Origin of the sequence: Sphingopyxis sp. A083 (genome assembly GCF_001468495.1) — a bacterium.
Lineage (GTDB): Bacteria > Pseudomonadota > Alphaproteobacteria > Sphingomonadales > Sphingomonadaceae > Sphingopyxis > Sphingopyxis terrae.
Map to the genome: position 1 here is coordinate 1 of NZ_LNSK01000014.1, position 55,826 is coordinate 55,826.

Sequence of the window (55,826 nt, forward strand, 5' to 3'; positions counted from 1 at the left end):
CCGGCGGGCGGCGCCGGCGGCGCACCGCGCTTGTCGCGCATCGTCTGGCGCATGGCCTGCCGTTCTTCGGCCGTCACCTTGCCATCCTTGTTGGCATCCATCCGGTCGAAGCGCGCCAGCGCACCGGCGACGAATTCGGCCTGGCTGATCGCCTTGTCGCCATTGGCATCGGCCTTCATCCAGCCGCCCGGACCGCCATGTCCGCCGCGTTTGCCGCCGTGATGGCCGCGCATCGCGTGTCGCTCAGCGCCGTTGCCCGGGGCACCGGCGCGTTCGCCGCGCTTGGCTTTCCATTCGGCGCGCTTCGCTTGGCGCGCGGCATCGGCCTGGTCCCATTCGGCCTTGCTGATGCTGCCATCCTTGTTGGCGTCGAGCCGGTCGAACATCTGGGCGCGCTTTCCGGCATGGCGTGCGGCGCGATCGGCCTGGTCGAGCTTGCCGTCCTTGTTGACGTCGAGCTTGACGAACATCGCCTTGGCGTGCGCTTCGGCCTCGGCGCGGGTCAGCACGCCGTCATTGTTGGCGTCGCCCATGTTGCGGTCGCCGCCGGGGGCGGCCAGCACCGGCACCGCGATCAGCGCAGCGCCCAGCGTCAAAAGGGTCATCTTCTTTTTCACGTCACAAACTCCTGTCCAAGGGACCGCATGAAAGGGGGGAGAGCCTTCGGTCCCGATGACGCCCTTCTAGGTTCCATTTGTCCCACAGCATTGCCGCATCGTCGAAATAGTGTCGCAAAATGTCGCAAAACGGCCCCGCCGTTCATCCCCCTGCAAGTCCGGGCTGCACCAGCGAGCGATGGCAATCCGGACGCGAAGGCGCTAAGCAGCGGCGCCGGTCGGCGGCGATCGCAAGAGGGGCAAGGGATGGGCGGCAAGTCGAGCGAAGAGGTCGAGCTCAAGCTCGAACTCGCGCCGGACGCGCGCAGCACGGTCGATTGGCCGGCGCTGTTCGGCGCGCCGCCGACGATCATCGCCCAGCACGCCGTCTATTTCGACACTCCCGACCGCGCGCTCGCCGCCGCAGGCTTTTCGCTGCGCATCCGCACGAGCGGCACGAAGCGCGTCCAGACGGTGAAGGCGCGCGCCGCGGCCGCGGGACTCTTCGCGCGCGCCGAATGGGAATTTGCGGTGGAGGGCGACATCCCAGTGCTCGACGATCGCACCCCCGTCGCGGCGACGCTGGGCGCGCACGCGGCGAAGCTCGGTCCCGTCTTTACGATCGAAAACGAACGGATGCTCTGGGATCTCGGCGGGATCGAGGTCGCACTCGATCACGCCCGCGTCGCCACCCCCGACGCCGAAACCCCGATCGACGAGATCGAGCTCGAGGCAAAGGGCAGCGCAATCCCCGCGCTATTCGCCCTCGCCCGTCGGATCGATGCAGCGACCCCGGTGCACATCGCTATACTCAGCAAGGCCGACCGCGGCTACCGGCTGCTCGCGCCGCCGGCTCCCGCCGAAAAGGCCCGGCCGGTGGCGCTGGGGGCCGGGATCACGGCGGCGGAGGCGTTTTGCGCCATCGCCCGCGCCTGCCTGCGCCAGTTCCGCCTCAACGCCGCGACGGTGATCGAGCGCGGCGATCCCGGCGCGCTGCATCAGGCGCGCGTCGCGCTGCGACGGCTGCGCTCGGCCCTCGCGGTTCACGCGCCGCTGTTTCCGCCCTCCGCTGCCGCGCGCTGGGACGACGAGCTGCGCTGGCTTGCCGGCGAATTGGGCGCCGCGCGCGATCTCGACGTCCTTGCCACGCGCGCCGGGCCGGGGGCGCTCGCCGACCGGCTGCGTCCCGCGCGCGAAGCCGCCTATGCGCGCGCCACCGCCGCGCTGCTCGCCCCGCGCACACGCCATCTGATGCTCGATCTCGTCGAATGGCTCACCATCGGCGACTGGCGCACAGTTGATGAAGCCGCGGCGCCGTGCGCGCGTCCGGTGCGCGGCTTCGCGGCCGAGGCACTGGACCGGCTACACCGGAAGGTCCGCAAGCGCGGGCGCCACTTCGCGCGCCTCGACGATGCGGCCCGGCACCGCCTGCGCAAGACGGTCAAGAAGCTGCGCTACACCGCCGATTTCTTCGCGCCGCTGTTTGCCGACGACGGGCAGTCTGCGGCGCTGCGCGACCATGCCAAACTCACCGAAGCGCTGCAGGACCGGCTCGGTGCGCTCAACGACATCGCCACCGCGCCCCAATTGCTGCGCAGCCTGTCGCTCGATGCAGATCCCGAAGCGGTCGCACTTTTCGCCACCGGCGATCGTGATCGCCTGCTCGGCGAAGCGCGCACCGCCTTTCGCGCGCTCCGCGATGCCGCCCCCTTCTGGCGCTGAGCCTATAGCGGCAGTTCGGTCGTCGACTTGATCTCGGACAGCGCGACCGTCGAATTGATTTCCTGCACGCCGGGCAGCTTGCTGAGCTGATCGAAGAAGAAGCGTTCATAGGCGTCGATGTCGCGCGCGACGATCCGCAGCATGAAATCGGTCGTCCCCATCAGCACATAGGCGTCGAGCACTTCGGGAAAGCCGCGGATCGTCGCGCTGAATTCATCAAGGTTGGCCCGGCCGTGCGCGTTGAGCTTCACTTGCGCAAAGACATGCGCGTTCAGTCCGACCTTGCGCCGGTCGACGATCGCGACGCGTTTCCGGATAAATCCCTCGCGCTCCAGCCGGTCGATACGCCGCCAGCAGGGCGATACCGACAGTCCGACGCGATCGGCGATCTCGGCGGTCGTCTGGCTCGCGTCGCGCTGCAATTCGCGAAGGATTTTTATCTCGAACGGATCAAGGTCGGTCATTCATTTCCCATATCCATAAATCTCCGGTTTCAAAATCCCCAAAATCGCCAATGTGGGCGAAAATGCGAACAAGTTTGTCCGGCGCCATGATGCGATAAGGCGCATCGAATTTACGCCAGTCATTTCCGCCAATCATTTCAAGGAGCCCCATGATGGTCAGCCGCCCCACCCGCATGACCCCGCCGGTCGAATGTGTCCGCCTGTTCGATGCCGCCGCCGGCCTCGACGGCGTGATCGCAATTCACTCGACCGCGCTCGGGCCGGGCGCGGGCGGTTGCCGCCTGTGGCACTATGACGATGTCGATGGCGCGCTCGCCGATGCGCTGCGGCTGGCCGAGGGGATGAGCTACAAGAATGCGCTCGCCGGCCTGCCCTTCGGCGGTGCCAAGGCTGTGCTGCGCCGCCCCGCCGGCTCGTTCGACCGCACCGCGCTCTTCCGCGCCTTCGGCCGCGCGGTCGAGGCGCTCGGCGGGCTCTACGTGACCGCCGAGGATGTCGGCACCACCGTCGCCGACATGCAGGATATCGCAGGCGTCACGCGCCACGTCGCCGGCCTGCCCCCTGCAGGCGGCCGCGCGGGCGGCGATCCCTCGCCGTGGACCGCGCGCGGCGTCTTCGAGGCGATGCAGGCAGCGGCAGCCCACAGGCTGGGCAGCGACCTCACCGGCCTGACCGTCGCGGTGCAGGGTACGGGCAATGTCGGCGCCGACCTCTGCCGCCGCCTCGCCGACGCCGGGGCGCGGCTCGTCATTGCCGATCCGAACCCGGCGCGGCGCGACCGGCTCGCGGCAATCCACGGGGCAGAGGTCGTCCATGTCGACGACATCCTTCGGGTCGAAGCCGACATCCTTGCCCCCTGCGCCCTCGGCGGCGCCCTCAATGCCGAAAGCGTCGGCGGGCTGAAGGCGCGGCTGGTGTGCGGCGCCGCGAACAACCAACTCGCCGAACCGGCGGTCGCCGATCTGTTGATGGCGCGCGGCATCGCCTATGTCCCCGATTATGTCGCCAATGCGGGCGGCATCATCAGCGTGTCGGCCGAATATCTGGGCGAAGACGAAGCCGAGGTTGCGGCGCGCGTGGCGCAGATCGCGCCGCGCGTGACCGCACTCCTCGACCGCGCCGCGCAGGAAGGACGCTCGCCCGCCGTCGTCGCCGACGAGATGGCCGAGGAGGTCATCGCGGCCGGGGCACAGCGCGCGGCCGCCTGAATGCACCGCTTTCGCATCGCCGCGCTCGCCGATCCGCAGTCGCTTCCTCGCATCACCGGCTTCTTCGGGCAGCGCGGCCTCGTCCCCGCGGCGGTTGCCATGCAGACCGGCGACGGCGCGATGCGGCTGCGGATCGACGTGCCCGGCCTCGACGATGGTGCGGCGGCCGTCATCGCATCGAAACTCGGCGCGCTCTTCGCCGTTACCGATGTCGCGATGTCCGACGGCGTGCCCGCCGAATAGGCTATTTCCCCTGCGCTGCGACGACGCGCAGGGTGTTGCCGCTCCACATTTTTTCGATGTCGGCGTCCGAATAGCCCGCGGCTTTCAGCCGTTCGGTGACTTTCGGCAGCGCCGAAATATCCTCAATGCCTTTCAGGCCGCCGCCGCCGTCCCAGTCGGCGCCGAAGCAAATATGATCGACGCCGCCGACCTCGATCGCGCGCAGCACCATCTTCATATAATCCTCGAAATCCGCGGCCCACATCGCCTCGGTCTTGTCGAGTTCGCGCCACTGGCGCGTCAGTTCCGCCTGCGCTTCGGGCGTCATCTCGCCGATATGTTCATATTCGCCGAACAGCTTGGCGCGCGCCGGCGACATGTTCATCTCGGACATGAAGATCGTCGAAATGCACATCGCGCCGCCCTTTTCGGCCAGCTTGCGCAGGCGCCCTTCGTCGAGGTTGCGCGGATGGTCGTGCGCCGACCGCAGGCTCGAATGCGACAGCAGGATCGGATATTTCGACAATTGCAGGATCTGGTCAAAGGTCGCGTCCGACGAATGGCTCGCGTCGATCACGATACCCAGCCGGTTCATTTCGGCCACCCATTGCTTGCCGAGCGGACTCAGTCCGTTCCAGCGCGGCTTGTCGGTCGCGCTGTCGGCAAATTCATTGTTCGCCGAATGGACCGGCCCCGCCAGCCGCACGCCCTTGTCATAGAACTCCTGCAACAGCGACAGATCCTCGCCGAGCGGATAGCTGTTCTCCATCGACTTGAAGGCGACGAGCTTGCCTTCCTTGTTCAGCCGCCGCGCATCGTCGGCGGTGCGCGCGGCGCCGATGACGCCGCTGTTGTCGGCGATCATCTTGTCGATCAGGTCGGAGCGTTTGCGCGCATGGGCAAGCGCGGCGGCATAGCCCGCCGCGGTCAGCGGCCCCTGTTCGGTGTAGATGGCAAAGAAGCCGCCATCGAGATTGCCGTCGCGCATCCTTGGAATATCGAGCTGCGACAGGTCGGTCGCCAGATCGTGCCGGTCGGCGAAGTTCCATCCCCGCCGCTCGAAATGAAGCGGCGTGTCGAGATGGGTGTCGAGCACCAGCATCCGGCTGTGCAGCGGCGGCGGCGCCGCTTGCGGCTTGTCGACCGCCGCCGAACAGGCGGATAGCGCGGTGGCGGCGAGCAGAATGGCAATGCGCTTCACTTCTTGTCCTCCACGGGCTTGAGGTCGAGATCCTGATAGTCCCAGCTGAAATCGGCGATCATGCTGACGGGCTTCATCGTCACGCCGGTCACCTTGCCGTCGGCGTCGAGCGCGAAGGTCACATAGGCGGGTTCGATCGCGGGATCGTCGAATTCGGTGACGAAGCTGTCATATTGCCAATGCTTGAGCCGCCCCGCCATGCGCGGGGTCGAGGTGAAGTCGATCGTCAGCCCCTTCGCGCCGTCGGCGATCACGACATCGCCGTACCACGGATCGCGATAGCGCCCCGCATAGCCCGCAGGCTTCAGCGACGGACCGACCTTCGCCGGCGATGCCTTTGCCTGCTTCAGAAATTCGACGCCGCCGGCCAGCCGCGCTTCGAACCAGTCCTGCCATTTCGTCGTCCAGCCATAATCGGGCTGATCCAGATAATGGTCGAGCAGTTCGTAGGTCAGCCCCAGGATCATCCCGCTGTCCTCGCTGTTCATCATGATCGCGAAGCCGACATTCTTGTCGGGGATCATCACGACGCGCGTGATCGAACCGAACACGCCGCCGCTGTGCTGGATGATGCGGTGGCCGCGATAATCCTGCACCTGCCAGCCGAGCGCATAGGCCTGCTGCATCGGCTGCGCGGGTTTCAGGCTGTCGGGCAGTTCGGTGATCGGCATCGGCGTCACCGGGGTCCACATCTGCTTCGCCTGTTCCTCGCTGAACAGCCGTCCGCCGCCAGGCAGCGCGCCATGCGCAAGCTGGATCTTCAGCCACGCCGCCATATCGTCGGCGCTCAGCGCCAGTCCGCCCGCCGGCGCCCCGTTGCGACCCAACTCGTCGCGCTCGTCGAGCGCCTGCTGCGGGCCCAGCCCGCGCAGCGCCCCCGACAGGCGCGCATGCGGCCACGAGCGATTGGGGATACGGAAGCGATCCTCGCTGTCGCTCGTCGCATTCTTCATGCCGCCGGCGCGCAGCACATGCTCGCGGATGAAATCCTCCCAGCGCTGGCCCGTAACCTCCTCGATCAACTGCCCGGCAACGGCATAGAGGATATTGTCGTAGGCATAGGCCGAGCGGAAACTCGTCTTGGGCTTGAGAAAGGCGACGCGCTCGACCGTCTGCTTGCGCGTCAGATAGGTGCGCGGCACGAACATCAGGTCGCCCTGCCCCAGCCCCAGTCCGCTCCGGTGGACGAGCAGGTCGCGGATCGTGATCTCGCGCGTGACCCACGGGTCGTACATGCGGAACCACGGCATATGCTTGATAACCGGATCGTCCCACGCGATCTTGCCCTGATCGACGAGCACCGCCAGCGCGGCGGCGGTCATCGCCTTGCCGGTCGATCCCGTCTGAAAGATGGTTTCGGCGTCGACCGGCGCGCTCTCGCCCAGCTTTCGCACGCCCCAGCCGCGCGCCAGCGTCGTCCGGCCGTCCTCGACGATCGCGATCGACACGCCGACCGCGCCGATCTTCTGGCGCAGCGCCTCGACGCTGTCGCCGATGTCGGCGGGCGGCTCGGCCCAGGCGGGCACCGAAAGGGCGAGCATCAGCGATGCCGCCAGCAGACGCGCGGATTTCATGGACGAACCTCCTGCATGGACGAGGGGCCCCGCTTGACGAGGCGATAGGTGCCGATCCCCAGCAGCGGGACGACGTAAACGGCCAGGAACAGCCAGGCGAGGATGCGGTATCCGCTCGCGATCAGGTCGACGAGGCCGACGCGCGCCGCGACGAACATGCAACCCGCCAGGATCGCCGCGCCGATCAGCGTGCGCCCCGCGGTACCGGGCGCCGCGCGACCGCGCGCCTCGAACGCGCCCGCGATCCGTTCGTTGATCGCATGGATCGCCCCCACCCCGCTTTCGAGCAGCGCGGTGAAGATCATCAGCTGGAACAGCAGATGAAAGCCCGGCACCGCCATCTGCCGCAAAAGAAAGTCGGAGGGCAGCGTCTCTTTGCCGATGCCGGGATAAAAGGCCATCATCGCCACGAAGAACAGGATCGCGGGCAGCATGGTCAGCGGCCCGGCGATCGCGCCCGCGATCAGCGCGTCGCGGCGGCTCGTCAGGTGGCGCAGCACCGGCAGCACGACGACCGCCCCGACGATGTTATAGCTCGCATAGGTGATGCCGCCCGCCATCCATCCGTCCGTCGGCGGTCCGGCCGCGGCGAAACCCGCGCCGATACGGTCGCCAAAGCGGGTCAGCGCAAAGAAGAGGAACAGCGCATAGACCGCATAGATCAGCATCGAGGCATATTTGAACAGGCGCTCGACCCCCGCTTCGCCGAACGCGGTCGCGAACAGGATCGCGGCGGCCAGCACGACCGCTCCCATCAGTTCGGGCCAGCCGAAGGTCGCCGCCCCGATCGCACCGGCCGCGGCGCCGAACACCGCCAGGATCAGCACGACGAAGATAAGATAGGCCGCCTCGAACAGCACCCAGCCGGGACCGAGCAATTGCTGGAAGAAGCTGCGATAGTCATAGGCGTGCAATTGCCGCGCGAGCGCGAAGGTCAGCGCCGCGACGACGCTCCAGATCAGCGTCGCGAGCAGCATCCCGGCGAGCCCGCCCCACGGTCCGGCCGGCACGAAATATTCGGCCAGTTCGCGGCCCGTCGCATAGCCCCCGCCGATGATGACCGCCTTCAGTGCGAAACCGGGCAGCAGAAAGCGCTGAAACCAGCTCCCTCCGCTGCCCGCCTCGCCCACCATCACGCGAGACAGTTTTCGACGAGCGCCGCGAACGCCGCGCCGCCGCGGATCGGATCGGCGACCGGCAGGCCCAGCCGCGCCGCCTCCGCCGCCATCAGCGCCGCGGCCGCATCGGCATCATAGCTCGAGGTGTTGAGGCTGACGCCGCCGCAGCGGATCGCAGTATTGGTCCGACTGCCGAGCCGGATCGTCAGGTCGATCACCTCCTCGATGCTCGGCAGGGCAAAGCTTTCCATGCCCAGGATCACCGTGCGCGTCGGATCGTGGCAGACGACGAACACGTCGGGCTGGCTGCCGTGGAGCAGGCCGAGCGATACCGCGGCATAGGCAGGGTTGAAGATCGACCCCTGCCCCTCGATCAGATCCCAGTGATCGGCAGGCGCGTCGGGGCTCAGCATTTCGGCGGCGCCCGCTTCGAAATCCGACACCACCGCATCCATCGGCATGCCGCCGCCCGCGATCATGATCCCCGTCTGCCCGGTGGCACGGAAATCGGCGTCGATCCCGCGCTCGGCAAAGGCCCGGTGCAGCGCCAGCGCGGTATATTTCTTGCCCAAGGCACAATCGGTGCCGACGGTCAGCAGCCGCTTGCCGCTGCGTTTGCGGCCGTTGCCGATCGGAATCGAAGGCGGCGGGGTGCGAACGTCGATCAGCCGCTGGCCGGTGCGCCGCGCCGCATCGGCGAGCGCGGGAATGCTTGTCAGCCGGACGTGAAGCCCGCTCACGATGTCGAGCCCCGCCTCCATCGCCTCGACGAGCACCGCGACCCAGCTGTCGCCGATGATGCCCCCCTGATTGGCGACGCCGATGACCAGCGAACGCGCGCCCGCCGCCCGCGCCTCGGCCGGCGACAGGCGCGACAGGCCGGTGGTGACGGTGCAGCCGCCGATCCCCCATTCGCCGACGCAGCGGTCGGCGGCCCAGTCGGCAAGGCCAAAGGCGGTCTTGGCATAGCCCGCCTCGGTCGTGTCGCCCAGGAAGAGCAGATAGGGCTGCGGGAGGGTGAGCTGGCTGTCCAGCCGGCCCGTCGGCGCGTTCATAGCTGTCACTCCGCTTTCGTTCAAAAGGCCATGTCGATCGCGACGCCGATTGTGCGCGGCTGCAACGGCGAGATCGACAGGAAGCTCGGCTGGTTCAACCCGTCCGCCATCGTCGAGCGCGCCATCTCGCCCTTGTTGTCGAACAGGTTACGCGCATAGGCGCGCAGCGTCCAATGGCCGTCCCACGTCACCGACGCATTCAGATCGACCGAGGTATAGGGCTCGGCGCGCGCGGTCAGCGGATCGCTTTCGACCAGCGACAGGCGGCTGCTCGCGTGGCGGATGCCGGCGCCGAAGCTGCCCTTGGCGTTGCCGCCCAGCGCAAAGTCGTAGTCGGCGCGCAGCGCGCCGCTGAACTTCGGCACCGCGGGCAAACGGTCGCCCTTCGCCCCGCTGATTTCGGGGACATCCTCGCTCAGCGAGGCGTCGGTGTAGCTGCCGGTCGCGCTGATCGTCAGGCCGGGCGCGGGGCGAAAGGCGATGCTACCTTCGAAACCCTTGCTCGTTGCCTTGCCGCCGTTGGCGCCGCCATTGACCCCGCCGAACGAGCGGACGACCTGAATGTCCGTCCAGTCCATCCAGAAAGCGGCAACGTCGACCGTTACCATCCGATCGGCCAGATCGGCCTTCAGCCCGACCTCATAGTTGGTCATGCGGTCGGCGGAAACCGTCGGCGGCACATTGGGAACGATGACGTTCGGGCCGCCCGGACGATAGCCGGTGGCGACGCGGCCATAGAGCATCGCATCCTTGTTGATGTGAAATTGCGGGCTGACCGAAAAGGTCCAGACGCTCTCTGCCGAGCTTCCCGGATCGTCGGCCTGGGGCACGATCGCGCCCGAACTGATCTGGCGGAACGTCTGCTTGTTGCGCGCCCAGCGCAGCCCGCCCGTCACGTCGAACTGTTCCGCGAGTTTCAGCGTCGCATTGCCGAAGATCGCATATTCCTTGTAGGTCGCGGGCAACCCGACGATCGCCAGCGGATCGAGCCCGGCGATAGGATCGCCGCTCATGTCATAGGACCGCACAAGCTGCGCGTTGCTCGTCTTCTCGTCGGTGAAAAAGCCGCCGATCATCCATTCGAACCGCCCGCCGCTTGGCGAGGTCAGCCGGACTTCCTGTGTCCATTTCTTGAGCCCGAGGTCGAGGTAAAAGGGCGTGATGCCGGGATCGACCGCGCCATCGGTCAACAGCGGAAAGAGCACGCCGAAGGCATAGCTCGCATCCTGCACCTGACGGCTCTTAGTCTTGCTGTAGGTGGTCGCAGAGGTCAGCGTTGCCGCGCCGAAATCATAATCGATCGTCGCCGAATAATAATCGAGCGAGATATCATAGGATTCGGGGACATAATTGTTGAACGAATGGCCGTTGCCGAGCCGGTTGCCCGCAAGGTCTGCGGCATAGAGGCCATTGCCGTCCGAATTGAGCGACTGCCAGATGCCCGCCAGCTTGACGCTCAATTGCGGCGTCGGTTGCCACAGCAGCGCCGCGCGGCCGCCGCGCTGTTCGAAATCATTCTGATCGGTCAGCCCGGCATTGTTGACGCTGTCGACCCAGCCCGGGCTCTTGCGCCAAGCGAAACTGCCGCTGATCGCCAGCGTGTCCTGCGCGATCGGGACATTGACATAGGTTTGCGCGCCCCAGCCGAGACCGCCTGCACCCTTGATCGAAAAGCCCTCGAGCCCGGCGCGAACGCGGAATTCATGCGTGTCGGGCTGCACCGTGACATATTTGACAAGGCCGCCGATCGAACTCGCGCCATACAGGGTACCCTGCGGCCCCTTCAGCACTTCGACGCGGTCGAGGTCATAGGGCATCAGGTCGATGGTGAAGGCGCCCGAGCGATTGTAGATCGCGCTCGATCCGACCGGCGCATCGTCGAGGTAGATGCCGACCGTCTGCGCCGAACTGAGCGGTGCGACGCCGCGCAGCGTGATCGTCGTCTGCCCCGGCGTGCCGCCGTTGCTCACATTCATGCCGGGAACATAGCCGGCATAATCGACGAGCGAGGCCGAACCCTGCTGCTGAATATCCTCACCGCCGACGACGCTGATCGAAATCGGCACGTCCTGCACATTCTGCACGCGCTTCTGAGCGGTGACGACGATCTCGCCGCTATATTCCGCGCCGCCCGCTTCCTGCGCCTGCACCGGCATCGCCACCGCGAGCGCCGCGATGCTGCTTGCAATCCAAAGACCCTGTTTCATCGCCTTACCCCCACACTTGCGCGAGCAGGCGGCGGAAATTGCCCCCAAGCACCGCGCGGATGTTATCGTCCGAATAGCCGCGACGGATCAGTTCCTCGGTCAGGTCGAAGACCTTGAGCGGGTGGTCGAAACCGTCGATGTCGATCTTGTCGCGAAAGGCATAGCTATCCTTGTAGCTTGCCTTCAGCGCCGCATATTCCTCCGGCGCCATGTCGTCATAGCCGTTGAGGTCGGCGTCGGAGCCGATACCGACATGCTCGATCCCGACCAGCTTGGCGACATGGTCGATATGATCGGCCATATGGCCGACGTTGGTGGGGTCGCTCGCGCGGACGAACATCCGTACCCCGGTGATCCCCATGACCCCGCCCTTGGCGGCGAGCGCCTTGATCGCCTCGTCGGTCTTGACCCGCGGATGATCGACCAGCGCGCGCGCATTGCTGTGGGTAATCGCGATCGGCCCCTTGGCGAGCGCGATCGCGTCGAGCGTGGTGCGGTCGCCGCAATGCGATACGTCGATCAGCATCTTCGCCTGTTCCATCGCGTCGATGATCGCGGCGCCATAGTCGCTGACCCCGCCGTCGACCCGGTCGGTGCTGCCCGACCCGATGCGGTTCTGGCTGTTGTAGGTCAGTTGCGCGCAGCGCAGGCCCAGCCGGCGAAATACCGCGACATCCTCGACGCTGTCGAACTGGTCGGCATTCTGGATGCCCATGATGACCGCGCATTTGCGCATCGCCTTTGCGCTGTCGAGGTCATCGACGGTGTCCACGAGCGAAAAGACATGGCCGTTGCGCCCGACGAAGCCCTGCCACCCCGCCATATATTCCATCGCCTGCGCCCGCGCATCGGGACCGCCAAGGCCGAAGCTGTTGTGAAAGCCGGTGATGCCGCTCGCCCGAAACTCCGCCGCCTCGGCATCGCTGAGGCGGTGCGCGATATAATCGGGGGCCATCGTGATCTTGAGCGGCGCGAGCATGTCGATCACCAGCGAGGCGGCAACCAGATCGACCGCGCGCTTCGAATAGCTGCGCGCCGGCGCCGCCGCGAAGGCATAGGCACCGCGCCCGATCATCGGCGCTGCGATCGTCGCAGACAAGGCTGTCCCGACCGCGCCCGCCACAAAGGCGCGGCGCGTCGCCGGGAATGACGCGGTCATTCCACCCTCCACCTCAAGAAAATTTCATTTTCAAGACTATTGTCCTAATCAGAAAATTGTCAACCCATTTAGGACAGGAAAATTATATCAGCCGCCACCCCACAGGCTCGGCGGACAATGGATCATGCCGTCGCGATAGGTGACGCCGGGCTCGCGGTCGCGCGCGAGGAAGGTCGGTCCGTCGAGGTCGACGATGTCGCAGAGCTGCCCCACGAGGTAGGATGGCGCCATCGACAGGCTGGTGCCCATCATATTGCCCACCATCACGTCGAGCCCCAGCCGCCGCGCCTGCCGCGCGATCGCCAGCCCCTCGGTCAGCCCGCCGCACTTGTCGAGCTTGATATTGACGACGTCGAAGCGCCCGACGAGCGATGCGGTGTCGGCGAGCGACAGCGCGCTTTCGTCGGCAACGAAGGGCAAGGGCCGCTTGACACCGTCGAGGTCGGCCTCGCGCCCGCGCCGCAGCGGCTGTTCGAGCTGCGCAATGCGGTGCGCGACGAGCAGCGGCAACAGATCGCCCAGCGTGGCGCGGTCATAACCCTGATTGGCATCGACGCCGATCCACGCATGCGGCCGCGCCGCGCGGATCGCGGCGATGCGCGCCGCATCAAGGTCGACCTCGCCCGTCAGCTTCACCTTCACCGGCGCGTGCGGGTCGATCGCCAGCGCGGCGGCCGCCATCTCTTCGGGGCTGTCGGCGCCGAGCGTCAGCGTCGAGCGCAGCGCGCGCGGCGGGTCGAGCCCGGCCAGTTCCCAGACGGGCTTGCCCGCGCGCCGGGCCTCGATATCCCAGAAGGCGCAGTCGATCGCGTTGCGCGCGCCGCCGGGGGGCATCAGGTGCTGCAGATTCGCGCGCGTCGCGCCACCTTCGATCGCGGGCCGCACCCGCGTCGCTTCGGCGAGCATATGGTCGATATCGTCGCCGAGGTAATAGACCCCCGCCCCCTCGCCGCGGCCCTCAAAGCGGCCGTCGGACAGGGTGGCGACGAGCAGCGCGGTCTCGGTGAACTCATGGCCCGCGATGCGGAACGGCTGGTGATAGGGAAAACGCTCGACCCGAAGGTCGAGCGTCAGTCCGGTCATGACATCGGCCGTCATCAGTAGACCATGCCGAAGCCATAGAGGTGGAAGTGCAGCGTCACCCAGACGAGCACCAGCGCCGACAGCAGCAACAGCACCGCCCCCAGCTTCATCGTCCAGCGGCGCTTGTCCTTGATGCACAGCCACAGGTGCCAAGCACTCGTCGCCAGCAGGCCAAGACTGGCGATCGGCGTCAGCACGCGCAGCAGGATGATCAGCCAGTCGAGCGGACCGCCGACGCTGCCGATATCGCCCGAGAAGGTGGCGATGAACATCGCCCATCCGGCGACCGCCGCGATGACGAGCCACGCGAACAGCCGCGACAGCCGCCACGCGCGCCGCGCCGGACCTTCGAGCGCAAAGGCCGCGCCATAATTGCGGCGAACCAGCGCGCGCACCGGCCATGCGAGCGCCGCGAGCAGCACGAGCAGCAGCGCCGCGATCAGCGCCGGGTTCAGCCAGGCGACATTTTCGCCCGCCGGGGCGGGCCAGAAGACCATGAACGGCGATGCAGCATCAAGGCTCAGGCGCACGACGCGTCCGTCCTTGACCTCGGCAGCGAGCCGTTCGCCGGTGCCCGTGTCGCGCCACACAAAGGGTTCGACCTCGACCCAGTCGCGCGGTCCCGCGCTCAGCCCGTCGAGCGCGGGCATCGCGATCTTGCCGTCGGTTCCGACCACGATCTGCGCCTGGCCGAGCAGGCCGAACAGGCTCATGAAATTGGTGAAGGAGCCGCGGCTCGACACATAATGGCCGGCCAGCATCGCGGCATGGTCGCGCGCGGTCTTTTCGTCGACCTGTCCGGGCTTGGGCGTGCCGGGCAGATAGCGGTCGGCGAACTGGTGGAACAGCGCGCTGCGGATCGCGCCCGCCGCGCCTTCCTTGCCGGGGCTGTTCATCGACACGAACAGGCCGATGTCCGAATCGGGGAACAGCCACAGATAGCTGTGGAACCATTCGGTATCGCCGCCGTGCGCGATAGCGCGATGCCCGTTGACCCATTGTTCGTAGAAGCCGAGCGCCATGCTGTTGAGCGGGCCGACGCCGGGCGCCTTGTAATCGTGCATCAGCTTCGCCGTCTCGGGCTTCAACAGCACGCCGCCGTTGTTCAGATGAGCCATCATGAACTTGCCCATGTCGCCGCCCGACGCCGACAGGCTGCCCGCGGGCGCCGGCACGACGATTTCGAAGGGCTTCGCCTTGTCGGTCATCACGCGGTAGCCGCTCGACATGAAGGGCGCGAGCGCGGCCGGCAGCGGCTGGCGGAAGCTCGCATATTTCATGCCCAGCGGCGCAAAGATGTGCCGGTCGATATAATCATCGAACGATTCGCCGCTGGTGCGCTGAACGATGTATCCCGCCAGCGCGGTCGCATAGTTGGAATAGGCGGGCGTGCTTCCCGGCGCAAACACCCGCGCGGGCAGCGCTTCGCGCGCATAATCCTTCAGCGGCATCACCGCCTTGGGATCGCTGCTGATCAGATAGCGGATCGATTCTTCAAAGCCCGCGGTGTGCGTCATGATATTGCGCAGCGTCACCGGCTTGCCCTCGAAGGGCGGAATCTTGAAATCGAGATAGGTGTTCACATCCTTGTCGAGATCGAGCTTGCCGGCTTCGACAAGCTGCATCACGGCGGTCCAGGTAAATAGCTTGGACACCGAACCGGGGCGGAACAGCGTCGTCGCGGGATCAACGGGCTTGCGCGACGCGACATCGGCAAAGCCATAGCCCTTCTGCAGCACCGTGCCGCCGCCGCGCACCACGACGACAACCGCACCGGCGACCTCGCCGCGCGCGAGCGCATAGGGCATGAAACCGTCGAGCCACGCCTCGACATCGGCGGCGTCGAGCTTGGCTGCGCCCGCAGGTGGCGGCGGCACGGCCGGCGCCTGCTCCGCCGGCTTGGCGGCGATCTGCTGCACCGGCCCCTGCGCGGCCAGCGGGACGGCCGCCAGCACTCCCAATCCTATCATCAGCTTGCGAAGGAAACGCATCGCTTTATCCCCCTTATCCGGCGCGCCGCGCGACATGCTTGCAGCGAGCCGCGAGACGCCTTACCAAGGGTCAGCAATAAGTGACCCAATGCGGACATAATGATCCTGATTGGAAAATTGTCAAATGAGGAATGGACCGACCCGATGACATCCCGATCGAATCCCCCGACGCTCGGCGAGGTCATGCGGGGAATTCGCACCCGAAACGGCTGGACGCTCAAGGAAATGAGCGCGCGCTCGGGCATTCCGGTATCGACGCTGTCGAAGGTCGAACATGACCGGCTGACGCTCAGCTACGACAAGCTGCAACAGCTCAGCCAGCGGCTCAATATCCGCATGTCCGACCTGTTTGCCGAGGATGCGGAGGACAGCGCGCCGCGCGTTACCGGCCGGCGCAGCGTCGGCACGATCGACACCGCGGTTCGCGTCACCACCGACAATTACGACTATCATTATCTCTGCACCGACCTGCGGCAAAAGCGCATGATCCCGATCATCACGCGCATCCGCGCGCGCAGTGCGAGCGAATTCGGCGAGCTCGTCCACCACCAGGGCGAGGAGTTCATCTATGTCATCGAAGGGCGGATCGAAGTGCACAGCGAATTCTATGATCCCGTGGTCCTCGACGCGGGTCAGGGCATCTATATCGATTCGTCGATGGGCCATGCCTATGTCGTTGCCGACGGCTGCGACGAGGCGCTGGTCCTCGGCGTCTGCTCGAGCGCCGACGAAGGGCTCATGGATTCGCTGATGAGCCTCCATGCATAGGCGCTCGCCTTTCGTCGCGGCGCTGCTCGCCAGCTCGCTGCTCCTTTCGGCCTCGGCCGGCGCGCGCGGCGCGGCCCCTGCCTATGACGTCGTCATCCGCGGCGGCACTATCTACGACGGTTCGGGCGCCGCCCCCGTCGCTGGCGATATCGCGCTGAAGGGCGACCGTATCGTCGCGGTCGGCACCGTCGCGGGCAGCGGCCGGACCGAAATCGACGCAAAGGGCATGGCCGTCGCGCCGGGCTTCATCAACATGCTGAGCTGGGCGACCGAATCGCTGATCGCCGACCCACGCAGCCTCAGCGACATCCGCCAGGGCGTGACGCTCGAAGTGATGGGCGAAGGCTGGTCGATGGGCCCGTTCAACGCGACGATGAAGGCGCAGGAGACCGAGCGTCAGGGCGATATCAAATATGACATCAGCTGGACGACGCTGGGCGATTATTTCGCCTATCTCGAAAAGCGCGGCATTGCGCCCAATGTCGCGAGTTTCGTCGGCGCGGCGACAGTGCGCGTGCACGAACTGGGCGAAGGCGATGTCGACCCCACCCCCGAACAGCTCGCGCGGATGCGCGCGCTCGTCCGTCAGGCGATGGACGAAGGCGCGCTGGGGGTCGGCAGCTCGCTGATCTACGCCCCCGGCTCCTATGCCGAGACCGACGAACTCGTCGCGCTGACCAGCGAGGCGGCGCGCTGCGGCGGCATGTATATCAGCCATATGCGCTCGGAGGGCGACCGGCTGGAGGAAGCGGTCGACGAACTGATCGCCATCGCGCGCCGGTCCGGCGCACCCGCCGAAATCTATCATCTCAAGATGGCGGGCCGCGCGAACTGGGACAAATTCGCGCCCGTCGTCGCCAAGATCGAGGCGGCGCGCGCCGCGGGAACACGGATCACCGCCGACATGTACACCTATACCGCGGGCGCCACCGGGCTCGACGCCGCCATGCCGACCTGGGTTCAGGCGGGCGGACTGGAAGCGTGGATCGAGCGGCTGAAGGATCCGGCGATCCGCGCCCGCGTCGCGGCCGAAATGAAAAAGCCGGGCAGCGACTGGGAAAATCTCTACATCGGCGCGGGTGCCGACAAGATGATCCTGACCGGCTTCAAGAATGACGCGCTCAAGCCGCTCACCGGCAAGACGCTGGCCGAAGTGGCGGCGATGCGCGGAAAATCACCCGAAGAAACCGCAATGGACCTCGTCGTCGAGGATGGCTCGCGCGTCGGAACCGTCTATTTCCTGATGTCCGAAGACAATGTCCGGCGCCAGGTCCAGCTTCCCTGGATGAGCTTCGGCTCGGATGCCGCGTCGCAGGCAGCCGAAGGCGTGTTCCTGAAATCGGGCGCCCACCCGCGCACCTACGGCAATTTCGCGCGCCTGCTCGGCCGCTATGTTCGCGACGAAAAGCTGATCCCGCTCGAAGAGGCGGTGCGGCGGCTGACCTCGCTCCCCGCGGGCAACCTCAACCTTCAGGATCGCGGTGCGCTGCGTCCGGGCTATTTCGGCGATGTCGTGATCTTCGATCCCGCGACCGTTGCCGACCGCGCGACCTTCGAAAATCCGCACCAATATGCGACCGGCGTGCGTGATGTGTTCGTCAACGGTACCGCGGTGCTGCGCGGCGGCGACCCGACCGGCGCGACCCCGGGCAAAGCGGTACGCGGATCGGGCTGGAAACGCTGCTCCTGATCGCGCGCGCGTTGACCGGCGGTAATTGACTGGCGGCGGCCGAAGCCGCCGCCGGCCCGTTCAATTCTGTCCGTTCAATTGGATTCGCTCTGATCGGCGCCGTCGGCGGGCGCTTCGGACGGCGGGGCGGCGGCGCGCGCCTTGCGCATCGCTTCCATTTCGGCCTTGTCGACGAAGCCGTCGCCATTGGTGTCAAGACGCTTCATCAGCGCATCGACCCGCTCGGGCGTCGCCATCGATGGCTCGCCCATGCGCTCGGCGCGCATCTGCATCATCTTGGCGATCTCGTCCTTGTCGAGCTTGCCGTCGCCATTGGCATCCATCATCGCGAACATGCGTTCGCCATTATGCGCCGGCGGCTGCGCATGCGCGGCCGGAATCGCGAGCATCAGCGGCGCAGCAATCGTCAGAAATTTCCTCACATTGTGTCCTTCACTATGGGCGGCAAAGCGCCGGGCACCCCGCGGCTCAATGGCCCATCGATTGTCGCAAAACTATATCAGTTGCGCCGTGGTGCCGCAGTCACGCGCCAAAGCGCCGTGCCGTCAGGGCGTCAGCACGACCTTCCCGACCACCTCGCGCCGTTCGAGCATCGCAAAACCGGCGCGCCAATCGGCAAGGTCGAGCACGGCGTGGACATGGGGGCGGATCGCCCCGCTCTCCGCCAATGCGTCGATCGCGGCGATATTCTCGGCCCCGCGCTCGGGAAAGCGGCGGCCATATTCGCCCGCGCGCACCCCGACGACCGAAAAGCCCTTGATCAGCGGGATATTGACCGAAATCTCGGGAATCCGCCCCGACGCAAAGCCGACAACCAGCAAGCGGCCGCCAAAAGCGATGCAGCGCGTCGATTCGTCGAACACATCGCCGCCGACCGGATCGAAGATGACATCGGCGCCCTTCCCTCCCGTCAACGCCTTTACCGTCTCGCGAAAACCCGGCGCCGCCTCGATCACCGCCTCGGGCGCGTAAAGCGCGGCGATGGCGTCGCGCTTTGCGGCGCTGCTCGCCACCGCAATCACCCGCGCGCCCAGCCCGCGCGCCAGATCGACCGTCGCCAGGCCCACGCCGCCCGCCGCGCCGTGGACCAGCACCCAGTCGCCGGGCGCGACCCGCGCGCAGCGGACGAGCGCGACATAAGCCGTCAGATAGGCGACCGGACAGGCCGCCGCCGCCGCCCAGTCGAGCGCGGCGGGCTTGCGCCGCAGCGTCGCCGCCGGGACGATGCAATATTCGGCCATTGCGCCGAAACGATTGCCGCCGATCACCGCATCGCCGGGCGCCGAGCCTTCGACGTCCGCACCCACCGCGTCGACCTCGCCCGAAAACTCCAGTCCCGGCACGAAAGGCAGGTCGGGTTTGAGCTGATAGGCGCCGCGCGTCATCAGCAGGTCGGGAAAATTCACCGCCGCCGCGCGCACCCGTACCCGCACCTCGCCCGGCCCGGGTTCGGGCACCGGCAGGTCTGCGATCGCGCAACCCGCGTGATCGGGGGCCAATCGGCTCACTTGCAGCGCGCGCATGAAAATCCTTTCCTACAATATTCCAATATGGTTCGTTTTGATATCTCAATGAACCACAGGAGCGAATCATGTCCCTTGCCGACCTGCCCCGCCTTGCCATCGACGCGTTGATCGATGCCGTCATCGACCGCGAAGGCGGATATGTAAACCACCCCGCCGATCGCGGCGGTCCGACGCGCTGGGGGGTCACCGAGGCGGTGGCGCGGGCGCAGGGCTATGCGGGGCCGATGCGCGATCTGCCCCGTGCCGAGGCGGCCAACATCTATCGCCGCATCTATTGGCTGCGCCCCGCCTTCGATCGTGTCGCCGCGCGCGCGCCGCGCATTGCGGCCGAACTGTTCGATACCGGCGTCAACATGGGCACCGCGATCGCCACTGGCTTTCTCCAGCGCGCACTCAACGCGCTCAACCGTACGGCGCGCGATTATCCCGACATTACCGTCGACCGCGCCATCGGCCCGCGCACGCTGTCGGCGCTCGACGGTTTTCTGAAAGCGCGCGGCAAGGGCGGCGAGACCGTGCTGCTGCGCGCGATGGAGGCGCTGCAGGGCGAACGCTACATCGCGCTCGCCGAACGCCGCCCGAGCCAGGAGGCCTTTCTCTACGGCTGGCTCGCGAACCGCATCGGCGGCGGCTGACGGGTATCATCATACCGAAACGTACCGTGAACTTTGACAACTTCCAGCAAAAGGATCTGCAAATATGAGCATCATCGAAGGCCTGATCGGCCCCGTCGCCAAGCTGATCGACAAGATCATCCCCGACCCCGAAGCGCGCGACCGCGCCAAGCTCGAACTGCTGAAGCTCGAGGGCAGCCAGGAAATGGAGGCCATCAAGACACGGATGACCGCGATCGTCGCCGAAGCGAACAGCACCGACCCCTGGACCAGCCGCGCGCGGCCCAGCTTCCTCTACGTCATGTATACGCTGCTTCTATGGGCGATCCCGATGGGCCTGATCGCCGCGACGCGCCCCGACATGGCAAAGGGCATCGCAGAGGGCATGAACGCCTATCTCGCCGGCATCCCCGAACCGCTCTACGCGCTCTTCGGTACCGGCTACCTCGGCTACACCGCCGCCCGCGCGTGGGGGAAAGCGAAAGGGGTGGAGGGCTGAACCTTTCCAGGCCCTACTCTTAATTGTGTGTCCCCGCGAAGGCGGGGACCCATCTCCCGCCGGCTCGTAATTGCACTGCCGGATGATGGAGCCCCGCCTTCGCGGAGATACAGGTCGCTATTAACTGGCCGCTCTTTCTTCCACCACTGCCGCCAGCTTCGCCAGCGACGACGTCAGCCCCGCTTCATGATCCTTCGCCGAAATCCCCGGCGGCACATGATGCGCATCGACCGTGACCAGCGTCCCGCCGCCCTTGCGCGACAGATACCAGTGCATCGCCATCGTGCCCGAAAAGCGGGGATCATCCGACACGAATTCGACCTCCCACACGATCAGCCGCCCGTCATCGAGCACCGGGATGTGCACCGCGACCAGATCGCTGTCATCGTCGCTCTTGGTCTCGACATCGGGGTCGTCGAAGGTCAGGCGCAGGCGGAACCCGCCGCCCTCGCGCAGATCGCTGTGCTCGAATTCGCCCGTCGCGCCCTCGGGCGGTAGCCAGCGCGCCAGTTTTTCGGCGCTGGTAAAGGCCGCGAACACATCGACCAGCGGCGCCGCGATCAGCCTCTCGGCATGATCGGTGCGCCGCGCCTTCTTTGTCGGTTTCACGTCCTACCGTTTCAGGCGAGCGCGGCTTTGACCGCCGCGATGGCTTCGTCCGCCGCGCCGCCGTTCGGGCCGCCGCCCTGCGCCATGTCGGGACGGCCGCCGCCGCCCTGCCCGCCGAGCGCCGCGACCGCGGCCTTGACCAGATCGACCGCGCTATGGCTGCCCGTCTTGTCGTCGGTCACGCCAACCGCGACCGACGCGCGGCCATCATTGACCGCGACGAGCATCGCGACGCCGCTGCCGACCTGTTTCTTGAGGCCGTCGACCGTGCCGCGCAGTTCCTTGGGATCGAGCCCCTCGACGACCTGCGCCAGAAAGGCGACATCGCCGACCTGTTCGACCGCCGGACCCGCCGCCGCTCCGCCGGCCGCACCGCCGCCGCCAAGCGCCAGCGCCTTCTTCGCGTCGGCCAGCTCGCGTTCGGCCTTCTTCAGCGCCTCGGCCATCGCGGCAACGCGCGCCGGCACCTCGTCGGGCGAGGTCTTGAGCGCCGCCGCCGCCGACTTCAGCGCCTCGTCGCGGCCCAGCAACCACTGGCGCGCCGCCTCGCCGGTCAGCGCCTCGATCCGACGGACGCCCGACGAAACCGCACTTTCGCTGATGATCTTGAACAAGGCGATGTCGCCCAGCGCCCGGACGTGCGTACCGCCGCACAGTTCGACCGAATAGCTATGCTCGCCGCCCTTGCCCATGCTGAGCACGCGCACCTCGTCGCCATATTTCTCGCCGAACAGCGCCATCGCTCCCGCCGCGATCGCATCCTCGGGGGTCATGAGCCGCGTCGAGACGGGTTCGTTCGCCCGGATCTGCGCATTCACATCGGCTTCGATCTGGACGATTTCCTCCGGTGTCAGCGCCTTGGGGTGCGAAAAGTCGAACCGGAATCGGTCTTCGGCAACCAGGCTGCCCTTCTGCGTGACATGCGCGCCGAGCCGATTGCGCAGCGCGGCGTGGACAAGGTGCGTCGCGCTGTGGTTGGCGCGGATGCGATCGCGGCGCGCGGCATCGACCGACAGATGCACGGTGTCGCCGACCTTCAGCCTGCCCGCCTCCAGCTTCGCCTGATGCGTGTGCAGCCGGCCGAGCGGCTTGCCGGTGTCCTCGACATTGGCCTTGGCGCCATCCAGCGTCGTGATCGTTCCCGCATCGCCCATCTGGCCGCCGCTTTCGCCATAGAAGGGCGTCTGGTTGGTCAGCACGACGACCGTGTCGCCGGCTTCGGCGGCCTCGACCGGCTGGCCGTCCTTGACGATCGCGATCACCTCACCCTCACCCTCGGTCGAGGTGTAGCCGGTGAATTCGGTGCTGCCGTTGGCTTCGGCAAGGTCGAACCAGATTTCGTCCGACGCCTTTTCGCCGCTGCCCTTCCATGCCGCGCGCGCCGCCGCCTTCTGCTGCGCCATCGCCGCATCGAAGCCCGATCGGTCGACTGCGATGCCCTGCGCGCGCAGCGCGTCTTCGGTCAGGTCATAGGGAAAGCCGAAGGTGTCATAGAGCTTGAACGCGACATCGCCGGGCAGCGTCGCGCCCTGGCCCATGCCCACGGTCGCCTCGTCGAGCAGCCGCAGCCCCTTGTCGAGCGTCTGGCGGAACTTGACCTCCTCACGCTCCAGCGTCTCGGCAATCAGCGCCTGCGCGCGGATCAGCTCGGGATAGGCCGCGCCCATCTCGGTCGTCAGCGCCGGAAGCAGCCGGTACATCAGCGGATCCTTGGCGCCCAGCAGATGCGCGTGCCGCATCGCGCGCCGCATGATCCGGCGCAGCACATAACCGCGCCCTTCGTTCGACGGCAGCACACCGTCGGCGATCAGGAAGCTCGATGCGCGCAGATGGTCGGCGATGACACGGTGACTTGCCTGGCTTCCGCCCGCGGCGGCAACGCCGGTCAGGTCGACCGACGCGGCGATCAGCGCCTTGAACGTGTCGATGTCGTAATTGTCGTGGACGCCCTGCATCACCGCCGCGATGCGTTCCAGCCCCATGCCCGTGTCGATGCTCGGGCGCGGCAGGTCGACCCGCTGCCCATCCGGCATCTGCTCATATTGCATGAACACCAGATTCCAGATCTCGATGAAGCGGTCGCCATCCTCTTCGGGCGATCCCGGCGGGCCGCCCCAGATATGGTCGCCATGGTCGTAAAAGATTTCGCTGCACGGCCCACACGGGCCGGTGTCGCCCATCGACCAGAAATTGTCGCTCGTCGGGATGCGGATGATCCGCTCTTCGGGAAGGCCCGCAATCTTGCGCCACAGGTCGAACGCCTCGTCGTCGGTGTGATAGACGGTCGCGGTCAGCTTGTCGGCGGGCAGGCCCCAGGTCTTGTGAACCAGCGTCCAGGCATGGTCGATCGCCTGTTCCTTGAAATAGTCGCCGAAGGAGAAATTCCCCAGCATTTCAAAGAATGTATGATGCCGCGCGGTGTAGCCGACATTGTCGAGGTCGTTGTGCTTGCCGCCGGCGCGGACGCATTTCTGCGACGACGCGGCCGTGCTGTACGGACGCTTCTCCAGCCCGGTGAAGACATTCTTGAACGGCACCATGCCCGCGTTAACGAACATCAGCGTCGGGTCGTTGAACGGCACCAGCGGTGCCGACGGTTCGATATGGTGGCCGGCCCCGGCAAAATAGTCGAGGAACGAGCGGCGGATGTCGTTGGTCGATGTCATGCGCGCGATCTAGTGCCGGATCGTCCGTTACTCAAGCACAGACGCGCAGCATTAGCGTTGGCAGAGCTGGTCGAGCTGCTGCCCGGTCAACCCCTGCTGGTTCACCAGCGCCTGCGAGATGAACTGCACATCATATTGGGCGATGCGATATTCGCCTTCGCGAACGCGCTGCACCAATATCCCGCCGCACGTTCCGGCAATCCCCGGATGATCGTCGAGCACCGAAAACAGGACATAGGCGCCGGGATAGGCGGCTCCGTCCGGATTGTTGCTCCACGCGACGAATTGCGGCGTCATCGATCCGTCGCCGGTCTGGAACTGCGTGGCGCCGGCATGCAGGTTTGCCCAGTCCTTCGGCGTGATTTCCGCCAGTGGGTCCATCATCGCGATCCCGGCCTGATCGCCGCGATCGAGCCGGTCGAGGAAGCGGGTCACAAAGCTGGTCGCCGCCGCCGTATCGGCGTCGCTCGCCTTCCAGTCCGCTGGAACGGGCTTGTAGGGATCGGTCGCGGGATCGTAGCAGAAGAATTTCTGCCGCAGGTTTTCGATCATCATGACATTGCGGGCCGTATCGACGCGGCTGTCGAAATTATACCGGCCGAAACGCACCTTCATCTTGCCGCAGCGCTGCGCCGCAATCCGCTGGACCTCTTCCATCGTCGTCGTCAGCCGCGCCGCCTCGATATCGGCGACATCGGCGCTGAAACCACCCTCCGCCAGCTTCTCGACGCGGATTGCGGGCTCTCCCGCCGCCGCAAGCAACAGCGCCAATACCAGACCAGCCATAACCCCGAACTCCCCCCGTCATCCGTCGGCCGGATGAAAGCGGGTCGATATTGCGGACAACGGACGCGCGCCGCAAGTCCGATGTCGGCTGGCTCAGCGCCGCTGCGCTCAAAAGGCGGTCGCGATGCCCTTGCCCAGATAGCAGGGAAGCTGATGCAGCACGTCGGCCTTGGGCACCCCGTCCTCGATCAGGTCAGGCGGCACTTCCGACGTATCGACGCGCACGACGGTGAAGGCGGCACCGGGCGCGCTGCGATGGACGACGACATAGCCGCAATCCAGCGTGCCATCCTTGCGATCGCCGCGAAAATCGAAAGCGGCATACAGGCCGGGCGGCTGCCCCGCCGGGTCGGCATACCAGGTCAGGCGCAGGATGCGCAGCGTGCCGTCGGCCCACAGCGCGGTTCGCTTGCGCAGGTTCATCTCCCATTCCAGCCGCGGGTTCGACGCCTGAAACGAGAGGCGCAGCATCGCATAGGCCGCCTCATAGTCGCGCTTGGCCAGCGCCATCGTGAACCCGGCGAAGCGGTCGATCGCGCCTTCTTCATCGGCTGGGGCGGGCTCGAAGCTCTTGCCCTCGGGTGCCACGACGTCGCGCTCGACCTCGGGCCCGAGAACGGGTGGTGCGGCCGCCGCCGGGCTCGCTGCAGCGAACAGCGCGAGCAGCAGCAGCCCGCCGAACCGGCGATCAAAAGACAAAATAATCGCCCCCGCGTTCGCGCGCGCGCTGCCAGGCGGGGCGCGCGTGGCACGCCGCGACGAAGGCGGCGAGGCGCGGATAGCGATCGGCACCGTTCATCGCGGCAACCTCGGCCGGGAAGCTCAGCATGATGTCGGCAGCCGACAGGCGATCGCCGATGAAATGCCCGGCGTCGCCGATCTCGCTTTCGAGATAGGCGAAATGCGCGCCGAGCTGTTCGTCGATCCGCGGCCGCAGCGGCGCCGCAGCGTCGCCGAGGCGGGCGACGTAGAGATTGAGGAGAACAGGAGTCATGGCCGAACCTTCGGCAAAGTGCAGCAGCTCGAGGTGCCGGACATGATCGTCGGTGCCGCGCGGCGGGACCAGGGCGTCACCGCCATGGCGCTCGCACAGATATTCGACGATCGCGCCCGATTCCTGGATCACCCGTCCATCGTCCTCGAGCAGCGGCGATTTGCCGAGCGGATGGACGGCTTTCAGCTCGGGCGGCGCGAGGTTGGTCACCGCGTCGCGCTGATAGTGGCGGATTTCGTATGGAGCGCCGATTTCCTCAAGCAGCCACAATATGCGCTGCGAGCGGCTGTTGTTCAGATGGTGGACGATCAAGCTCATCGCATTCTCCTCTTATCCGCGCCAATATCCGTTGCGATCGATCAGCGCCGCCAGCTCGCGCACCAGCTTGGCGCCGACAATCGCGGTCACGCTGCCGATATCGCGGCCCGGATGATGTTCGACGATGTCCGCGCCGACGATCGGCGCGCACTGCCGGTGCAGCACTGCAAGCAGTTCGCGCACCGTCAGCCCGCCGGGCTCGGGATGCGCGACGCCGGGCGCCGCCGACGGATCGAGCCCGTCGAGGTCGATCGAGATATAGAGCGGGCCGCTCAGCACCGGCACCGCTTCGGGAACGAAGCCCGCCATCGGGACGATTTCGACGCCGAAGCGATCGGCTTGCGTGGCGCAATGGCGATTCAACGTGCGGATACCGACTTGGACCAACCGCGCGGCATGGCCCGCTTCGCATATCCGGGCAAAGGGCGACGCGTGGCTGCGCGGATTGCCGCCGAAGTCGTCGTACAAGTCGGGATGCGCGTCGATGTGCAGGATGTTGAGCGGGCCGAAACAAGCGGCGGCGGCTTCGACGAGCGGAAATGTCACCGCATGATCGCCGCCAAGCGCGATGGGAATTTCGCCATCCTCGTGCAGCATCGCGACATGGCGCCGGATCGCGGCATCGTCGTGTGCGACATGCTCGGTCAGCGGCAGGTCGCCATCGTCGGTGAAGGCGATATCCGTGCCGATTTCGAGACCGAGTTCGCTTGCCATATTGCCGCGATCGCTGCGCAGCGCCGCACGGATCGCGGCAGGACCCCCCGCCGCGCCGCGTTCGAAACTGCTGTTGACGTCGGTCGGCAAACCGAAAAGGCGGATCGCGGGCATCGAGCCTGTGTAGTCCTTGCCCCTGAACACGCAAGCCGGGATGCGGTACATGCCCCCGCCAGCATGGTCAGCGCCGGCATGGTCAACGGCGGCCGGGCCGACCTGCCAAGAGAGGGGTCGGGCAGATCCAAGGAGGCGTGCCGGAGAAGGCACGGGCCCGCCGCCGTTCGCCGGCGAGCCGTATTGCGACGGCTCGCCGGATTCGGATCAGATATCGTCGTCGTCCGCGTCGGGGCCGGTCATCATCTCTTCGGCCACCGCATCGGTGCGGCTGCGGATCGCCTTTTCGAGCCGCTCCATCAGTTCGGGATTTTCGGTCAGGAAATTCTTCGCATTTTCGCGGCCCTGACCGATGCGGATCGAATCATAGCTGAACCAGGCGCCCGATTTTTCGACCAGACCGGCCTTGACCCCGAGGTCGAGGATTTCACCGATCTTCGAAATGCCCTGCCCGTACATGATGTCGAATTCGACCTGCTTGAACGGGGGCGCGACCTTGTTCTTGACGACTTTGACACGCGTGGTGTTGCCGACGATTTCGTCGCGGTCCTTGATCTGGCCGGTGCGGCGGATATCGAGGCGGACCGAGGCGTAGAATTTGAGCGCATTGCCGCCCGTCGTCGTCTCGGGATTGCCGTACATCACGCCGATCTTCATGCGCAGCTGGTTGATGAAGATCACCATGCAGCGCGAACGGCTGATCGAGCCGGTGAGTTTACGCAGGCTCTGCGACATCAGGCGCGCCTGAAGGCCGACGTGGCTGTCGCCCATCTCGCCTTCGATTTCGGCGCGCGGGACGAGCGCGGCGACCGAGTCGACGACAAGCACGTCGATCGCGTTCGAGCGCACCAGCGTATCGACAATTTCAAGCGCCTGTTCGCCCGTATCGGGCTGCGACACGATCAGTTCGTCGATATTGACGCCCAGCTTCTTCGCATAGACGGGATCGAGCGCATGTTCGGCATCGACGAAGGCCGCGGTTCCGCCGGTCTTCTGCGCTTCGGCGATGCAATGCAGCGCGAGGGTGGTCTTGCCCGAGCTTTCGGGACCGTAGATTTCGATGACGCGGCCGCGCGGCAGACCGCCCACGCCGAGCGCGATGTCGAGCCCGAGCGATCCGGTCGAGACCGCCTCGACCTGCATCGCTTCCTTCGATCCGAGCTTCATCACCGAGCCCTTGCCGAACGCGCGATCGATCTGCGCGAGTGCGGCGTCGAGCGCCTTCTGCCTGTCTGTGCTGTTCACTGATTTCCCCGATTCGACGAGTGATAATTGTCCGGCCATGACCGTTCCTTTCCAGCTCTAGAGCGAAGGCAGAACCACCGCAACGCCAGAGCTGTGTACGTCATTTGTTCTATTGGAACAAGTGGAGAACAGATATTTTTGCGCGCTATCCGCAAGGTGCGCGCTATTCCGCGAAAAACCCGTCCAGAACGGCCTCGATTTCGGCGATGCGGAACGGCTTCGTCACCAGCTTGCGGTTCGCATGCGGCGCGGGAATCACGTCGCCGCCGCCCGAGGTGAAGGCAAAGGGAATCCCCCGCTCCGCCAGCGCATCGGCGACCGGCCAGCCCTTTTCGTCGCCCAGGTTGATATCGACGAGTGCGCCCGCCACTGGCTGCGACGCGATTGCCGCGAGCGCTTCTTCGTTGGTCGTCGCCTGCGCCGGTTCGGGATAGCCGAGCGCGTCGAACATATCGACGAGCATCATGCCGATCAGGACATCGTCTTCTACAAGCAGGATCAACCGGTCTTCAGCCATGGCCCACCCTGTGCGCCGCATCGTCGAGCGCCATCGACACTGCTTCTGCAAGCTGCGCGACCGAGAAAGGCTTGGGCAGGAAGGCGACATCGTCGATGTTGATCGACTGGCGCAATTGCTCCTCGGCATAGCCCGACATGAACAGCACCGGCAGGTTCGCCCGCTTGGCGCGCATGGCACGGACCATCGTCGGCCCGTCCATCGTCGGCATCACAACGTCGCTGATCACCAGGTCAATCTTGTCCATCGCGGCGAAGCGTTCAAGCCCCTCTTCGCCCTGCGACGCGGTGACGACCGTGTAACCCGCGCGGGTCAGCGCCCGTTCGGCGACCGCCCGCACCATATCCTCGTCCTCGACGAGCAGGATGGTGCCGGTGCCCCACTGGCTTTTCTTCGCCTTCGCGGCCGGCGGCGGCGTCGCCGGCACGCCGCTTTCGGCCCGGTGGACCGGCAGGTAGATGGTGAAGTTTGTCCCCGCGCCCGGTTTGCTGTCGGCAAAGATAAAGCCCGCCGATTGTTTGATGATGCCATAGACCGTCGACAGTCCCAGCCCCGTCCCCTTGCCGACATCCTTGGTCGTGAAAAAGGGTTCGAAGATTTTGGGCAGCACTTCGGCCGGAATGCCGGTGCCCGTATCGCTGACCTTCAGGGCGCTGTAATCGGCGGGCGGCATGAATTCATTGCCCATCTGGCGCACGTCAGCGGCCGAAACGGGATAGGTTTCGATCGTCAGCGTCCCGCCGCCGGGCATCGCGTCGCGCGCATTGACCGCAAGGTTGATGATGACCTGTTCGAGCTGCCCGGGGTCGGCGCGCACCGCACCCAGCCCGCGACCGTGATGCACCGACAATTGCACCGTATCGCCGATCAGCCGCTTGAGCAGATGCGATACTTCCGAAATCACGTCGGGAAGCTGCAATATCTGCGGCCGCAACGTCTGCTGGCGCGAAAAGGCGAGCAACTGCCGCGTCAGGCTCGCCGCGCGGTTGGCGTTGCTGCGGATCTGCTGAATATCGTCATAGTCGCTGTCGCCCGGCGTGTGCCGCATCAGCATCAGATCGCAGCTTCCGAGCACCGCGGTCAGGATATTGTTGAAATCATGCGCGACGCCGCCCGCAAGCTGGCCGACTGCCTGCATCTTCGATGCCTGCGCCACCTGCCGCTTGAGGCGCGACTCCTCGCTCGAATCCTTGAGGCTGAGCAGAACCGCCGCCTCGCCCAGCCCGCGCACGCCGACGACGCGCATCGACACCGGCTCGTCGCCTTGTCCGGCCAGCCGGATCGAGAGATCGCCGCCGACCTGTTGCCCGCTGCTGTGACGGCGGATCATGTCGGCGAGTGGCCCCTTGTCCTCGCCGACCACAAGATCGCCCGGGTAGCGCGGCTTCTTGCCATCGGCGACCCCCGCGGCGCGCATGAAAGCGCGGTTCATGTAAAGAAAGCGGCCGTCGCGATCGACGAGCGCAAGCCCGAAGGGCAGCAGCGACAGCAGCGTTTCGATATAGCTTTGCGCGGTGCCGCGATCGGCGGGTCCGATCTCCTCGTCGAGCATGGCGAGCAGCATCGGCCCGTGCGTATCGGCCGGCGTCAGCGGGATTTGCAGCATCCGCACCGGCGTTGCCCGATCGCCCTCACGCGCAAAATAGAGCGCGCCGGCATCATCGAGCCGCAACATGCCGGCGACATCGCGCCCCGCATAATGCAGCGCATCCTCCTCGCCGAGCGCGCGCAAAAGAAACGCCTGATTGGCAACGCGCAACCGGCCCTCGGCACTGACCAGCGCCGCCATCACCCCCGCCTGTGCCAGCGTGCGCCCCGCGGGTCCGTCGAGGTGGCGGACGATCTCTCCCGCCAGATCGAGCCGTTCATGGGCCGAAAAGCGCCAGATCAGATAGTCTTCGGCCTGCCCCGATCGCAGCACTTGCGCGCGAAGTTGCAAGGGCCCGACCGCGATTTCGTCGACCCCACCCTCACCGTCGCGCCACGCGGTCCGGCCCGCATTTTTGAGCAGCTCGGCGCCGCGCCCTTCGAGCGGCAGGCCCGGCGGCGTGACGAAGCCGCCCATCCATGTCGCGAACAGGTCGTTCGCACAGACGAGACGTCCGGCCCGGTCGGTGATCGCAATCGCAATATCGTCATGATTGACCGCGGCGCGCAGCATCGACCAATCGGTCGGCGCTGCCTCGCCCACCGCGGCCGCCGGAAACAGACGCCGCGCGAGGATCATGCCGCCCGCCGCGAGCGCGAGTCCGGCAAGGAAACCGGCGGCAAGCACCGCGTCGCCGGTGGCCCAGAACAACAGCCCGACCGACACCAGCGCGAGACCGCCGAGCAGCGCAAGGTCGATCCGGGAAAGTCCTTGAATTGCAGAAAGCGGACCGGCAGCGCCCACCCCCCTGCTGAAATCGGTATCAGCGGAAGGCAGGCTCTGCGCGGTCAATTCACACTTTCCCAGTCAGCGCATCACCAGATGCGAACACGATCCTTCGGATCCAGATAGAGCTTCTGGCCCGGCTTAACCTGATAGGCCTTATACCAAGGGTCAAGATTGCGCGAGACCCAAGTCCGCTGGATCGAGGGCGAATGCGGATCGGTCGAAATGCGCTGCGACAGATTCTGTTCGCGATAGTTGCGCCGCCATACCTGCGCCCAGCCGAGGAAGAAGCGCTGGTCGCCGGTCAGCCCGTCGATCACCGGCGCCTCCTTGCCGCCCAGCGACGCCTTGTACGCGTCATAGGCGATGTTGAGGCCGGCGAGATCGCCGATATTCTCACCCAGCGTGAAGGTGCCGTCGAGATGCTCGCCCGGCAGCACTTCATAGGCGTCATATTGCGCGACGAGCGCCTTGCTCGCCACTTCGAACGCCTTCACATCCTCGGGCGTCCACCAGTCGGCGAGCTTGCCGGTTTCGTCATATTTCGAACCCTGGTCGTCGAAATGGTGGCTGATCTCATGGCCGATCACCGCGCCGATGCCGCCATAGTTGATTGCCGGGTCGGCCTTCGGATCGAAGAAGGGCGGCTGCAGGATTGCGGCCGGGAAGACGATCTCGTTCATCCCGAAATTGGCATAGGCATTGACCGTCATCGGGGTCATGCCCCATTCCCAGCGCCGGATCGGACCGCCGAGACGGCCGATATTGTCGTCATGCTGCCACTGGTTGGCGCGCAGCGCGTTGCCGAACAGGTCGTCGGCCCGGATTTCCAGCGACCCATAATCCTTCCAGCGATCAGGATAGCCGATCTTGGTGGTGAAATTGGCCAGCTTCTTCTTCGCCTTCACCTTGGTTTCGGGCTGCATCCACGCAAGATTGTCGATGCGGTGGCCGAGCGCCGCGATGACATTCTTGACCAGCTTGTCCATTTCCGCCTTGGTTTCGGGCGGGAAATATTTCGCGACATAATCCTTGCCGACCGCTTCACCCAGATTGCCGGTCGTGAAATCGACCGCGCGCTTCCAGCGCTCCTGCATCTGCGGCGTTCCAGACAGCGCGGTGCCATAGAAGGAGAAGGCTTCCTGCGCGACCGCATCGGGCAGCACGTCCGAAAAGCCGTCGAGGCTGCGGACGAGCAGCGCGTCGCGCAGCACGCCGATCGGCGCGTCGGCAATCAGCTTCGCCTCGCCGGTGAAAGCGCTCGGCTGCGACACGAGCAGCGCGTCTTCCTTGACGCCGATGCCGCGAACAAAGGTCGTCCAGTCGAAGCCCGGCGCCGCCTTTTCCAGTTCGGCAAGCGTCATCTTGTTATAGACCTTGGTCGCGTCGCTGCTGTCATTCTTGTCCCAATGGACCATCGCGATCTGCTTTTCGTAGGCATAGATTGCCTGCGCCCGCGCCGCGGCGTCCTGTTCGCCTGCAAGCGTCAGGACATTTTCCAGATGCTTGAGGTAGGCCGCCTGCAGCTTGGCGTTGCGCTCATTGTCTTTCAGGTAGAAGTCGCGATCGGGCATGCCGAGGCCGCCCTGGAACATCGTGTAGATATAGACGTCGGGATTCTTGTCGTCCTGCCCGACATAGCCGCCGAAGAAATGCGAGACGCCGTTGCGGTCGGCTTCGGCGAGCAACGCGGCGAGGCCCGGTTTGTCGACGGCGCGGATCTTCGCAAGCCACGGCTGGATCGGGGCAAGCCCCTTCGCCTCGACCGACGCCGAATCGAGATAGGAGGCATAGGCGCGTCCGATCATGCTGTTCGGATCGCCCTTCGCCGCCTCAAGAATCTCCTGCGTGCGCTTTTGCGACAGGTCGGCGAGCGCGGTGAACATGCCATAGTTGGACTTGTCCGCCGGGATCGCGGTGTTCTTGGCCCAGGTGCCATTGGCATAGGCGTAGAAATCGTTGCCGGGCAGTACGCTCTTGTCCATACCGGTCGTGTCGAAGCCGAAGTCGCCGATTTCGGGCTTGTCGGCCTTGGCCGAGGCGGCAGCCTGTTCCTTGGCCGAAACCGAAATCGCCGGCGCCATGCCGAACAGCATCGCGCCTAGCGCGGCGGTCGCCATCAGGCGCGAAGAATGCGTCATACGTGTCATGATTATCCCCAGGTTGACGGGCAGGACATGATCCTCCGCGCCATGGACGGCGCGGCTCCTGCGATGGAGACAGCTATAAAAGCTGACGGCGGGCGATCAACCGGCCGCCGTGTCGCTCGTCGATGACTCAAGTCGTTGGTCGCGCGCACGGCGCAACTTGCGCCGCCAGCGCAGGCGGATCCAATTGTCCCAGATCACCGCTGCGAGCAGGAAGCCGACGACTGCGGTGACGACCGAGATCACGAAGAGACCCGCGATCAGAGCCGGCGCGGCGTCGGACAACAGCCAGCGCGCCCATTCGCCGACCGATGCGCCCTTGTCGATCATGATCGAGAAGGTTGCGACATTGGCATGCAGCCCGAACAGATCATTGCCGAGCCATACCGCCGCGGCGATCAGCAGCGGCGTCGTTGCAGGGTTGGACAGGAAGGTCATCGCGACGCCGATCGGGATATTGGCGCGGAAAGGCAGCGCAAGCAGCGCCACGCCCAGTATCTGCGCGCCGGGAATCAGGAAAAAGATGCCGACGAACAGGCCGAGCGCGGTGCCGCGGCGCACCGAGGTGCGGGTGAAGCGCCACAAATGGCTATGCGCGACGCGATGGGCAAAGGGCTTGACGAACCGGCTTTCGAGCAGCTCCTCACGCGACGGCGAGTGGCGCTTGATCCAGTTCATCACCGCCGCCTTGTCGCGCGGCTTCCCCCCGCTCATCCCCGTTCCTTCATCAATCGCTGCTTGTCGCGCTTCCAGTCGCGTTCCTTGATCGACTCGCGTTTATCGTGCGCCTTCTTGCCCTTGGCGAGCGCGAGTTCGACCTTCGCGCGCCCGCGTCCGTTGAAATATACGCTCAAGGGCACCAGCGTCATCCCTTGCCGGGCCACCGCCGCGTGCAATTTATTGATTTCGCGCGTATTGAGCAGCAGCTTACGGGGCCGGCGCGGCTCGTGATTGAAGCGGTTGCCATGGCTGAATTCGGGGATGTTGGCGTTGATCAGCCACACCTCGCCGCCCGCGACTTCGGCATAGCTTTCGGCGATCGTCCCCTCGCCGAAGCGCAGCGATTTCACCTCGGTGCCCTGCAGCGCGATCCCCGCCTCGAACACCTGGTCGATGGCATAGTCGAAGCGCGCCCGCCGGTTTTCGGCGACGACCTTCTTCTTGTCGAATTCGGGGGCGGATTGCGGACGGGCCATGAATGAAGAAAACCTGAAACCTAGAGAACGCCCGCCGAAACCAGTGCGGCATCGACGGCGGCGCGCGATGCAGCGGACGCCGGAATGATAGGTAGGCGCACATCGGGCGAAAACCAGTCGTGCACCCGTGACAGCGCATATTTGACCGGCGCCGGTGACGCGTCGGTGAACATCGCCTTGTGCAGCGGAAACAGCCGGTCGTGCAGGACCAGCGCGCGCGCCCAGTCGCCCGCGGCGCAGGCGGCGGCGAAATCGGCGCACAGGCGCGGCGCGACATTGGCGGTGACCGAAATGCAGCCCGCCCCGCCCAGAACGGCGTGCGGCAACCACAAGTCGTCGTTCCCACTGAGCTGGCAAAAATCGGCGCCCGCCCCTGCGCGGTGCATCGTCACGCGCGCAAGATCGCCGCTCGCGTCCTTGGTCGCGACGACCGTCGGAATTTCGGCAAGCTTGCACATGGTTTCGGCGCTGATGTCGGCGACGGTGCGGCCGGGGACGTTGTAGACGACGATCGGCAGATCGCTCGCGTCGGCGAGCGCCCTGAAATGGGCGAGCATGCCTTCCTGCGTCGGCCGGTTGTAATAGGGCGCGACGATCAGCGCGGCGCTCGCTCCAGCGGCCTGCGCATGACGCATGTGGCGGATCGCGGTGGCGGTGTCGTTCGACCCGCAGCCGGCGATTACCGGCACCCGTCCCGCCGCCGCCTCGATGCACGCGTCGATGATGCGATAATGTTCGTCGAAGCTCAGCGTCGGGCTCTCGCCGGTGGTGCCGCACGGCACAAGCGCGCTCGTTCCCTCTTTGATCTGCCAGTCGACGAGGCGGGCAAAGGCCTGCATATCCAACGCACCGTCGCGAAATGGCGTCACCAAAGCGGGAATCGACCCCGAGAACATGCTCCGCTCCTTTACAAAAAGCCGCTTTCACCGATAGAATCCGGTCAGCGCGCCGCGTCATGAACGCCTATTCAGCGCCCTGCAAGGAGTTTGCCACTAACATGGCCGGCATGTTTTCGCTGCCCCCAATTTCCCGCCTCGCGCTCGCCGCAGCGCTGCTTGTCCCATCGGTCGCCACCGCGAGCGAACTGACGCCCGATCAGATGGCGTGGTATCGCGCCCAGATGGGGCTCGCGTCGGTCTCGACCTCGCCGCCGAGCGCCACCAACACCGTCGGCGATGCGGTGCTCGAATGGCGGCGGCTGACGCAGGACCAGAACGCGTCCTTCGACCGGCTTTCGCGGTTCCTGATGGCCAATCGCGACTGGCCCGATGCCGACAAGATGCGCGTCCGCGCCGAAAAGGCGATCGCGATCGACAGCTTCGATCCCGCGCGTACCCTCGCCTATTTCCAGGCTTTTCCGCCGCGCACTGCGAGCGGCGAACTGCGCATGGCGCTGGCGCTCAACGCGTCGGGCCGCCGCGACGAAGCCTATGCCGCGGTGCGCCGCGCCTGGACCGGCGGCACGCTCGACGAGGCGGAGGTCAGCCGGGTGCTCAGCCTCTTCCCAGGCGCGATCTCGCTTGCCGATCATGATGCCCGCATGGACAAGCTGCTATGGCTGGGCGCGACCGGCCCCGCCTCGCGCCAACTCGCCTTCACCTCGCCCGACCGGCGGCCGATCTTCGCGGCGCGGCTGGCAATGCGCAGCGGCGCGGTCGATGCCGCGATGCAGGCGTCGGCGATCGAAGCGCAATATCCGTCGCTGACCCGCACCGATCCCGGCTATATCGCCGACAAGGCAACGTGGCTGCGCAAGGCCGGCCGCGTCGGCGAAGCGCGCGCGCTGCTCGCCGGGCCGCGCAATCTGGCCTCGGCACCCACCGATGCCGAGGAATGGCTCGAAACCCTGCTCACCAATGCGCGTCAGGCCGACGCCGCGGGCGACAAGACGACCGCCTATAATATCGCGCGGCAGCTTGATGACGCGCTGCCGTCGGGGACGGTCGTGCGCGAACAGCCGCTCGGCGTGCGCGACGATTATACCTCGCTGGCATGGCTCGCAGGCCAGCTCGCCTACAAGAGCCTTGGCCGGCCGGGCGAAGCGGTGCGACTGTTCCGCGCTTATGGCGAAGCCGCACGCTCGGCGCAGACGCGCACCAAGGGCTTTTACTGGGCCGGCCGCGCCGCGCTCGCAGCGGGCGACACGGCTGCGGCCAACGCGCATTTCGCCGACGCTGCCGAACATTATGACCAGTTTTACGGCCAGCTCTCACTCGAACGGCTTGGCCGTCGCCAGCCCAAGCCGGCGCCCGTCCCGACGATCCGGGTCAGCGCATCCGAGCGCGAGGCGTTCGATGACGACCGGCTGGTGCGCGCCGCGCGCGCGCTGGGCGAGATCGGCGCCTGGCGTGAACAGTCGCTGTTCCTCCGGGCGCTGGCGCAGCGCGCGACGACGCCGACCGACCATGTTCTGGCGGGCCAGCTCGCCGCGTCGATCGGCCGTCCCGACCTCGGCGTCATGATCGGCCGCAGCGCGCAGGCGAACAGCCTCGACGCGGTCGAGGTTTCGGGCTTCCCCACGGTGCGTGTCCCGGCGGGGCAGGAAAGCAACTGGACCTTCATCCACGCGATCACCCGTCAGGAAAGCCAGTTCGACCGCCAGGCGATCAGTCACGCCGGCGCGCGCGGGATGATGCAGCTGATGCCGGGAACCGCGCGCGAAGTCGCAAACAAGCTCGGCCTCGGCTACGACGCGAGCTCGCTGACCAGCGACACCAATTATAATATGACGTTGGGATCGACCTATTTTCAGCAGATGCTCAGCTATTTCGGCGGCAGCTATCCGCTCGCGGTCGCGGCCTACAACGCCGGTCCCGGCAATGTGAACAAATGGCTGCGCGCCAATGGCGATCCGCGATCGGGCACGGTCGACATGATCGACTGGATCGAGGCGATTCCGATTTTCGAAACGCGCAACTATGTGCAGCGCGTGCTCGAAAATGCGGTCGTCTACGACACACTGCGCGACGGCGACCGGTCGCTGCCCAATGCACCGCTGAGCTTCTATCTCGGCAAGCGCACACCCGGCTGACCGGTCGATGGCGGGGGACAAGACCAATATCATCAGCCCTTCGGGCTTCGCCGCGCTGCGCGCCGAATATGATCTGCTGTTCGCAACCGAACGTCCCAAGCTCGTCGAAACGATCAGCTGGGCCGCCGGCCACGGCGACCGCAGCGAGAATGGCGACTATATCTACGGCCGCAAACGGTTGCGCGAGATCGACCGGCGGCTGTCCTTCCTTGCGCGCCGAATGAAGGCAGCGCGCGTTATCGATCCCGCGGAACAGCCCGACAAAGGCCGCATCTGGTTCGGCGCCACGGTCGAACTCGCGGACGAGGAGGATGCGCGCCGCACCGTCACGCTGGTCGGCGACGATGAGGCGGATGCGGGCGCCGGCCGGATCGGCTGGAACAGTCCGCTCGCCCGGGCGCTGCGCGGCGCCGCAACCGGCGATTTGCGCACAGTCCAACTCCCCGCCGGGCCCAAGGAATGGGAAATCGTCGCCATCGCCTATCCGTAATCGCGGCTCCCGCCGTCTGTGCGCCAGATCACAGCGACACGCGAAAGATCGTGCGAGGATATCCGATCGTCACGCAAGGAGATGGGTCGATGCGGGGAATTATCGTCGTTGCATTGTCGCTGGCGGCAAATGGTACCCAGGCGATGCAGCCGCCGGGCGATGCACAGATCAAGGCTGACCTAAGCCGCGGCGAAGAGCTTGAAACGCGCATCGCGGGCGACCTGAATAGCGATGGCGTCGACGACATCGCCTATATCGTCCGCGGTGACGACAAAAGGACATTGCGCGTTCGCCTGGCCGGCAAGGGCAAGATCGATTTCGGCCATGCGCCGCTGGGCATGCTCGACCTCGACGCCTATCCGCTCGGCGCGGCGGAGATGTCGGTCGCGAAGGGCGTTCTGGTGGTCAAGGACCTGACCGGCGGAACGACCGCGACGACGGCGACCTATCGCTTTCGGCTCGACCCGGAGGCTGGGCGGATGAAGCTCATCGGCCTCGATGCGACGATGTATAGCCGCACCTTCGCGCACGACGGCAGCGAACTGAGCTGGAATCTGCTGACCGGCGACGTCATCACCTCCACGCTCAAGCTAAGCGGGTCAGGCGAAAATGCGTCCTATCAAAAAACGGGACTCAAGCGTTTTCGCCGCCCGATCCGCGTCTATTGGATGGAAGACGCGCCCAGCGGCGAAGATGCGTTCGACGCAGCGGCGAAATGACTATTGCCCCTGCCCCATCAGCGCCGGGATAATCCACACTATCGACAGCACGATTACCGCCAGAAACAGTGAAATCGCAAGGACATAGCGCACACCATGACCTTTGACGCCACTGCTGGCTTCTTCGTCGGTCACTTCGACATGGTCGTCGACGACTTTCATGGTTCGTCTCCCTTCAGACTGTCTGCATCCAACGCGGGGCTGGACAGCGCGGTTCCCGCGCGCGGGGCGCGCGGGGATGGGAGAGTGAAGCCAGAGGGTCTGTAAGCCGGGTTCTGTCCACCCCGTTGCCGGGGATGGGCGATCATTCCTCTAGGCGGCCGGTTGCCCGGACGCTCAAGCAGTCAACCCGGACGGCGGGGCCGGAACCAGCCCTGAGTCACCTCGTGCCATCCCTATTCGACCTTGCTCCCGGTGGGGTTTGCCGTGCCGCGTCCGTTACCGTCCGCGCGGTGCGCTCTTACCGCACCCTTTCACCTTTCGCCGGGCCGAAGCCATTGGCGGTCTGCTCTCTGTGGCACTTTCCCTTGCTCCGGTTGCCCGAAGCCGCCGGACGTTATCCGGCACCGTGGTTTCCGTGGAGCCCGGACTTTCCTCCCCCGCTTGCGCGGCGGCGATCGCCCGACCCTCTGGCCTTATGCGGTTATAGCGCGAACGAGCGCCGATTGCGAGCGATTGCGCGAACGGCGGAAGTGGGGTGGGAAGAGGACGTTCGATTAGACAAGAAGGCGGGTAGCTATCAACTGCTCGATCATTCGCAAATCGGTTTCAACGCCGGGCGAATTGTATTCATCCTTGTTGCGACTAGCCCACGCTTCAATGACACGAACGCCGCTTGGTGATCCGTCGAGCCGAACGCCATATATGCAGTGACCAGTCCATGATCGGTGAAAATAGAGCCAGCCCTCCTCGAAGAAAATGAACCATTTATCGTCCATGTCCTTTGGAATGTGGCCACGCTTTATCCGTTCGGCCTCATCATCTGAAAACAATAGCCCGAGCTCTAATGACTCCCGTTCCACCGGTAACGGCAGCGTCTTCCGCGATGTGCGAGTGGCGATATCCATGTTCCCACATAAAGCCATGAGGCCTACGTCCGCAATCGGTCGTTTCCGGTCACTCCCAGCCGATCAATCACCCTCGGGCTGCGGCAGCAGCAGCGCGAGCAGGATCGCGCGGCATTCGCCGTCGATCGTTCCGTCGATCAGTTCGGGGCGGAAACGGCGCTGAAAGGCGACGGTCGCGGCAAAGCCGTCGGTGACATCATAGCCGAAACGTTCGAGCGCGAGCAGGAAGCCGGCGTCCGTCCATAGCGGATCGGTCAGTTTCTTGGTCGGCCGCGGCAGCGCCAGGCGCCGGCGCGCCAGTTCGCCCCACGGAAAAAGCTCGCCGGGATCCTGTTTGCGCGTCGGCGCGATGTCCGAATGACCGACGACATTGCCGCGCGTGATCGCGTGGCGGTCCTTGATCTGATGAACGAGCCGCACGACCGAGGCGACTTGCGGGTCGGGAAAGGGAACATAGCCGAATTCATGACCGGGATTGACGATCTCGATCCCGACGCTCGCCGAATTGATGTCGCTGATCCCGCGCCAGTGGGACTTGCCCGCGTGCCAAGCGCGCTTGTCATCGGGCACCATATGGGTGATCTGGCCGTCCTCGCTGACGACATAATGCGCCGACACCTTCGCCTCGGGATCGGCAAGCCGATCAAGGGCTTCGGCGCCGGTCTTCATGCCGGTATAATGCAGCACGATCATCGAGATGGGCAGCGCGCGCTCGTCGAAATTGGGTGACCAGCGTTCGATAAAGTCGCTCATGCGTGTCGCGGCCCATTCCTGCCCTGCCTTGTGTTCGCTTGCGCCAGTCGGGCGCAAATTGCAAGGTCAGGCCGCGACCGGCGCGCGCACCTGCTGGTCGGCGGGCTCGTAAAGCCCGCGCAGGCGGCGGCTCGACACGAACTGGTCGGTCTGGCCGAGCACCGTCTCGCCCGCCCCCAGCACCAGAAAGCTTTGCGGCGCGGCGACAGAACGCAGCCGCGCGAAGGCCTTCTGCCGCATCGGCAGCGAGAAATAGAGCAACAGGTTGCGGCAAAAGATGAGATCGGCCGGGCTGGCAAGCGGCGGGCGATCGACGAGCATATTCTGCACCGAAAAGTCGATCCGGCGCCTGAGGTCGGCCTTGGCAAGCCAGCCGCCTTCGGTCTGGTCGAACCATCGCACCATGCGCTGCACCGGGAGACCGCGCTGAATCTCGAACTGGCTGTACAGCCCGACGCGCGCGCGCCTGATCGCATGATAGCTGACGTCGGTGCCGACGACATCGACCTGCCACCCCGCCCATTGCTCGCCCTGTTCGGCGAGCAGCATCGCCATCGAATAGGCTTCCTGGCCGGTCGACACGCCGCAATGCCAGATCGTGACGCGCCGCTTGGCCGCATTGGTTTCGCGAATATGCTCAAGCGCGGTCTTCGCTATGTCATCGAACACACTGTGTTCGCGGTAGAAATAGGTTTCGTTGTTGAGCATCGCATCGACCGTGTCGTCGAGCAGTTGCCGGCTGGTCGAGGTGACGAGCGATGCGACGAGCGCGTCGAGATCGGCGATACCGTGGCGCTGCATCACCGGCTTCAGCGACATTTCGATCCGCCATATCCGGTTCGGCGACAGCGTCTGGCCGGTGCGCGATTCGAGTACCCCCATCAGCACGCGATAAGCGGACTCGCTGGCACCGCCGCCCATCATGACTTTTTGCTGCCGCCAAGATAGGCGCCGAGCATCAGCGCGATCGCGTCGGGGTTGAGCGTCGCCGCGGCAATCCCCGCCTTGGCAACGGCACCGGGCATCCCCCAGATGACGCAGCTTTCGGGCGCCTGCGCGAGGACCGTGCCGCCCGCATCCTTCAGCCGCGCCGCGCCGGTCGCCCCGTCGCGGCCCATGCCGCTCAGCACGACGGCCACACCGCCGGCTCCATAGACGTCGGCGACCGAAGCCAGCATCGGGTCGGCGGAGGGGCAACAGCCATTGTCGACCGGACGGCGATCGAGCGCGATTTCCTGCCGCCGCCCTGCATTGACGACCATCAGATGGGCATCGCCGGGGGCAAGATAGATATGGTTCGGCAACACCGGCATTCCCGCCGCCGCGACGCGGACGGTGCGCGCCGTCATCGTTGCAATCTGGCGCGCGTAAAATTCCATGAAGGCATCGGGCAGATGCTGGGTCAGCAGGATCGGCGCCGAAATCCGCGGATCGAGATTGGCGAGGAAGTTGGTGAAGGCCGGAATGCCGCCGGTCGAGGCCGCGACCGCGATGCAGGCGAGCGGCGCCGCCGCATCGAATGCCACCTGGGCCGGTGGCGGAATTTCGCGGCGGGCGAGCCGCGCCTCGGGCGGGATCGGCTGCCGCTGGCCGAGCGACAGGATTCGGTCGGTCAGAATCTCGGCGAAGCGACCCGAAAAGCTGCCCCGCCCCGGCTTTGCCAGCGTATCGCTCGCGCCGAGCGAGAGCGCGTCGATCGCGGACGGGCCGCCCTCGACGCAGTTCGACGACAGGATCAGGACACGGGCGTTCACGGCGCTGCGCAGGATATGCGGCAGCGCGTCGATCCCGTTCATCCCCGGCATTTCGATATCGAGCACCACGACATCGACGGGCTCGGTCGCCAGAAAGGCAAGCGCATCATGCGCCGATGCGACCGAGGCACACACCGTCAGCCCCGGCGTACCGTCGACAATGCGCTCAAGGATGCTGCGGACGACCAGGCTGTCGTCGACCAGCATCACGCGAACCGTGCGCGCCGCCGGTATGTCGGTTTCGACCTTGGGATCAGTCAGCGAAGATTGGGGCAGCGACACGTCCGGGCTCAGGCAACGCCGACGAGTTGCAGTTTCCCTTCCAGCGTCTCGCGATCGAACGGCTTCATGACATATTCGTCGGCTCCGGCCTCGATCGCGGCGCGGATATGGTCGATGCTGTTTTCGGTCGTGCAAAAGACGACGCGCGGGCGCTCCTCGATCCCGAAATCGAGATCGTTGAAGGCGCCGAGAAATTCCATCCCGCTCATCACCGGCATGTTCCAGTCGAGCAGGATCACGTCGGGCCGATTGGCGCGGCAGAAGGTCAGCGCCTCCTGCCCGTCGGCCGCTTCGTCGACCGAAAAGGACATGCTTTCAAGAATATGTCGCGCGACCTTGCGAATGACTTTGCTGTCATCGACGACCAGACAGGATTTCGACATTTATTCCTCCGACCCCGGAATTTACGCCACGTTACGGCGAAGGGGTGTCCACTATGTTAATACGGCCCGCATCACGCTGCCTTAAGCGCGGGCGGTACGATAAAATGCGACGGATCGACCACGAGCAGCGACGCGCCCTCATGCTCGATCATCGCTTCGGCGACGCGCGCCCATCCCGGCATCAGCTTGCCGGCCAGGCGCGTCTCGGCCGCGTCGATGAAGCACACATCCTCGATTTCGTCGGCAAGCAGTGCGTAGCCATGTTCCGCGACATCGACGACGATCACCCGCTGCCCGCTCGCGACCGCCACCGGCGGCAGGCCGACGACGACATGCGGGTCGATCAGCGTGAAGACGCGGCTGCGCAGCGCGAACAGGCCCGCGACGTGCGGCGGCGCGCCCGGCACTTCGACCGGCGCCCCGACCGTGACGACCGAGTTGATCGAGCGCGAGCGCAGCGCGACGCGCGTGTCGGCGATGCGCGCGATCAGATACAGCTTTTCCATCATGACCGCGCTCCTCCGACCTTACGGCGCAGCGCAGCGAGCAAGCCCGCACGGTCGTAGCGATAGACGCTCGCGCCCTCGGGGCTTGCCGAAACCACTGCCGACCGCAAGCAGATGACGGGAAGATCGCCCGCATCATGGCCGCAGCCCTGTCCGCTTTCGGTCAGGCACAGCATCACATCGGCCTCCTCGCCCGCGTCGGCGGCGGTGGCGACGCGGTAGCCCGCGCCGCGCAGCAGCGGCGCCAGGAAATTCTCGCCCCACCCGTCGGCATCGCCCACGAGCCGGCACAGCGGCGCGCGGCCCGCGACAGCGGTGCGGCCGCCGGCGTGACATTCCATGATCCAGAAAGGATCGATGAGTTCGACCGGCTCGCCGCCGACCAGCACCACACCCGCGATCAGGCCCGGCGCCGATGCGGGTTCAACCACGTCGGGCAGGCGCACGATGTCGATCACCGCCGCGATCGGGTAACAGATCACGGTATCGCCGTCGTACAGTCGCAGCAGTTTCACCGCCGCCTCGCCGGCCGGCACCGTTGCCGCGTGGACGGGGAATATCTCGTCGCCAACCTGCACCCGAACGGCGCCGCCGCTTTCGAACAGCGCCGATTGGGGCACTTCCTCGACCCGTTCGATCACCGACAGGCAGACGCCGCGCGTGCGGCCGTCGGCCTCGCGGAACAGCAGCAACTGCGTCGCGTTGCGCGCCCGTTCGGCCTGCGCCTCGCGTTCGTCGGCGCGGTCCTGACTGCGGCCGGCTTCACCGGCATCGACGCCCGACGCCGCGAGCAGCCCCTGAACATCGAGCAACAGCACCGGCCGGCCGTTGTCGGGCAGCGTGGTGCCCGCATAAAGGCCGGTCGCCATGATCATGGGCGCGGCGGGCTTGATGACCAGTTCCTCATGGTCGTGGATCGCCGCGACGCTGAGCGCATAGCTCTGCCCCTGCCCCGGCCGGATGATGACGAGCGCGCGGTCGTCGACATCGTCGTCGTCGCCGCGCTGACGCGCCAGCACATCCTCGAGCCGCAGCAAGGGGAATTGCTCGCCGCGCACCGTTGCGATTTCGCCGCCACCGAGCCGCTCGATGCGAACACTGTCGTTCGTTTCGAGCAGGATTTCGCGCACCGATCCGCGCGGAATGGCAAAATATTGCCCTGCTGCGCGCACCATCAGCCCCGAAATGATCGTCAGCGTCATCGGAACGCGCAGCAACACCGACAGGCCGCGCCCCTCTTCATTGCGCAGTTCGACAAGGCCGCCGATCTTTTCGACATTCGCCTTGACGATGTCCATGCCGACGCCGCGGCCGGAAATTTCCGTGATTTGCGCTGCGGTCGAAAAGCCCGGACGAAAGATCAGCTCCAGTTTTTCGGCCGGCGTCAGCGTCCGTGCGTCGGCCGCCGAAAGCAGCCGGTTGGCGATCGCCTTGGCAACCAGCGCGTCGGGCGACAGGCCGCGCCCGTCGTCGCGCACTTCGATTTCGATCTGATTACCCGACTGGCGCGCCGAAACCCTGATGGTGGCGGTGATATCCTTGCCCGCCGCGACGCGCTCGTCGAGCGCCTCGATCCCGTGATCGATGGCGTTGCGGACGATATGGATCAACGGATCGCGAATATTCTCCATCATCTCGCGGTCGAGCTCGACCTCGCCGCCACTCGTATCGAAATGGACCTTCTTGCCCAGTTCCTGCGCCAGATCGCGCACGATGCGCGGCAGCGGCGCGAACAGCTTGTCGATACGCTGCATCCGCATCTGGCTGACCGACTGGCGCATCCCCGCGATCGAATCGGAAAGGCGGTCGAACGCGCCGATCAGTGCCGCATCGGCTCCAGACTCGCGCAGCATCCGCGCAAATTCATTGCGTGCGAGCACGATGTCGGTAACCCCCGTCATCACGCTGTCGAGCAGCGGCAGCGGCACGCGGATCGACCGCCAGCCCTGCAATTCGGTGATGATATCGTCGTCGCGCCGCATCCGGATCGCCGCCGGAACCGCGGGTGCCGCGTCCGCCTGCACCGGATCAGGCGCATCGCCCGACAGGGACGCGATAACGTCGCCATCCTCACCCGCCGGCTCGGCGCCTTCGCTCGCCAACCGCTCGCACAGCATCGACAGTCGATCGACGATGGCGAGCACGCCGGTGACGAGCGCAGCGTCGGGCGCGCGATGACCGCGGCGAACCTGGTCGAGCGCCTCTTCGGCGGCATGCGAAAGCGCGGTCACGCGCGGCAAAGCCAGAAAGCCCGAGCTTCCCTTGATCGTGTGCATCATCCGAAAGATGGAATCGAGCTGCGCCCGGTCGGCGGGATCGGCCTCCCACACGACCAGCGCCCCGCCGGCATCGGCAAGGATTTCCGACGTTTCAGCCAGAAAATCGTTCAGAAGATCGTCCATCGCGGTTCCGCTGCGCCCCAAAATCAAGGCGCAACCATGACCGACAATGGTTAAGGAGCGCTTTACCCGGCGGGCCGCAGCACCGCGCCGACGAGCAACGACGTCGGCGTTTCGCGCGCCAGCATCACGGTGCCGTTATTCTGTGCCGCCACCGCCTGAACGAGCACCGCGGGAGCGGTTCGCGAAGTCATCGCGGCGGCCGCCTCGCCTTCCGCGAGGATGCGTTCGACGTCGGCATCGACCAGGATGCGCTCGGCCTCGGCATGCAACGCGATCTCGATATTTTCGCCCTGCCGCTCGCAGCCGATGTCGAGCCGTCCGCCGCGGACCAGCGCATCGACCAGAATCAGCGCGAGGTTGAGGATGATCTTGACCGCCGGTTTGGGCAGCGCGTCCTCGCCGATCATCCAGTTGAGCGTGATCGGGCGGTCGGCCATGATCCCTTCGATCGCGCCCTTCGCTTCGGTCGGCGGCACCGCTTCGCCGAAGCCGCCCGCCGATCCGAAGGCGAGCCGGAAGAATTTGAGCTTCGCCGCCGATGTCCGTGCGCTTTGTTCGAGCAGGTCGAGCACCCGCGCCCGCATCTCGGGGTCTTTTTCATCGGCCAGCAGCTCGAGGCCGTTGGCAAAGGCCCCGACGGGGCTCAGCAGGTCGTGACACAGGCGCGAGGCCATCATCGAGGCGAAATCGACGCGATCGTCGGTCATGGATGCAGTGGCTCCCCAAGCTCGGCAGTTTCCGGCACCGCCGCTCCTAGGGCAGCGGCCCCCTTCAGGGCAAGCGCCATCCCCTTGAATATTGCCCGGACGGGGCCACATGACGACCAATGAAGGGGGACGACGACATTCTGACCGTGGCGTTGGGCGACAGCGCGGCCGGGTTGCGGCTCGACCGGGCGCTGGCGGAGGCTTTGCCCAGCCTGTCGCGCGAGCGCGTCAAGACGCTGATCAAGGGCGGCCGCGTTACCGATGCCGGCGGGCGCATCCTGTGGGATCCCGCCGCCAAGGCATCCGCACCGGCGAAGCTCGAACTGCGCCTGCCCGCCCCCGCCCCCGCGCATAATGTGGCGCAGGACATGAATCTCGTCATCGCCTTTGAAGACGAGCATCTGATTGTGGTCGACAAGCCCGCGGGGATGGTCGTTCATCCTGCCGCCGGCAATCTCGACGGCACGATGGTCAACGCGCTGCTCCATCATTGCGCCGGACAATTGTCGGGAATCGGCGGCGTCGCGCGCCCCGGCATCGTCCACCGTATCGACAAGGGTACGAGCGGACTGATCGTCGCCGCGAAACATGACAAGGCGCATGAGGGGCTGGCGAAGCAATTCGCCGCGCACAGCATCGACCGCCGCTATCTCGCGATCGCGACCGGTCGCCCGATGCCCGCCAACGGCACGGTAGAGGCCGCGCTCGGCCGGTCGAGCGTCAATCGCAAGAAGATGGCGGTGGTCGAGCCGGGCCGCGGCAAACATGCGATCACCCATTACCGGACGATCGAGCCGCTGCGAGACGCAACTTTGGTGGAATGCCGGCTGGAAACGGGCCGCACGCATCAGGTTCGCGTCCATATGGCGCATATCGGCCACCCGCTCGTCGGCGATCCGGTCTATGGGCGCGCCCGAAAGCCACTTTCGGACTTGCTGAAAGCACGTCATTTCGCGCGTCAGGCGTTGCATGCAGCCCATTTGGGCTTTATTCATCCGGTGACCGGTAACAGCATCGCGCTCGACAGCGAACTCCCAGCGGACATGCGGGAACTGATCGATGAACTGCGCGTTTAGGTTTCGAATGAAAATCTATTTTGACCGCGAAAGGCAATCGCGGCAGGATATTTTCAGGTTTTAGGGAAGACACTCTCCATGGCTAACAAAAGCAATGTTCCGGCAGTGGTGCCCGCGCTCGGCGGTGAGGCGAGCCTGAACCGCTATCTGGCCGAAATCCGCAAATTTCCGCTTCTGACGCCCGAGCAGGAATATATGCTCGCCAAGCGCTTTCAGGAGCATGGCGACAGCGAAGCTGCGGCGCAGCTCGTCACCTCGCACCTGCGTCTCGTCGCTAAGATCGCGATGGGCTATCGCGGCTATGGCCTGCCGGTCAGCGAACTGATCAGCGAAGGCAATATCGGGCTGATGCAGGGCGTGAAGAAATTTGATCCCGAACGCGGCTTCCGTCTCGCCACCTATGCGATGTGGTGGATCCGCGCCTCGATCCAGGAATTCATCCTGCGCTCGTGGAGTCTTGTCAAGATGGGCACTACCGCGGCCCAGAAGAAGCTGTTCTTCAACCTGCGCCGGATGAAGAATAATCTCGAGGCGTTCGAGGACGGCGATCTCAGCCCCGAAAACGTCGCCAAGATCGCAAAGGATCTGGGCGTCACCGAGGATGAGGTGGTCAGCATGAACCGCCGCATGGCGATGGGCGGCGACACGTCGCTCAACGTGCCGATGGGCGAGGATGGCGACAGCCAGTGGCAGGACCTGCTCGGCGACGAAGGCCCGCTTCAGGACGAGCGCGTGGCCGAGGCCGAAGAACGCGACGTGCGGCACGAGCTGCTCACCGAAGCGCTCGCAACGCTCAACGAGCGCGAACGCCACATCCTGACCGAACGGCGCCTGACTGACGACCCGAAAACGCTCGAGGATCTGAGCCAGGTCTATGACGTCAGCCGCGAACGCGTCCGTCAGATCGAGGTGCGTGCCTTCGAAAAGCTGCAAAAGGCGATGCTCAAGCTTGCCGGTGAACGCCGCCTAATCGGCGCCTGAACGCTAATCCTCGCGCCCGCGCCGGTTGGGGGCGAGGTTAGCGGTCTTGTTCCGATCGCGCGCTTGCCTCAGGCGCGCGAGCGGTTAATTTGCCCGGCATGGCATCCCGATCCCGCGCAAGAAAGCGCACGCTCCCCTGGTATCTCCGGCCCTTCAAATGGCTCCTATGGTTCGCCCTAGTGTCGGCAGCGTGGGTGCTCGTCTATGCGGTGGTGCCGCCGCCCGTCACCTTCACCATGCTCGCCGACAGCAACGGCATCACCAAGGACTGGACGAGCCTTTCGGCGATCGACCGCAACATGATCCGCGCCGCCATCGCCGCCGAGGATGGAAAGTTCTGCACCCATAACGGCTTCGACACCGAAGCCATCGAAGATGCGATCGAGCGCAATGCCAAGGGCAAGCGGCTGCGCGGCGGGTCGACGATCAGCCAGCAGACGGCAAAAAATGTCTTTCTGTGGCAGGGCAGCGGCTGGACCCGCTATCTGCGCAAGGTGCCGGAAGTTTGGTTCACCTTCCTGATCGAAACCTTCTGGAGCAAACGGCGGATCATGGAAGTCTATCTGAACGTCGCCGAGACGGGGATCGGCACTTATGGCGTCGAAGCGGGCGCCCGGCGCTATTTCAACCATGGTGCGAACCGCCTCAGCCCGGCCGAGGCCGCGCGCATTGCCGCGATCCTGCCGCTCCCCAAAAAGCGCGAGGCAATCAGTCCGTCGGGCTTCACGCGCCGTTACGGCAATATGATCGCGGCGCGCATCGGCCAGGTCCGGCGCGATGGTCTGGACGCGTGCATCTATAAATAGGGGAGCGCAAGCGGCGCGCCGCGCCCAGTTCTGGCTGCCTCAGTTTTGGCTGCCTCAGTTCTGGCTGGGCGTCACGGTCGCGACGACGGGTTTGGGCGTGATTGCCTCTGCCGCGACGACGCGCTTCGTGTCGCCATTGGCGATTGCCTTTTCGAGCGCCGCGACCTGCGGGCATTTATCCTTGCACAGCCGCTGGACGTCGGCGAGCTTTTCGCGCGCCAGTTCGATCGCGCCCTTGTCGGCGAGCGCTTCGCCCTGCCCCGCCAGCGCGGCGATGTCGTTGGGTTCGAGCAGCAGCGCCTCGCGATAAAGGCCGATGGCCTTGCCCGGCAGGCCCTGCGCGCGCGCGACCTGCGCCAGCGCGATGATCGCCGAACGGTTGCGCGGGTCGGCGGCAAGCGCCGATTCATAGGCGTCGATCGCGGCGTCGAGATCGCCCTTCGCCTGCGCCGCCTGGCCCTGGTTCATCAGCGCTACGGACTGAGGCAGGATATCATTGTCGGCACGCTGCGCATCGGAGGCTACAGGCAGGCTGGCCAGAACAAGACCGGCGCCAAGGGCCAGTAAACTGATGCGCATCGCATTCTCCCATCGCTTCATTTGCGGCGACGCTAACATGGCGCGGTCAGCCGTGCGAGGAAAAAGCCGTCGCATCGGTCGTGCGCCGGGGTGAACAGATAGCCCGCGCCCGCGGCGCGCGCGATGCCGTCCGGCAAATAGCCACTGTCGGCGGTCCAGCCCCGATGTCGGTCCAGAAACGCTTGCACCTGTGCCCGCCCCTCGCGCGCGATGATCGAGCAGACAGCATAAAGGAGTTTGCCGCCCGGCGCCACCAGATCGGCACCGATGGCGAGCAGGTTCGCCTGATCGGCCATATGGCGGTCGAGGCGCGCCGGCGTCAGCCGCCAGCGCAGTTCGGGGCTGCGCCGCCAGGTGCCGCTGCCCGAACAGGGTGCATCGACGAAAACATGCGTCGCCTTGCCGCACCAATCGGCCAGCATCGCCGCTTCCTTCCCCGGATCGAGCAGGCGCGTCTCGATCCGCGTTGCCCCCGCCCGCTCCGCACGGGGCGGCAATTGCTGGAGCCGCGCGCGATTGACGTCGCATGCCAATATGTCGGCGGCATCGCCGGTCAACGACGCAATAGCGAGCGCCTTGCCGCCGCCCCCGGCGCACAGGTCGACGATGCGTGCGCCCGCTTCGGCACCCAGCGCCGCCGCCGCATATTGGCTCGCCGCATCCTGCACCTCGAACGTGCCACCTTCGTAGGCGGGATGCTGGATCGCCGCGGTTTCGGGCGGCAGACGCCAGCCGTCGGGCGTGCCCTCGATCGCGCGCCCCTCGGGAAAAAGTTCGGCAAGCTCGTCGCGCGACGCCTTCAGGCGGTTGGCGCGCAAGTCGAGCGGTGCGCGTTCGAGCATCGCCTCCTCTTCCGCGCTCTCGATCAGCGGATCGAACAATTCGGCAAGCGCCGACGCGACGACGCCGGTTTCGGCGCGCGGCTCGTCGCTGCCTATCGGCGCGGGCCCGTAAGGCGATCCGTCGAACAGCGCCGCGAGCGCCGGATCGCGGTCGGCGAGCGCGAGCATCGCCGCGCGCCCCGACACCGGCACCGACCGCACCGCGCGGATCGCGTCATAGACGTGGCCGCGGATCGCGCGCCGGTCCTTCGATCCCGCATAGCGCCGTGCCCGCATAGCCTCGGCAAACAGGGCGTCGGCGGGCGCCCCGCCCTCGCGCGCCGCGGCAGCGATGGTATCGAGAATCTCGATCGCGGTCTGGACGCGCGCGGCGGGGGTCATGCGATGGCCTCAGCCCGCCGGATAATTCGGTGCCTCGCGCGTGATCGACACATCATGGACATGGCTTTCGCGCAGGCCCGCATTGGTGATGCGCACGAATTTGGCGCGCTCGCGGAAATCGGGCAGCGTGCGGCTGCCCGTATAACCCATCGCCGCCTTCACGCCGCCGACGAGCTGGTGGATGACATCCTTCGCCGCGCCCTTGAACGGTACCTGGCCTTCGATGCCTTCGGGAACCAGCTTCATCTGGTCCTTGATGTCCTGCTGGAAATAGCGGTCGGCGCTGCCGCGTGCCATCGCCCCGACGCTGCCCATGCCGCGGTAGCTCTTGTAGGTGCGCCCCTGGTAGAGGAAGGTTTCGCCCGGCGCCTCGGCCGTCCCGGCGAGCAGCGATCCGACCATGACGCTCGACGCCCCGGCCGCCAGCGCCTTGGCGATGTCGCCCGAGGTGCGCAAACCGCCATCGGCGATGACCGGAACGCCATGCTTGGCCGCAACTTCGACGCTGTCGAGGATCGCGGTGAGCTGCGGCACGCCGACCCCGGCGACGATCCGCGTCGTGCAGATCGATCCCGGACCAATGCCGACCTTCACCCCGTCGGCGCCCGCGTCGATCAGCGCGCGCGTCGCTTCACCGGTCGCGACATTGCCCGCCAGCACTTGGACCCGGTTCGACAGCTTCTTGATCTTCTCGACGGTCGCGCCAACCATCTTGCTGTGACCGTGCGCGGTATCGACCACGATCAGATCGCATTCGGCATCGAGCAGCGCCTCGGCCCGTTCGACCCCGGTGTCGCCGGTGTTGGTCGCGGCGGCAACGCGCAACCGGCCGCTCTCGTCCTTGGTCGCATCGGGGAAGTTGACCGCCTTTTCCATATCCTTGACGGTGATCAGGCCGATGCAGCGATAATCCTCATCGACGACGAGCAGCTTTTCGATGCGCCGCTGGTGGAGCAGCTTGCGCGCCTCTTCCTGACTGACGCCCGCGCGGACCGTCGCCAGATTTTCCGCAGTCATCAATTCGCGCACCGGCTGGCCCGGATTATCGGCAAAGCGCACGTCGCGGTGCGTGAGGATGCCGACCAGCTTCCCGCCGGTCTCGACCACCGGAATCCCCGAAATGCGGTGCTGCGCCATCAGCGCGGTGGCATAGGACAAGGGGGCGTCGGGCGTGATGGTGATGGGATTGACGATCATCCCGCTTTCAAAGCGCTTCACCTGGCGCACCGCCGCGGCCTGTTCCTCGACGGTCAGATTGCGGTGGAGGACGCCGATGCCGCCGATCTGCGCCATCAGGATCGCCATGTCGGCCTCGGTAACCGTGTCCATCGCCGACGACAGGATCGGAATGTTGAGGCTGATCTCGCTGGTCAGCCGGGTCGACAGATTGGCGTCCGAGGGCAGAATGTCCGACGGGCCCGGCACCAGCAGCACATCGTCGAAGGTCAGGCCGGTGAAGATTTCCATGGGTGCCACTTTCTGGTGCGGGCGGCGCCTGACCCCGCGGCGGCGGGCGGCACACGCGATTCGTTCGGTGGCGGCCCATGTAACCAGTCAATTCCCGGCGCGCCAGTGGGCGGCGCAGGAATATTTGCGCCGGTCAGCGTCGCGAAAAGGCGGCGGGATTGCGGCTGACAGTCCGCACCCCCGCCGCCCTGCCCCTACCAGCGCCCGAGCACGAGGAAGAGCCCGCCGATAAACAGCGTCACGCCGACCGCGAACTTCAGATAGTCGGCAACGCCCAATGTGAGCTTCGCACCGTACCGGGCGCGAAAGGCCGCAACATTCGCGCGCAGATCAGGGGTTCCGGTGACGCGTCCGACCTCGAGATGACGTCCGGTCTTGAGAAAGGCGAGCGCGTGCGCGACCTCCTCTTCGGACACATCGGGATAACGGCGAAATATATCCTCGGCGCGCAGCGCGTCGGCGCCGAGCGGAGGCCCGGCGGCAATTGGTTCGGTCATGTTCAAATTCCATCGATGATCGCCCTCCGCACTGGGGGCAAGGATCGGCCGGCGCACGGCGGCGCACGGCCCGTCGATCAGATGGCAATCATCGGCGGCGCGCGCGCCGAATAGGGCGCCGCGGCAGCACGGTGAGTCCAGCCAGCGGCGACCCGGCCGAAGTCGGGCCGGAACAGTCCGACGGCGGGCAATGCTGGCGGCGCGGCGGACAGCGTGGCGGGATCGCCGCCCACCGGATGCCGGTCATCGTCGCCGGCGCGATAATGCGCGCTGAGCGTAAGGCCGCCGGCACGGACGAAAGGATGCCCGCCATCATAGGGCGCTCCCGCGATGGCGGCGGCGGTTTGATCGACCAGCCGGGCCGGGGCTGAGGCATCACGCACGAGGCCGCCCGCGCCGAGCGCAACGAGCGCCAGCCACGCCAGGAAGACGCCAACACGGCGGCGCAGGTCGGAATCGAACATCCGCATCGCCTCCATATTGCGTCTCGCGGCCGCAAAAGCTAGCGCGGAGGGGTGAACGCGCCAACGACACCCCGGGCATCCTCTCCCTTCGCGCCTTTTCGCTATCCTGCGTTCCGCGCGATCTGGATCGCCAATCTGGCGTCCAATATCGGGTCGATGATCCAGTCGGTCGGCGCCGCCTGGCTGATGACCGAGCTCACCGGCTCGCATCTGCTCATCGCGCTGGTGCAGGCGAGCGCGACAATCCCGATCATGTTGCTCGGCGTCTTTGCCGGGGCAATCGCGGACAATTTCGATCGCCGCCGGATCATGCTGGCGGCGCAAAGCGCGATGCTGATCGTGTCGGCAGCGCTGACCGTCACGGCGTGGATGGGGGCGCTGACGCCGCTGCTGCTGCTCGGCTTCACGCTCGCGGTCGGGTGCGGTACCGCGCTCAACGGCCCTGCATGGCAGGCATCGGTGCGATTGCAGGTCGGGCCGAAGGATCTACCACAGGCGATCACGCTCAACAGCGTCGCTTTCAACCTCGCGCGCAGCGCCGGCCCGGCGCTTGGCGGCTTGCTCATCTCGCTGACCGGCCCCGCCACCGCCTTCGGGATCAATGCGCTCAGTTATCTGGCGCTGATCGTCGTCCTGCTGCGCTGGCACCCCGAAGTCACGCCGCCGCGGCGCACCCCCATATTGGGCGCGATCGCGATCGGCATCGGCTATTGCGCCCGCTCGAGCCCGCTGCGCCGCGTGCTGACGCGCGGCTTTGCCTTCGGCATCGCCGGCGCTGCCTTTTCGGCGCTGCTGCCCTCGCTCGTCCGCGATCGGCTGCACGGAACCGAGATCATCTACGGCCTCTGCCTCGCCGCGTTCGGCGCAGGGTCGATCTTCGCCGCGCTCTGGGTCGGCGAAGCCCGGAAACGCTGGGGCAGTGACCGGGTTGTCAGCATCGCGTCCTTGGTCTTTGCCGCCGCGATGGTGCCGGCGGCCACGGCGCTGACGCTGCCGCCGCTGCTGGCGACCGCCTTTGTCGCCGGGGCGGCCTGGGTTTCGACACTGACCACGCTCAACGTGGCCATGCAACTCCGCTCGCCCGAAGAGATATTGGGCCGCTGCCTGTCGATCTATCAGGCGGTAACCTTCGGCGCGATGGCGCTCGGCGCCTGGCTGCTCGGGACGCTCGCCGATCTGACCGACCTGCCGACGGCACTTTTTACCGCGGCCGGATGGCTGACTTTTACCGGTCTTTTGCTCCCGCTCATCGCCCCGATGCCGCGCCGCGACGATGGCCGCGTGATCCCCTGAAATTTTTTGTCCGTACCGGTACAAAAGACGCGCCGCGCCACCTTAAAGGCCGACGCCGGCGCCCGTTAAAGCGGGTATGACCACACATGCTACATCATCGAACGAGCCGGTAGGGCGGCTCCTTGGTTGGCTGGGGCTCCGCCACGGAAAAACCGGCGCCCAAGCAGGAGACGCCGCATCGCTCGGGGGGCGTACCCCGCGCGACATGGTGACGGAAGCCCGTCAGCAGCTCGTCGGTGCGATCGCTTCCTTCCTGCTCGACCATGATCTCGATGTATCGGCGGCCAATCTCCTGATCGCGCACAGTGCCTTTTCGGGGATCAATCCAAGGCTTGCGCGGCAGATCGCGACGCGATCGCAGACCGGCGACGGAATCACCCAGCAGTGGCTGGACGAACTGGCGCAGCAGGAACCGATCCAGCCCGACCGCGCCGAACTCGATCGCCTCGTCACCCGCCTCGAAACCAACCTCGACACCTTCCAGACCAACACCAAGGCCGCGCGCAACGCGACGAGCGATTATGGCGTCAAACTCGAAAAGCATGTGACCGACCTTCAGCAGGTGCAGGTCACCGGCGAACTCGTCACCCATCTCGCCGATCTCGCCAAGGCGATGCTCGACCGCACGCGCCATGCCGAAGAAGAAATGCGCCGCAGCGAGGATGAAACGAAATCGCTGCGCCGCAGCCTCGCCCGCGCCAAGCGCGACGCCGAGGTCGACTATCTGACCGGCCTGCCCAACCGCCGCGCCTTCGAGGTGCTGCTCGAGCGCCATTATGAAGAAGCGCGCGCGAGCTGCGAACCGCTCAGCGTCGCCTTTTGCGACATCGACAATTTCAAGCTGGTCAACGACACCCACGGCCATGAGGCGGGCGACCGCGTCATCAAGCTGATCGCCGATACGCTGGCGCATATCTCGAACGACCATTGCCATGTCGCACGCCACGGCGGCGAGGAATTCGTCATGCT

At 65.9% G+C, this 55,826-nt stretch carries 55 protein-coding genes and 1 other RNA gene (1 of these 56 running past the window's edge); 15 read left to right on the forward strand and 41 right to left on the reverse strand.

What is annotated here, in order from left to right; all coding sequences use genetic code 11:
- On the reverse strand, positions 1 to 617 hold a 617-nt coding region (locus tag ATE59_RS16060), incomplete at its 3' end, for a hypothetical protein (RefSeq protein WP_058813301.1).
- A 246-nt stretch (positions 618 to 863) separates the two neighbouring features.
- Here ATE59_RS16060 and ATE59_RS16065 point away from each other — a divergent pair.
- Complete coding sequence (locus ATE59_RS16065) at positions 864 to 2,318, forward strand: CYTH and CHAD domain-containing protein (protein ID WP_058813302.1); 1,455 nt, start codon at positions 864 to 866, stop codon at positions 2,316 to 2,318.
- A gap of 2 nt (positions 2,319 to 2,320) precedes the next feature.
- Here the strand turns inward: ATE59_RS16065 and ATE59_RS16070 are convergent, their stop codons facing one another.
- Together ATE59_RS16070 and ATE59_RS17915 are read right to left on the reverse strand one after the other, a co-directional pair.
- Entirely contained in the window at positions 2,321 to 2,782 is a 462-nt protein-coding gene (locus ATE59_RS16070) for an Lrp/AsnC family transcriptional regulator (protein ID WP_058813303.1), read from the reverse strand.
- Positions 2,769 to 2,933 carry a hypothetical protein gene (locus ATE59_RS17915; RefSeq protein ID WP_156416822.1) on the reverse strand — a complete coding sequence of 55 codons (165 nt, stop codon included), beginning with the start codon at positions 2,931 to 2,933 and terminating at the stop codon, positions 2,769 to 2,771. The genes ATE59_RS16070 and ATE59_RS17915 overlap by 14 nt, the downstream gene beginning before the upstream one ends.
- A 1-nt stretch (position 2,934) precedes the next feature.
- Between ATE59_RS17915 and ATE59_RS16075 the strand changes: the two genes are divergently transcribed.
- Together ATE59_RS16075 and ATE59_RS16080 are read left to right on the forward strand one after the other, a co-directional pair.
- Complete coding sequence (locus ATE59_RS16075; protein ID WP_058813339.1) at positions 2,935 to 3,990, forward strand: Leu/Phe/Val dehydrogenase; 1,056 nt, start codon at positions 2,935 to 2,937, stop codon at positions 3,988 to 3,990.
- A complete protein-coding gene (locus tag ATE59_RS16080) occupies positions 3,991 to 4,233 on the forward strand; it encodes a hypothetical protein (RefSeq protein WP_058813304.1) in 243 nt (80 codons plus the stop codon).
- Position 4,234: 1 nt separating this feature from the next.
- Here the strand turns inward: ATE59_RS16080 and ATE59_RS16085 are convergent, their stop codons facing one another.
- The 8 genes from ATE59_RS16085 to ATE59_RS16120 all read right to left on the reverse strand — a co-directional run bounded on the left by ATE59_RS16085 (position 4,235) and on the right by ATE59_RS16120 (position 15,600).
- Positions 4,235 to 5,413, reverse strand: a complete 1,179-nt coding sequence (locus ATE59_RS16085) for a membrane dipeptidase (protein WP_058813305.1) — start codon at positions 5,411 to 5,413, stop codon at positions 4,235 to 4,237.
- Positions 5,410 to 6,987: a serine hydrolase gene (locus ATE59_RS16090; protein WP_058813306.1), complete on the reverse strand. Its 1,578-nt coding sequence runs from the start codon at positions 6,985 to 6,987 to the stop codon at positions 5,410 to 5,412. The genes ATE59_RS16085 and ATE59_RS16090 overlap by 4 nt, the downstream gene beginning before the upstream one ends.
- Positions 6,984 to 8,120: a YkvI family membrane protein gene (locus tag ATE59_RS16095; protein WP_058813307.1), complete on the reverse strand. Its 1,137-nt coding sequence runs from the start codon at positions 8,118 to 8,120 to the stop codon at positions 6,984 to 6,986. The genes ATE59_RS16090 and ATE59_RS16095 overlap by 4 nt, the downstream gene beginning before the upstream one ends.
- A complete protein-coding gene (locus tag ATE59_RS16100; protein ID WP_058813308.1) occupies positions 8,120 to 9,160 on the reverse strand; it encodes a DUF1611 domain-containing protein in 1,041 nt (346 codons plus the stop codon). Before ATE59_RS16100 ends, ATE59_RS16095 begins: the two co-directional genes overlap by 1 nt.
- A gap of 20 nt (positions 9,161 to 9,180) precedes the next feature.
- Positions 9,181 to 11,367 carry a TonB-dependent receptor gene (locus ATE59_RS16105; RefSeq protein WP_058813309.1) on the reverse strand — a complete coding sequence of 729 codons (2,187 nt, stop codon included), beginning with the start codon at positions 11,365 to 11,367 and terminating at the stop codon, positions 9,181 to 9,183.
- Positions 11,368 to 11,371: 4 nt separating this feature from the next.
- Entirely contained in the window at positions 11,372 to 12,526 is a 1,155-nt protein-coding gene (locus tag ATE59_RS16110; protein WP_058813310.1) for a dipeptidase, read from the reverse strand.
- A gap of 87 nt (positions 12,527 to 12,613) precedes the next feature.
- The gene (locus tag ATE59_RS16115; RefSeq protein ID WP_058813311.1) at positions 12,614 to 13,624 is read right to left on the reverse strand and encodes a dipeptide epimerase; all 1,011 of its coding nucleotides are present in this window, start codon (positions 13,622 to 13,624) and stop codon (positions 12,614 to 12,616) included.
- Positions 13,624 to 15,600, reverse strand: coding sequence for a serine hydrolase domain-containing protein (locus ATE59_RS16120; protein ID WP_058813340.1), 1,977 nt, complete (start codon positions 15,598 to 15,600; stop codon positions 13,624 to 13,626). The genes ATE59_RS16115 and ATE59_RS16120 overlap by 1 nt, the downstream gene beginning before the upstream one ends.
- Positions 15,601 to 15,744: 144 nt before the next feature.
- Between ATE59_RS16120 and ATE59_RS16125 the strand changes: the two genes are divergently transcribed.
- Together ATE59_RS16125 and ATE59_RS16130 are read left to right on the forward strand one after the other, a co-directional pair.
- A complete protein-coding gene (locus ATE59_RS16125) occupies positions 15,745 to 16,368 on the forward strand; it encodes a helix-turn-helix domain-containing protein (protein WP_058813341.1) in 624 nt (207 codons plus the stop codon).
- Entirely contained in the window at positions 16,361 to 18,058 is a 1,698-nt protein-coding gene (locus ATE59_RS16130) for an N-acyl-D-amino-acid deacylase family protein (RefSeq protein WP_058813312.1), read from the forward strand. The genes ATE59_RS16125 and ATE59_RS16130 overlap by 8 nt, the downstream gene beginning before the upstream one ends.
- A gap of 74 nt (positions 18,059 to 18,132) precedes the next feature.
- Here the strand turns inward: ATE59_RS16130 and ATE59_RS16135 are convergent, their stop codons facing one another.
- A complete protein-coding gene (locus ATE59_RS16135) occupies positions 18,133 to 18,480 on the reverse strand; it encodes an EF-hand domain-containing protein (protein WP_058813313.1) in 348 nt (115 codons plus the stop codon).
- Between the two features lie 123 nt (positions 18,481 to 18,603).
- Complete coding sequence (locus ATE59_RS16140) at positions 18,604 to 19,581, reverse strand: NADPH:quinone oxidoreductase family protein (RefSeq protein WP_058813314.1); 978 nt, start codon at positions 19,579 to 19,581, stop codon at positions 18,604 to 18,606.
- A gap of 68 nt (positions 19,582 to 19,649) precedes the next feature.
- On the opposite strand from ATE59_RS16140, the gene ATE59_RS16145 reads away from it, so the two are divergent.
- Positions 19,650 to 20,219: a glycoside hydrolase family 108 protein gene (locus ATE59_RS16145; RefSeq protein ID WP_058813315.1), complete on the forward strand. Its 570-nt coding sequence runs from the start codon at positions 19,650 to 19,652 to the stop codon at positions 20,217 to 20,219.
- A 64-nt stretch (positions 20,220 to 20,283) separates the two neighbouring features.
- On the forward strand, positions 20,284 to 20,697 hold the full coding sequence (locus tag ATE59_RS16150) for a holin family protein (RefSeq protein WP_003050331.1): 414 nt from the start codon (positions 20,284 to 20,286) through the stop codon (positions 20,695 to 20,697).
- Between the two features lie 120 nt (positions 20,698 to 20,817).
- On the opposite strand, the gene ATE59_RS16155 is transcribed toward ATE59_RS16150, so the two are convergent.
- The 13 genes from ATE59_RS16155 to dapA form a co-directional block, all read right to left on the reverse strand.
- Positions 20,818 to 21,306 (reverse strand): SRPBCC family protein, encoded by a 489-nt coding sequence (locus tag ATE59_RS16155; RefSeq protein ID WP_058813316.1) that lies wholly within the window; start codon positions 21,304 to 21,306, stop codon positions 20,818 to 20,820.
- A gap of 11 nt (positions 21,307 to 21,317) precedes the next feature.
- Positions 21,318 to 23,972, reverse strand: a complete 2,655-nt coding sequence (gene alaS / locus ATE59_RS16160) for an alanine--tRNA ligase (protein ID WP_058813317.1) — start codon at positions 23,970 to 23,972, stop codon at positions 21,318 to 21,320.
- A gap of 51 nt (positions 23,973 to 24,023) precedes the next feature.
- Positions 24,024 to 24,758, reverse strand: a complete 735-nt coding sequence (locus ATE59_RS16165) for a hypothetical protein (protein ID WP_058813318.1) — start codon at positions 24,756 to 24,758, stop codon at positions 24,024 to 24,026.
- 108 nt (positions 24,759 to 24,866) lie between these two features.
- Positions 24,867 to 25,457 (reverse strand): hypothetical protein, encoded by a 591-nt coding sequence (locus ATE59_RS16170; protein ID WP_058813319.1) that lies wholly within the window; start codon positions 25,455 to 25,457, stop codon positions 24,867 to 24,869.
- Positions 25,447 to 26,070 carry a glutathione S-transferase family protein gene (locus ATE59_RS16175; RefSeq protein WP_058813320.1) on the reverse strand — a complete coding sequence of 208 codons (624 nt, stop codon included), beginning with the start codon at positions 26,068 to 26,070 and terminating at the stop codon, positions 25,447 to 25,449. Before ATE59_RS16175 ends, ATE59_RS16170 begins: the two co-directional genes overlap by 11 nt.
- 12 nt (positions 26,071 to 26,082) lie before the next feature.
- Positions 26,083 to 26,898 (reverse strand): agmatinase family protein, encoded by an 816-nt coding sequence (locus ATE59_RS16180; RefSeq protein WP_058813321.1) that lies wholly within the window; start codon positions 26,896 to 26,898, stop codon positions 26,083 to 26,085.
- A 207-nt stretch (positions 26,899 to 27,105) separates the two neighbouring features.
- The gene (gene recA, locus ATE59_RS16185) at positions 27,106 to 28,182 is read right to left on the reverse strand and encodes a recombinase RecA (RefSeq protein WP_003050311.1); all 1,077 of its coding nucleotides are present in this window, start codon (positions 28,180 to 28,182) and stop codon (positions 27,106 to 27,108) included.
- A 124-nt stretch (positions 28,183 to 28,306) separates the two neighbouring features.
- Positions 28,307 to 28,660 carry a response regulator gene (locus ATE59_RS16190; RefSeq protein WP_058813322.1) on the reverse strand — a complete coding sequence of 118 codons (354 nt, stop codon included), beginning with the start codon at positions 28,658 to 28,660 and terminating at the stop codon, positions 28,307 to 28,309.
- The gene (locus ATE59_RS16195; RefSeq protein ID WP_058813323.1) at positions 28,653 to 31,052 is read right to left on the reverse strand and encodes a hybrid sensor histidine kinase/response regulator; all 2,400 of its coding nucleotides are present in this window, start codon (positions 31,050 to 31,052) and stop codon (positions 28,653 to 28,655) included. The genes ATE59_RS16190 and ATE59_RS16195 overlap by 8 nt, the downstream gene beginning before the upstream one ends.
- A gap of 71 nt (positions 31,053 to 31,123) precedes the next feature.
- On the reverse strand, positions 31,124 to 33,175 hold the full coding sequence (locus tag ATE59_RS16200) for a M13 family metallopeptidase (RefSeq protein ID WP_156416823.1): 2,052 nt from the start codon (positions 33,173 to 33,175) through the stop codon (positions 31,124 to 31,126).
- A 105-nt stretch (positions 33,176 to 33,280) separates the two neighbouring features.
- The gene (locus ATE59_RS16205) at positions 33,281 to 33,895 is read right to left on the reverse strand and encodes a DUF2062 domain-containing protein (protein ID WP_003050300.1); all 615 of its coding nucleotides are present in this window, start codon (positions 33,893 to 33,895) and stop codon (positions 33,281 to 33,283) included.
- The gene (smpB, locus tag ATE59_RS16210) at positions 33,892 to 34,377 is read right to left on the reverse strand and encodes an SsrA-binding protein SmpB (protein WP_003050298.1); all 486 of its coding nucleotides are present in this window, start codon (positions 34,375 to 34,377) and stop codon (positions 33,892 to 33,894) included. The genes ATE59_RS16205 and smpB overlap by 4 nt, the downstream gene beginning before the upstream one ends.
- A gap of 20 nt (positions 34,378 to 34,397) precedes the next feature.
- Entirely contained in the window at positions 34,398 to 35,273 is an 876-nt protein-coding gene (gene dapA / locus ATE59_RS16215) for a 4-hydroxy-tetrahydrodipicolinate synthase (RefSeq protein WP_058813324.1), read from the reverse strand.
- A 101-nt stretch (positions 35,274 to 35,374) separates the two neighbouring features.
- Here dapA and ATE59_RS16220 point away from each other — a divergent pair, with 101 nt between their 5' ends.
- The 3 genes from ATE59_RS16220 (at position 35,375) to ATE59_RS16230 (ending at position 38,617) form a co-directional block, all read left to right on the forward strand.
- Positions 35,375 to 37,408: a lytic transglycosylase domain-containing protein gene (locus ATE59_RS16220; RefSeq protein WP_058813325.1), complete on the forward strand. Its 2,034-nt coding sequence runs from the start codon at positions 35,375 to 35,377 to the stop codon at positions 37,406 to 37,408.
- A gap of 7 nt (positions 37,409 to 37,415) precedes the next feature.
- On the forward strand, positions 37,416 to 37,898 hold the full coding sequence (gene greB / locus ATE59_RS16225; RefSeq protein ID WP_058813326.1) for a transcription elongation factor GreB: 483 nt from the start codon (positions 37,416 to 37,418) through the stop codon (positions 37,896 to 37,898).
- An 89-nt stretch (positions 37,899 to 37,987) separates the two neighbouring features.
- The gene (locus ATE59_RS16230) at positions 37,988 to 38,617 is read left to right on the forward strand and encodes a hypothetical protein (RefSeq protein WP_058813327.1); all 630 of its coding nucleotides are present in this window, start codon (positions 37,988 to 37,990) and stop codon (positions 38,615 to 38,617) included.
- Here ATE59_RS16230 and ATE59_RS18075 read toward each other — a convergent pair whose 3' ends face one another.
- The 10 genes from ATE59_RS18075 to ATE59_RS16270 form a co-directional block, all read right to left on the reverse strand.
- Positions 38,618 to 38,779 (reverse strand): hypothetical protein, encoded by a 162-nt coding sequence (locus ATE59_RS18075; RefSeq protein ID WP_162928206.1) that lies wholly within the window; start codon positions 38,777 to 38,779, stop codon positions 38,618 to 38,620.
- An 86-nt stretch (positions 38,780 to 38,865) separates the two neighbouring features.
- Positions 38,866 to 39,250, reverse strand: an RNA gene (gene rnpB / locus ATE59_RS16360) — RNase P RNA component class A.
- An 83-nt stretch (positions 39,251 to 39,333) separates the two neighbouring features.
- On the reverse strand, positions 39,334 to 39,684 hold the full coding sequence (locus tag ATE59_RS16235) for a hypothetical protein (protein WP_003051725.1): 351 nt from the start codon (positions 39,682 to 39,684) through the stop codon (positions 39,334 to 39,336).
- Between the two features lie 63 nt (positions 39,685 to 39,747).
- Positions 39,748 to 40,437 carry an N-acetylmuramoyl-L-alanine amidase gene (locus tag ATE59_RS16240; RefSeq protein WP_003050281.1) on the reverse strand — a complete coding sequence of 230 codons (690 nt, stop codon included), beginning with the start codon at positions 40,435 to 40,437 and terminating at the stop codon, positions 39,748 to 39,750.
- 66 nt (positions 40,438 to 40,503) lie between these two features.
- The gene (locus ATE59_RS16245; protein ID WP_231737465.1) at positions 40,504 to 41,361 is read right to left on the reverse strand and encodes a CheR family methyltransferase; all 858 of its coding nucleotides are present in this window, start codon (positions 41,359 to 41,361) and stop codon (positions 40,504 to 40,506) included.
- Positions 41,358 to 42,473 (reverse strand): chemotaxis-specific protein-glutamate methyltransferase CheB, encoded by a 1,116-nt coding sequence (gene cheB, locus ATE59_RS16250; RefSeq protein ID WP_058813329.1) that lies wholly within the window; start codon positions 42,471 to 42,473, stop codon positions 41,358 to 41,360. Before cheB ends, ATE59_RS16245 begins: the two co-directional genes overlap by 4 nt.
- An 8-nt stretch (positions 42,474 to 42,481) precedes the next feature.
- A complete protein-coding gene (locus tag ATE59_RS16255; protein ID WP_003050271.1) occupies positions 42,482 to 42,856 on the reverse strand; it encodes a response regulator in 375 nt (124 codons plus the stop codon).
- 71 nt (positions 42,857 to 42,927) lie between these two features.
- Entirely contained in the window at positions 42,928 to 43,365 is a 438-nt protein-coding gene (locus ATE59_RS16260; protein ID WP_120649320.1) for a chemotaxis protein CheW, read from the reverse strand.
- The gene (locus ATE59_RS16265) at positions 43,362 to 45,764 is read right to left on the reverse strand and encodes a chemotaxis protein CheA (RefSeq protein WP_058813330.1); all 2,403 of its coding nucleotides are present in this window, start codon (positions 45,762 to 45,764) and stop codon (positions 43,362 to 43,364) included. Before ATE59_RS16265 ends, ATE59_RS16260 begins: the two co-directional genes overlap by 4 nt.
- 62 nt (positions 45,765 to 45,826) lie before the next feature.
- Entirely contained in the window at positions 45,827 to 46,471 is a 645-nt protein-coding gene (locus ATE59_RS16270) for a histidine phosphotransferase family protein (RefSeq protein WP_003050265.1), read from the reverse strand.
- A 119-nt stretch (positions 46,472 to 46,590) separates the two neighbouring features.
- Here ATE59_RS16270 and ATE59_RS16275 point away from each other — a divergent pair, with 119 nt between their 5' ends.
- The 3 genes from ATE59_RS16275 (at position 46,591) to mtgA (ending at position 49,334) form a co-directional block, all read left to right on the forward strand.
- Positions 46,591 to 47,547, forward strand: a complete 957-nt coding sequence (locus ATE59_RS16275; protein ID WP_058813331.1) for an RluA family pseudouridine synthase — start codon at positions 46,591 to 46,593, stop codon at positions 47,545 to 47,547.
- A gap of 78 nt (positions 47,548 to 47,625) precedes the next feature.
- Complete coding sequence (rpoH, locus tag ATE59_RS16280) at positions 47,626 to 48,528, forward strand: RNA polymerase sigma factor RpoH (protein WP_003050258.1); 903 nt, start codon at positions 47,626 to 47,628, stop codon at positions 48,526 to 48,528.
- 98 nt (positions 48,529 to 48,626) lie between these two features.
- A complete protein-coding gene (gene mtgA, locus ATE59_RS16285; protein WP_058813332.1) occupies positions 48,627 to 49,334 on the forward strand; it encodes a monofunctional biosynthetic peptidoglycan transglycosylase in 708 nt (235 codons plus the stop codon).
- 54 nt (positions 49,335 to 49,388) lie between these two features.
- On the opposite strand, the gene ATE59_RS16290 is transcribed toward mtgA, so the two are convergent.
- From ATE59_RS16290 to ATE59_RS16310, 5 genes are all read right to left on the reverse strand, one after another.
- On the reverse strand, positions 49,389 to 49,913 hold the full coding sequence (locus ATE59_RS16290) for a tetratricopeptide repeat protein (protein WP_003050253.1): 525 nt from the start codon (positions 49,911 to 49,913) through the stop codon (positions 49,389 to 49,391).
- A 32-nt stretch (positions 49,914 to 49,945) separates the two neighbouring features.
- Positions 49,946 to 51,136, reverse strand: coding sequence for an RsmB/NOP family class I SAM-dependent RNA methyltransferase (locus ATE59_RS16295; protein ID WP_058813333.1), 1,191 nt, complete (start codon positions 51,134 to 51,136; stop codon positions 49,946 to 49,948).
- Positions 51,137 to 51,145: 9 nt separating this feature from the next.
- A complete protein-coding gene (gene guaB / locus ATE59_RS16300) occupies positions 51,146 to 52,603 on the reverse strand; it encodes an IMP dehydrogenase (protein ID WP_058813334.1) in 1,458 nt (485 codons plus the stop codon).
- A gap of 194 nt (positions 52,604 to 52,797) precedes the next feature.
- Positions 52,798 to 53,100 carry a hypothetical protein gene (locus tag ATE59_RS16305; protein WP_003050246.1) on the reverse strand — a complete coding sequence of 101 codons (303 nt, stop codon included), beginning with the start codon at positions 53,098 to 53,100 and terminating at the stop codon, positions 52,798 to 52,800.
- 77 nt (positions 53,101 to 53,177) lie between these two features.
- Positions 53,178 to 53,564 carry a hypothetical protein gene (locus ATE59_RS16310; protein WP_156416824.1) on the reverse strand — a complete coding sequence of 129 codons (387 nt, stop codon included), beginning with the start codon at positions 53,562 to 53,564 and terminating at the stop codon, positions 53,178 to 53,180.
- Between the two features lie 51 nt (positions 53,565 to 53,615).
- Between ATE59_RS16310 and ATE59_RS16315 the strand changes: the two genes are divergently transcribed.
- The gene (locus ATE59_RS16315; RefSeq protein ID WP_003050241.1) at positions 53,616 to 54,857 is read left to right on the forward strand and encodes an MFS transporter; all 1,242 of its coding nucleotides are present in this window, start codon (positions 53,616 to 53,618) and stop codon (positions 54,855 to 54,857) included.
- Positions 54,858 to 55,062: 205 nt separating this feature from the next.
- Positions 55,063 to 55,826 carry the 5' portion of a GGDEF domain-containing protein gene (locus ATE59_RS16320; protein WP_058813336.1) on the forward strand. It continues 241 nt past the right edge of the window, so the window shows 764 of its 1,005 coding nt (coding positions 1-764); it begins with the start codon at positions 55,063 to 55,065; its stop codon lies off the right edge, out of view.

Excerpts from the sequence above, each read along its gene's own strand:
- ATE59_RS16080 (WP_058813304.1), top strand. The coding sequence starts at position 3,991 with ATGCACCGCTTTCGCATCGCCGCGCTCGCCGATCCGCAGTCGCTTCCT.
- dapA (WP_058813324.1), bottom strand. The coding sequence starts at position 35,273 with ATGTTCTCGGGGTCGATTCCCGCTTTGGTGACGCCATTTCGCGACGGT.
- ATE59_RS16065 (WP_058813302.1), top strand. The coding sequence starts at position 864 with ATGGGCGGCAAGTCGAGCGAAGAGGTCGAGCTCAAGCTCGAACTCGCG.
- ATE59_RS16310 (WP_156416824.1), bottom strand. The coding sequence starts at position 53,564 with ATGTTCGATTCCGACCTGCGCCGCCGTGTTGGCGTCTTCCTGGCGTGG.
- ATE59_RS16100 (WP_058813308.1), bottom strand. The coding sequence starts at position 9,160 with ATGAACGCGCCGACGGGCCGGCTGGACAGCCAGCTCACCCTCCCGCAG.
- ATE59_RS16245 (WP_231737465.1), bottom strand. The coding sequence starts at position 41,361 with ATGATGGGCGGCGGTGCCAGCGAGTCCGCTTATCGCGTGCTGATGGGG.
- smpB (WP_003050298.1), bottom strand. The coding sequence starts at position 34,377 with ATGGCCCGTCCGCAATCCGCCCCCGAATTCGACAAGAAGAAGGTCGTC.
- ATE59_RS16205 (WP_003050300.1), bottom strand. The coding sequence starts at position 33,895 with ATGAGCGGGGGGAAGCCGCGCGACAAGGCGGCGGTGATGAACTGGATC.
- ATE59_RS16090 (WP_058813306.1), bottom strand. The coding sequence starts at position 6,987 with ATGAAATCCGCGCGTCTGCTGGCGGCATCGCTGATGCTCGCCCTTTCG.
- ATE59_RS16095 (WP_058813307.1), bottom strand. The coding sequence starts at position 8,120 with ATGGTGGGCGAGGCGGGCAGCGGAGGGAGCTGGTTTCAGCGCTTTCTG.
- ATE59_RS16075 (WP_058813339.1), top strand. The coding sequence starts at position 2,935 with ATGGTCAGCCGCCCCACCCGCATGACCCCGCCGGTCGAATGTGTCCGC.
- guaB (WP_058813334.1), bottom strand. The coding sequence starts at position 52,603 with ATGGAAATCTTCACCGGCCTGACCTTCGACGATGTGCTGCTGGTGCCG.
- ATE59_RS16260 (WP_120649320.1), bottom strand. The coding sequence starts at position 43,365 with ATGATGGAAAAGCTGTATCTGATCGCGCGCATCGCCGACACGCGCGTC.
- ATE59_RS16230 (WP_058813327.1), top strand. The coding sequence starts at position 37,988 with ATGCGGGGAATTATCGTCGTTGCATTGTCGCTGGCGGCAAATGGTACC.
- greB (WP_058813326.1), top strand. The coding sequence starts at position 37,416 with ATGGCGGGGGACAAGACCAATATCATCAGCCCTTCGGGCTTCGCCGCG.
- ATE59_RS16235 (WP_003051725.1), bottom strand. The coding sequence starts at position 39,684 with ATGGATATCGCCACTCGCACATCGCGGAAGACGCTGCCGTTACCGGTG.
- ATE59_RS16140 (WP_058813314.1), bottom strand. The coding sequence starts at position 19,581 with ATGCGCGCGCTGCAAGTGAGCCGATTGGCCCCCGATCACGCGGGTTGC.
- ATE59_RS16125 (WP_058813341.1), top strand. The coding sequence starts at position 15,745 with ATGACATCCCGATCGAATCCCCCGACGCTCGGCGAGGTCATGCGGGGA.
- ATE59_RS16070 (WP_058813303.1), bottom strand. The coding sequence starts at position 2,782 with ATGACCGACCTTGATCCGTTCGAGATAAAAATCCTTCGCGAATTGCAG.
- ATE59_RS16180 (WP_058813321.1), bottom strand. The coding sequence starts at position 26,898 with ATGCCCGCGATCCGCCTTTTCGGTTTGCCGACCGACGTCAACAGCAGT.
- ATE59_RS16190 (WP_058813322.1), bottom strand. The coding sequence starts at position 28,660 with ATGGCTGAAGACCGGTTGATCCTGCTTGTAGAAGACGATGTCCTGATC.
- ATE59_RS16265 (WP_058813330.1), bottom strand. The coding sequence starts at position 45,764 with ATGGACGATCTTCTGAACGATTTTCTGGCTGAAACGTCGGAAATCCTT.
- ATE59_RS16295 (WP_058813333.1), bottom strand. The coding sequence starts at position 51,136 with ATGACCCCCGCCGCGCGCGTCCAGACCGCGATCGAGATTCTCGATACC.
- ATE59_RS16175 (WP_058813320.1), bottom strand. The coding sequence starts at position 26,070 with ATGAGCTTGATCGTCCACCATCTGAACAACAGCCGCTCGCAGCGCATA.
- ATE59_RS16275 (WP_058813331.1), top strand. The coding sequence starts at position 46,591 with ATGAAGGGGGACGACGACATTCTGACCGTGGCGTTGGGCGACAGCGCG.
- ATE59_RS16200 (WP_156416823.1), bottom strand. The coding sequence starts at position 33,175 with ATGACGCATTCTTCGCGCCTGATGGCGACCGCCGCGCTAGGCGCGATG.
- ATE59_RS18075 (WP_162928206.1), bottom strand. The coding sequence starts at position 38,779 with ATGAAAGTCGTCGACGACCATGTCGAAGTGACCGACGAAGAAGCCAGC.
- ATE59_RS16150 (WP_003050331.1), top strand. The coding sequence starts at position 20,284 with ATGAGCATCATCGAAGGCCTGATCGGCCCCGTCGCCAAGCTGATCGAC.
- ATE59_RS16220 (WP_058813325.1), top strand. The coding sequence starts at position 35,375 with ATGGCCGGCATGTTTTCGCTGCCCCCAATTTCCCGCCTCGCGCTCGCC.
- ATE59_RS17915 (WP_156416822.1), bottom strand. The coding sequence starts at position 2,933 with ATGGGGCTCCTTGAAATGATTGGCGGAAATGACTGGCGTAAATTCGAT.
- ATE59_RS16145 (WP_058813315.1), top strand. The coding sequence starts at position 19,650 with ATGTCCCTTGCCGACCTGCCCCGCCTTGCCATCGACGCGTTGATCGAT.
- ATE59_RS16290 (WP_003050253.1), bottom strand. The coding sequence starts at position 49,913 with ATGCGCATCAGTTTACTGGCCCTTGGCGCCGGTCTTGTTCTGGCCAGC.
- ATE59_RS16110 (WP_058813310.1), bottom strand. The coding sequence starts at position 12,526 with ATGACCGCGTCATTCCCGGCGACGCGCCGCGCCTTTGTGGCGGGCGCG.
- ATE59_RS16105 (WP_058813309.1), bottom strand. The coding sequence starts at position 11,367 with ATGAAACAGGGTCTTTGGATTGCAAGCAGCATCGCGGCGCTCGCGGTG.
- ATE59_RS16130 (WP_058813312.1), top strand. The coding sequence starts at position 16,361 with ATGCATAGGCGCTCGCCTTTCGTCGCGGCGCTGCTCGCCAGCTCGCTG.
- mtgA (WP_058813332.1), top strand. The coding sequence starts at position 48,627 with ATGGCATCCCGATCCCGCGCAAGAAAGCGCACGCTCCCCTGGTATCTC.
- alaS (WP_058813317.1), bottom strand. The coding sequence starts at position 23,972 with ATGACATCGACCAACGACATCCGCCGCTCGTTCCTCGACTATTTTGCC.
- ATE59_RS16305 (WP_003050246.1), bottom strand. The coding sequence starts at position 53,100 with ATGACCGAACCAATTGCCGCCGGGCCTCCGCTCGGCGCCGACGCGCTG.
- ATE59_RS16270 (WP_003050265.1), bottom strand. The coding sequence starts at position 46,471 with ATGACCGACGATCGCGTCGATTTCGCCTCGATGATGGCCTCGCGCCTG.
- rpoH (WP_003050258.1), top strand. The coding sequence starts at position 47,626 with ATGGCTAACAAAAGCAATGTTCCGGCAGTGGTGCCCGCGCTCGGCGGT.
- recA (WP_003050311.1), bottom strand. The coding sequence starts at position 28,182 with ATGGCCGGACAATTATCACTCGTCGAATCGGGGAAATCAGTGAACAGC.
- ATE59_RS16240 (WP_003050281.1), bottom strand. The coding sequence starts at position 40,437 with ATGAGCGACTTTATCGAACGCTGGTCACCCAATTTCGACGAGCGCGCG.
- ATE59_RS16115 (WP_058813311.1), bottom strand. The coding sequence starts at position 13,624 with ATGACGGCCGATGTCATGACCGGACTGACGCTCGACCTTCGGGTCGAG.
- ATE59_RS16255 (WP_003050271.1), bottom strand. The coding sequence starts at position 42,856 with ATGTCGAAATCCTGTCTGGTCGTCGATGACAGCAAAGTCATTCGCAAG.
- ATE59_RS16165 (WP_058813318.1), bottom strand. The coding sequence starts at position 24,758 with ATGGCTGGTCTGGTATTGGCGCTGTTGCTTGCGGCGGCGGGAGAGCCC.
- ATE59_RS16120 (WP_058813340.1), bottom strand. The coding sequence starts at position 15,600 with ATGCGTTTCCTTCGCAAGCTGATGATAGGATTGGGAGTGCTGGCGGCC.